General features: G+C 71.6%; 53 protein-coding genes (2 of these 53 only partly in view). 9 read left to right on the top strand and 44 right to left on the bottom strand.

What is annotated here, in order from left to right; translation table 11 throughout:
- The 10 genes from fmt to B0I28_RS15025 all read right to left on the bottom strand — a co-directional run.
- Window positions 1-302 carry the start of a methionyl-tRNA formyltransferase gene (gene fmt, locus B0I28_RS15070; protein WP_106364653.1) on the bottom strand. The gene continues 619 nt to the left of window position 1, outside the view, so the window shows 302 of its 921 coding nt (coding positions 1-302); it begins with the start codon at window positions 300-302; its stop codon lies beyond the left edge, outside the window.
- Window positions 299-850: a peptide deformylase gene (def, locus tag B0I28_RS15065; RefSeq protein ID WP_106364793.1), complete on the bottom strand. Its 552-nt coding sequence runs from the start codon at window positions 848-850 to the stop codon at window positions 299-301. Before def ends, fmt begins: the two co-directional genes overlap by 4 nt.
- A gap of 211 nt (window positions 851-1061) precedes the next feature.
- Entirely contained in the window at window positions 1062-1775 is a 714-nt protein-coding gene (locus tag B0I28_RS15060) for a hypothetical protein (RefSeq protein WP_106364652.1), read from the bottom strand.
- Between the two features lie 8 nt (window positions 1776-1783).
- Entirely contained in the window at window positions 1784-2467 is a 684-nt protein-coding gene (locus tag B0I28_RS15055) for a hypothetical protein (RefSeq protein ID WP_106364651.1), read from the bottom strand.
- A 2-nt stretch (window positions 2468-2469) separates the two neighbouring features.
- The gene (locus B0I28_RS15050; RefSeq protein WP_106364650.1) at window positions 2470-3219 is read right to left on the bottom strand and encodes a hypothetical protein; all 750 of its coding nucleotides are present in this window, start codon (window positions 3217-3219) and stop codon (window positions 2470-2472) included.
- 4 nt (window positions 3220-3223) lie between these two features.
- Entirely contained in the window at window positions 3224-4096 is an 873-nt protein-coding gene (locus B0I28_RS15045; RefSeq protein ID WP_106364649.1) for an ATP-binding cassette domain-containing protein, read from the bottom strand.
- Entirely contained in the window at window positions 4093-4458 is a 366-nt protein-coding gene (locus tag B0I28_RS15040) for a GntR family transcriptional regulator (protein ID WP_106364648.1), read from the bottom strand. Before B0I28_RS15040 ends, B0I28_RS15045 begins: the two co-directional genes overlap by 4 nt.
- A gap of 102 nt (window positions 4459-4560) precedes the next feature.
- Window positions 4561-5202: a response regulator gene (locus B0I28_RS15035; RefSeq protein ID WP_106364647.1), complete on the bottom strand. Its 642-nt coding sequence runs from the start codon at window positions 5200-5202 to the stop codon at window positions 4561-4563.
- Complete coding sequence (locus tag B0I28_RS15030; protein WP_146148113.1) at window positions 5199-6428, bottom strand: sensor histidine kinase; 1230 nt, start codon at window positions 6426-6428, stop codon at window positions 5199-5201. The genes B0I28_RS15035 and B0I28_RS15030 overlap by 4 nt, the downstream gene beginning before the upstream one ends.
- An 87-nt stretch (window positions 6429-6515) precedes the next feature.
- Window positions 6516-6995 carry a VOC family protein gene (locus tag B0I28_RS15025; RefSeq protein ID WP_106364645.1) on the bottom strand — a complete coding sequence of 160 codons (480 nt, stop codon included), beginning with the start codon at window positions 6993-6995 and terminating at the stop codon, window positions 6516-6518.
- Between the two features lie 109 nt (window positions 6996-7104).
- Here B0I28_RS15025 and B0I28_RS15020 point away from each other — a divergent pair, with 109 nt between their 5' ends.
- The gene (locus tag B0I28_RS15020) at window positions 7105-7473 is read left to right on the top strand and encodes an iron chaperone (RefSeq protein ID WP_106364644.1); all 369 of its coding nucleotides are present in this window, start codon (window positions 7105-7107) and stop codon (window positions 7471-7473) included.
- An 8-nt stretch (window positions 7474-7481) separates the two neighbouring features.
- Here the strand turns inward: B0I28_RS15020 and B0I28_RS15015 are convergent, their stop codons facing one another.
- The gene (locus B0I28_RS15015) at window positions 7482-9086 is read right to left on the bottom strand and encodes a hypothetical protein (protein ID WP_106364643.1); all 1605 of its coding nucleotides are present in this window, start codon (window positions 9084-9086) and stop codon (window positions 7482-7484) included.
- Window positions 9087-9222: 136 nt separating this feature from the next.
- Between B0I28_RS15015 and B0I28_RS15010 the strand changes: the two genes are divergently transcribed.
- On the top strand, window positions 9223-11736 hold the full coding sequence (locus tag B0I28_RS15010; protein WP_106364642.1) for an ATP-binding protein: 2514 nt from the start codon (window positions 9223-9225) through the stop codon (window positions 11734-11736).
- Here B0I28_RS15010 and B0I28_RS15005 read toward each other — a convergent pair.
- Window positions 11733-12995: an MFS transporter gene (locus tag B0I28_RS15005; protein ID WP_106364641.1), complete on the bottom strand. Its 1263-nt coding sequence runs from the start codon at window positions 12993-12995 to the stop codon at window positions 11733-11735. The two genes, B0I28_RS15010 and B0I28_RS15005, sit on opposite strands and share 4 nt — an antisense overlap.
- 60 nt (window positions 12996-13055) lie before the next feature.
- Between B0I28_RS15005 and B0I28_RS15000 the strand changes: the two genes are divergently transcribed.
- Together B0I28_RS15000 and B0I28_RS14995 are read left to right on the top strand one after the other, a co-directional pair.
- Complete coding sequence (locus tag B0I28_RS15000) at window positions 13056-13421, top strand: MerR family transcriptional regulator (protein WP_106364640.1); 366 nt, start codon at window positions 13056-13058, stop codon at window positions 13419-13421.
- Window positions 13418-13660, top strand: a complete 243-nt coding sequence (locus B0I28_RS14995) for a hypothetical protein (RefSeq protein WP_106364639.1) — start codon at window positions 13418-13420, stop codon at window positions 13658-13660. The genes B0I28_RS15000 and B0I28_RS14995 overlap by 4 nt, the downstream gene beginning before the upstream one ends.
- Window positions 13661-13663: 3 nt before the next feature.
- Here the strand turns inward: B0I28_RS14995 and B0I28_RS14990 are convergent, their stop codons facing one another.
- The 13 genes from B0I28_RS14990 to pyrR form a co-directional block, all read right to left on the bottom strand.
- Window positions 13664-15541 carry a primosomal protein N' family DNA-binding protein gene (locus B0I28_RS14990; RefSeq protein ID WP_106364792.1) on the bottom strand — a complete coding sequence of 626 codons (1878 nt, stop codon included), beginning with the start codon at window positions 15539-15541 and terminating at the stop codon, window positions 13664-13666.
- A 92-nt stretch (window positions 15542-15633) separates the two neighbouring features.
- Entirely contained in the window at window positions 15634-16827 is a 1194-nt protein-coding gene (gene metK, locus B0I28_RS14985) for a methionine adenosyltransferase (RefSeq protein WP_106364638.1), read from the bottom strand.
- A 117-nt stretch (window positions 16828-16944) separates the two neighbouring features.
- On the bottom strand, window positions 16945-18165 hold the full coding sequence (coaBC, locus tag B0I28_RS14980; RefSeq protein WP_106364637.1) for a bifunctional phosphopantothenoylcysteine decarboxylase/phosphopantothenate--cysteine ligase CoaBC: 1221 nt from the start codon (window positions 18163-18165) through the stop codon (window positions 16945-16947).
- A gap of 9 nt (window positions 18166-18174) precedes the next feature.
- A complete protein-coding gene (rpoZ, locus tag B0I28_RS14975) occupies window positions 18175-18447 on the bottom strand; it encodes a DNA-directed RNA polymerase subunit omega (protein ID WP_106364636.1) in 273 nt (90 codons plus the stop codon).
- 29 nt (window positions 18448-18476) lie between these two features.
- The gene (gmk, locus tag B0I28_RS14970) at window positions 18477-19079 is read right to left on the bottom strand and encodes a guanylate kinase (protein WP_106364635.1); all 603 of its coding nucleotides are present in this window, start codon (window positions 19077-19079) and stop codon (window positions 18477-18479) included.
- Between the two features lie 20 nt (window positions 19080-19099).
- Complete coding sequence (gene mihF / locus B0I28_RS14965; protein WP_030156658.1) at window positions 19100-19423, bottom strand: integration host factor, actinobacterial type; 324 nt, start codon at window positions 19421-19423, stop codon at window positions 19100-19102.
- 148 nt (window positions 19424-19571) lie between these two features.
- A complete protein-coding gene (pyrF, locus tag B0I28_RS14960; protein WP_106364634.1) occupies window positions 19572-20486 on the bottom strand; it encodes an orotidine-5'-phosphate decarboxylase in 915 nt (304 codons plus the stop codon).
- An 11-nt stretch (window positions 20487-20497) separates the two neighbouring features.
- Entirely contained in the window at window positions 20498-21571 is a 1074-nt protein-coding gene (locus B0I28_RS14955; protein ID WP_106364633.1) for a quinone-dependent dihydroorotate dehydrogenase, read from the bottom strand.
- 74 nt (window positions 21572-21645) lie between these two features.
- Complete coding sequence (gene carB, locus B0I28_RS14950; RefSeq protein ID WP_106364632.1) at window positions 21646-24966, bottom strand: carbamoyl-phosphate synthase large subunit; 3321 nt, start codon at window positions 24964-24966, stop codon at window positions 21646-21648.
- Window positions 24959-26095: a glutamine-hydrolyzing carbamoyl-phosphate synthase small subunit gene (carA, locus tag B0I28_RS14945; RefSeq protein ID WP_106364631.1), complete on the bottom strand. Its 1137-nt coding sequence runs from the start codon at window positions 26093-26095 to the stop codon at window positions 24959-24961. Before carA ends, carB begins: the two co-directional genes overlap by 8 nt.
- Window positions 26092-27390: a dihydroorotase gene (locus B0I28_RS14940; protein WP_106364630.1), complete on the bottom strand. Its 1299-nt coding sequence runs from the start codon at window positions 27388-27390 to the stop codon at window positions 26092-26094. Before B0I28_RS14940 ends, carA begins: the two co-directional genes overlap by 4 nt.
- Window positions 27387-28307, bottom strand: a complete 921-nt coding sequence (locus B0I28_RS14935) for an aspartate carbamoyltransferase catalytic subunit (protein ID WP_106364629.1) — start codon at window positions 28305-28307, stop codon at window positions 27387-27389. The genes B0I28_RS14940 and B0I28_RS14935 overlap by 4 nt, the downstream gene beginning before the upstream one ends.
- Window positions 28304-28882, bottom strand: a complete 579-nt coding sequence (gene pyrR, locus B0I28_RS14930) for a bifunctional pyr operon transcriptional regulator/uracil phosphoribosyltransferase PyrR (RefSeq protein ID WP_106364628.1) — start codon at window positions 28880-28882, stop codon at window positions 28304-28306. Before pyrR ends, B0I28_RS14935 begins: the two co-directional genes overlap by 4 nt.
- A gap of 272 nt (window positions 28883-29154) precedes the next feature.
- On the opposite strand from pyrR, the gene B0I28_RS14925 reads away from it, so the two are divergent.
- Window positions 29155-29655, top strand: a complete 501-nt coding sequence (locus tag B0I28_RS14925; protein ID WP_091034397.1) for a transcriptional regulator — start codon at window positions 29155-29157, stop codon at window positions 29653-29655.
- 214 nt (window positions 29656-29869) lie between these two features.
- On the opposite strand, the gene nusB is transcribed toward B0I28_RS14925, so the two are convergent.
- The 6 genes from nusB to B0I28_RS14895 form a co-directional block, all read right to left on the bottom strand.
- Window positions 29870-30313, bottom strand: coding sequence for a transcription antitermination factor NusB (nusB, locus tag B0I28_RS14920; protein ID WP_146148112.1), 444 nt, complete (start codon window positions 30311-30313; stop codon window positions 29870-29872).
- Window positions 30314-30315: 2 nt separating this feature from the next.
- Window positions 30316-30873 carry an elongation factor P gene (gene efp / locus B0I28_RS14915; RefSeq protein WP_106364626.1) on the bottom strand — a complete coding sequence of 186 codons (558 nt, stop codon included), beginning with the start codon at window positions 30871-30873 and terminating at the stop codon, window positions 30316-30318.
- 115 nt (window positions 30874-30988) lie between these two features.
- The gene (gene aroQ / locus B0I28_RS14910) at window positions 30989-31432 is read right to left on the bottom strand and encodes a type II 3-dehydroquinate dehydratase (protein WP_106364791.1); all 444 of its coding nucleotides are present in this window, start codon (window positions 31430-31432) and stop codon (window positions 30989-30991) included.
- Between the two features lie 8 nt (window positions 31433-31440).
- A complete protein-coding gene (aroB, locus tag B0I28_RS14905) occupies window positions 31441-32997 on the bottom strand; it encodes a 3-dehydroquinate synthase (protein WP_106364625.1) in 1557 nt (518 codons plus the stop codon).
- A 73-nt stretch (window positions 32998-33070) separates the two neighbouring features.
- A complete protein-coding gene (gene aroC, locus B0I28_RS14900; RefSeq protein ID WP_106364624.1) occupies window positions 33071-34249 on the bottom strand; it encodes a chorismate synthase in 1179 nt (392 codons plus the stop codon).
- A 114-nt stretch (window positions 34250-34363) separates the two neighbouring features.
- Window positions 34364-34717 carry a cupin domain-containing protein gene (locus B0I28_RS14895; RefSeq protein ID WP_146148122.1) on the bottom strand — a complete coding sequence of 118 codons (354 nt, stop codon included), beginning with the start codon at window positions 34715-34717 and terminating at the stop codon, window positions 34364-34366.
- A 220-nt stretch (window positions 34718-34937) separates the two neighbouring features.
- Between B0I28_RS14895 and B0I28_RS14890 the strand changes: the two genes are divergently transcribed.
- Complete coding sequence (locus B0I28_RS14890) at window positions 34938-36209, top strand: ABC transporter substrate-binding protein (protein WP_106364789.1); 1272 nt, start codon at window positions 34938-34940, stop codon at window positions 36207-36209.
- 64 nt (window positions 36210-36273) lie between these two features.
- Here the strand turns inward: B0I28_RS14890 and B0I28_RS14885 are convergent, their stop codons facing one another.
- From B0I28_RS14885 to iolC, 7 genes are read right to left on the bottom strand one after another with little or no spacing between them, the layout of a single operon-like run.
- On the bottom strand, window positions 36274-37272 hold the full coding sequence (locus B0I28_RS14885; RefSeq protein ID WP_106364623.1) for a Gfo/Idh/MocA family protein: 999 nt from the start codon (window positions 37270-37272) through the stop codon (window positions 36274-36276).
- Between the two features lie 30 nt (window positions 37273-37302).
- Window positions 37303-38226, bottom strand: a complete 924-nt coding sequence (locus B0I28_RS14880) for a TIM barrel protein (RefSeq protein ID WP_106364622.1) — start codon at window positions 38224-38226, stop codon at window positions 37303-37305.
- A 13-nt stretch (window positions 38227-38239) separates the two neighbouring features.
- The gene (locus B0I28_RS14875) at window positions 38240-39736 is read right to left on the bottom strand and encodes a CoA-acylating methylmalonate-semialdehyde dehydrogenase (RefSeq protein ID WP_106364621.1); all 1497 of its coding nucleotides are present in this window, start codon (window positions 39734-39736) and stop codon (window positions 38240-38242) included.
- 10 nt (window positions 39737-39746) lie between these two features.
- Entirely contained in the window at window positions 39747-41621 is a 1875-nt protein-coding gene (gene iolD, locus B0I28_RS14870) for a 3D-(3,5/4)-trihydroxycyclohexane-1,2-dione acylhydrolase (decyclizing) (RefSeq protein WP_106364620.1), read from the bottom strand.
- On the bottom strand, window positions 41618-42439 hold the full coding sequence (iolB, locus tag B0I28_RS14865; protein ID WP_245888984.1) for a 5-deoxy-glucuronate isomerase: 822 nt from the start codon (window positions 42437-42439) through the stop codon (window positions 41618-41620). The genes iolD and iolB overlap by 4 nt, the downstream gene beginning before the upstream one ends.
- Entirely contained in the window at window positions 42436-43308 is an 873-nt protein-coding gene (locus B0I28_RS14860) for a Cgl0159 family (beta/alpha)8-fold protein (RefSeq protein WP_146148111.1), read from the bottom strand. The genes iolB and B0I28_RS14860 overlap by 4 nt, the downstream gene beginning before the upstream one ends.
- On the bottom strand, window positions 43298-44278 hold the full coding sequence (gene iolC, locus B0I28_RS14855; protein WP_106364619.1) for a 5-dehydro-2-deoxygluconokinase: 981 nt from the start codon (window positions 44276-44278) through the stop codon (window positions 43298-43300). The genes B0I28_RS14860 and iolC overlap by 11 nt, the downstream gene beginning before the upstream one ends.
- A 186-nt stretch (window positions 44279-44464) precedes the next feature.
- Between iolC and B0I28_RS14850 the strand changes: the two genes are divergently transcribed.
- Both B0I28_RS14850 and B0I28_RS14845 read left to right on the top strand, forming a co-directional pair.
- Entirely contained in the window at window positions 44465-45517 is a 1053-nt protein-coding gene (locus B0I28_RS14850) for a LacI family DNA-binding transcriptional regulator (RefSeq protein ID WP_245888983.1), read from the top strand.
- Window positions 45518-45595: 78 nt separating this feature from the next.
- Window positions 45596-48190 carry a glycoside hydrolase family 9 protein gene (locus B0I28_RS14845; protein ID WP_106364618.1) on the top strand — a complete coding sequence of 865 codons (2595 nt, stop codon included), beginning with the start codon at window positions 45596-45598 and terminating at the stop codon, window positions 48188-48190.
- 128 nt (window positions 48191-48318) lie between these two features.
- Here the strand turns inward: B0I28_RS14845 and B0I28_RS14840 are convergent, their stop codons facing one another.
- From B0I28_RS14840 to gsmA, 4 genes are all read right to left on the bottom strand, one after another.
- Window positions 48319-48723, bottom strand: a complete 405-nt coding sequence (locus tag B0I28_RS14840; protein WP_146148110.1) for a hypothetical protein — start codon at window positions 48721-48723, stop codon at window positions 48319-48321.
- Window positions 48724-48941: 218 nt separating this feature from the next.
- Window positions 48942-49535, bottom strand: a complete 594-nt coding sequence (locus B0I28_RS14835; protein ID WP_106364616.1) for a prepilin peptidase — start codon at window positions 49533-49535, stop codon at window positions 48942-48944.
- Window positions 49536-49652: 117 nt separating this feature from the next.
- Window positions 49653-52607 (bottom strand): excinuclease ABC subunit UvrA, encoded by a 2955-nt coding sequence (gene uvrA / locus B0I28_RS14830; RefSeq protein WP_219926772.1) that lies wholly within the window; start codon window positions 52605-52607, stop codon window positions 49653-49655.
- Window positions 52608-52811: 204 nt separating this feature from the next.
- Window positions 52812-53873 (bottom strand): sporangiospore maturation cell wall hydrolase GsmA, encoded by a 1062-nt coding sequence (gene gsmA, locus B0I28_RS14825; protein ID WP_106364615.1) that lies wholly within the window; start codon window positions 53871-53873, stop codon window positions 52812-52814.
- Between the two features lie 177 nt (window positions 53874-54050).
- Here gsmA and typA point away from each other — a divergent pair, with 177 nt between their 5' ends.
- Window positions 54051-55919 carry a translational GTPase TypA gene (gene typA, locus B0I28_RS14820; RefSeq protein ID WP_106364614.1) on the top strand — a complete coding sequence of 623 codons (1869 nt, stop codon included), beginning with the start codon at window positions 54051-54053 and terminating at the stop codon, window positions 55917-55919.
- 98 nt (window positions 55920-56017) lie between these two features.
- Here typA and B0I28_RS14815 read toward each other — a convergent pair whose 3' ends face one another.
- Window positions 56018-56932 carry a proteasome assembly chaperone family protein gene (locus tag B0I28_RS14815; protein WP_106364613.1) on the bottom strand — a complete coding sequence of 305 codons (915 nt, stop codon included), beginning with the start codon at window positions 56930-56932 and terminating at the stop codon, window positions 56018-56020.
- Between the two features lie 155 nt (window positions 56933-57087).
- A protein-coding gene (locus B0I28_RS14810) for a peptidoglycan D,D-transpeptidase FtsI family protein (protein ID WP_106364612.1) crosses the window boundary here: on the bottom strand, window positions 57088-57210 show its final stretch. The gene runs 2076 nt beyond the window's last position; the window shows 123 of its 2199 coding nt (coding positions 2077-2199); its start codon lies beyond the right edge, outside the window; it ends in the stop codon at window positions 57088-57090.

Here is a 57210-nt window from a genome sequence, read left to right as displayed (position 1 = left end):
AGGCGCGGGATCGCGAGCGCCGCGGGCGGGACGAGCGCGCCGTAGGCGACGACGGGGACGACGTCGGCGGCGAGGTCGGCGAGGCGCTCCAGGAACTCGGGCTCACGGGGCTTGGCGGGGGTGAGGACTTCGATGCCGTGCTCGTCGGCCCAGGCGGCGACGGGCGAGCGGTGGAGCCTGCGGCCGCGGCCGGTGGGGGCGTCGGGACGGGTCAGGACGGCCACGACGTCGTGGGCGGACGCGTGGAGGGCCTCCAGGGTCGGCAGGGCGACCTCCGGGGTCCCGGCGAAGACGATCCTCATCGCTTGAAGAACACACCCTTGGAGTCGTGGGGGGTGACTTTGACTTTGACGTCTTCGTTGTACCAGTCCTGGGCCTGGATCTCGGTCATCGCGGCCTTGCGGCGCTCCGAGTCGAGGCGGTCGATGAAGATGATGCCGTCGAGGTGGTCGGTCTCGTGCTGGAGGCAGCGGGCCATGAGGCCGGTGCCGACGATCTGGAGGGGGTCGCCGTACTCGTTGAAGCCCTTGGCGACGACGTTCTGGCGGCGGATCGTGTCGAAGTAGAGGCCGGGCAGGGACAGGCAGCCCTCGGGGCCGTCCTGCTCCTCCTCGTCGGGGAATTCGAGGACGGGGTTGACGATGTGGCCGACGACGTCGTCGACGTCGAAGGAGAACACGCGCTTGCCGACGCCCAGCTGCGGGGCGGCGAGGCCGGCGCCGCCCTCGTCGCGCATGGTGTCGAGCAGGTCCTTGACGAGGTTCCGCAGTTCCTTGTCAAAGGTGTCGACTTCCTCCGCCGCGGTGCGCAGGACCGGGTCGCCGAAGATGCGGATGGGCTGGATCGACAATGTGCTGACCTTCCGGAGCGTGTACTGGCCGGTCACCAGTGTCCCACCCGCCCGGGGCCGCACGTGAGGGGTCGGGCGGCCGTGTGGCGCGTCTCGGCGGGACCGGCGGGGTGCCGGTGGCGAGGAGCAGCCCCGCGACGACGCCCGCCGCGATGCACGCGGCGACCACGAGCACCGGGAACGGGACGTCGGCGAGGAGGAGGCCCATGGCTCAGCCGCCCCGCTTGGGCACGGGCACGGACCGCAGGACCAGCACGAGCGCGGCCACGAGGGCGGCGACGAACGCGATGCCGGACCCGGCCCAGGCGGCGGCCCGCCAGGTGAACGCGTCCACGGTGTACCCGAACATCTCCAGCGACAGCGTCCCGGCGATGAGCAGGGCAGGGAACAGCAGGAACAGGACGACGACGAACGCGCCCTCCTTGCCGATCCGGGCGGCCGCAGCGGTGACGAGGGCCCCGGCGAAGAAGTACGCGGGGGCGATGAGGAGGTACCTGGCGCCCTTTTCGAGGACTTCGCCCCAGGTGTCGGCGGGTTGGCCGACGAGGCCGAGCATGAGGTGCTCGGCGGCGAAGCCGGTGAGCGCGAGGGCGGCGAGCCCGGCGGAGGCGAGCGCCCCGAAGACGAGGAACGCGGCGGTGATCTCGCGGCGGGTGACGCCGCGGGAGATGAGGCCGGGCAGGGAGGTGTGGAGGTACATGCCGCCGGTGATCGCGGCGAACCACTGGAGGACCGAGATGGTGGCGGTCCACGCGCCCGCGTTCGCGCCCCAGACGGCGTGGATGACGGGTCCGCCGAGGACGGCGAGCGCGAGGGCCGCGATGAGCCACCAGCGGAGCCAGCGGACGGCGGTGGTGAACATGCGCGCGCCGAGCCGGTAGCGGCGTCGGCCGAGTGCGGCGGCCGGATGGTCGATGACGGTCATGGTGCGGCTCATTTCGATCGGACGGGAACGGTGCGGAGCGTCGCGGCCAGGGCCGCGACGAGGACGGCGGTGACGGCGAGGCAGGTCCCGGCCCACGCGGCGAGGTCGGCGCCGCCGCGGTGGACCGCGAACTCCAGGACGAGGACGCCGGCGTACTGCCCGGCGGCCGCGACGAGGACGGTGAGGGTGAACCAGGCGCGGCCCGCGAAGCGGAGCGCCCCGGCGGCGATGAGGGCGCCGGTGAAGCAGTAGATCGGGGTGATGAGCAGGTACCTGGCGCCGTTCGCGAGCGTCTCGCCCCAGGTGCCGAAGGCGTTCCCCGACGCGGCGAGGAGGGCGTGCTCGGCGGCGAACCCGGCGGTGACGACGGCCGCCGTGGCGACCGAGGCGAGCGCGCCGAACATGAGGAACGCGGCCGTCAGCTCGCGGCGGGTGACGCCGCGGCCGATCGTCGCGGGCAGGTTCGCGTACAGCCAGCGGCCCGCGGCGGCGGCCACGAACCACTGGAAGACGGTGGCGGTGATCGCCCACAGGCCGGTCTCGATCGCGCCGATGAGCAGGATCGACAGGAACGGGGTGAGGACGATCCAGGCGAGGGCGAGCCAGCGGATCCCGCGGGCGGTGCCGATCGCGATGCCCAGGCCGAGGCGAAGGCGGCGCCCGGGGTGCGCGGCGTGGTGGACGGCGGTCATCGTCAGGCCTGCTTCGAGCGCAGCGGGACGTCGATGAGGAGCCGGCGGGCGGCGACCGCGAGGACGGCGGTGGCGAGGACGATCGCGGCGGCGAGCGGGCCGCGGCCCCACTCGTCGATGAACCTGCCGAGGAACCCGATCCAGCCGGGACCGACCGGCTCGGTGCTGTACAGGGCGACGTCGAGGCCGAACACGACCGGGAGGACCGGCACGAGCAGGAGCCATCCGGCGTGCTCCCACCGGTAGGAGGCGACGCCGATGACGGTGCCCGCGGCGAAGTAGGCGAGGAACAGCAGCGGGAGGTACGCGGCGAACGCGGCGGTGTCGGCGGCGGAGCCGATCGGCGCGATGCCGCTCGTGGCGTCGATGCCCTGGGACCAGCCGAACGCGCCGTAGTAGGCGCGCTCGGCGAACAGGCCCGCGAGGCCGACGGCGCCGAGGGCGAGGGACCACAGGACGCCGAAGACGCCCATGGCGGCGGCGAGTTCGCGCCTGGTGAGCCCGGCGGCGATCATCTGGGGCAGCAGGGTGAACACGAAGCCGCCGCCGACGAACGCGGTGAACCACTTGCCGGCGTTGACGGCGTAGTACCAGGCGGAGAGTTCAATGCCGGCGTACTGGGCGATGAGCAGCGGCACGGCGAAGCAGAGGACGGCCGCGGCGAGCATCCAGTACTTGAAGTAGTTGAGCGCGGCGCCGGCGAGCCCGGCGCCGAGCCCGTAGCGGCGCGTGGCGAGTGCGGGGGCGGTCATCGCGTCAGGCTCCGTTCCGGTTCGGGTCGGTCAGGTGGATGAAGAGGTCCTGGAGGCCGACGGGGCCGATCTCGATTCCGGCCGCGGCGGCGCGCTCGCGCGTGTCGGCGTCGAGCGCCGAAGCCACGGTGATGCTCTTGGTGCCGCCGAGGCGCTGCTCGGCGAGGGCGTCGAGGCCGAGGGCGTCGACGGCCGCGGCGGGGCCGGTGAGGGTGGCGCCCATGCCCTGGAACGCCTCGATGTCGGCGTGCTGCAGGATGCGGCCGCGGTCGACGATGACGACCTCTTCGAGGTAGTTGGCGACCTCGTCGATGAGGTGGGTGGAGAGGACCACGGTGTGGGGCCGCTCCAGGTACTCGGCGAGGAGCTCCTTGTAGAACGCGTCGCGGGTGGGCGCGTCCATGCCGAGGTGGACCTCGTCGAACATGGTGAGATCGGCGCGGGCGGCGAGTCCGCAGACCGCGGCGAGGACGGAGCGCTTGCCGCGCGAGAGGGCGGAGACGCGCTTCTTCAGCGGCAGTTCGAAGCGGTCGGCGAGCTTGTAGGCGTACTCCGTGTCGAAGGAGGGCCGGATCGAGCCGGACTCGATGGTGGCCTTGACGGTCTCGGTGTCGTCGAAGTCGCCGCCTTCGCGGATGAGGGCGACGCGGGAGACGACCGAGGCGTTCTCCCACACCGGCTCGCCGCCGACGAGGATCCGGCCGGTGGAGGGCTTGCGGAACGCGGCGACGAGGCTGAGCAGGCTCGTCTTGCCCGCGCCGTTGCGGCCGAGGAGGCCGTAGATCTTCCCGGCCTCCAGGTCGAGGTCGATCCCGGTGAGCGCGGCTTCGGCGCCGTATCGCAGGGACACGTCGCGGAGGGTGACGGACAGGCTCATTTCAGCACGCCTTCCTGAGCTTTGAGGTAGTCGATGATGTCGGTCAGGGGGATGCCGGCCTGGCGGGCCTCGCGGACCAGGGGGGCCAGGACGCGCTCGAAGAAGCGCTCGCGGAAGTCGGCGGCCAGCTTGTCGCGGGCGTCCTCGGCGACGAACATGCCGACGCCGCGCTGCTTGTAGAGGACGCCCTCGTCGACCAGCTCCCGGAACGCCTTCTGCGCCGTGGCCGGGTTGATCTGGTAGAACGCGGCGTACTGGTTGGTCGACATGACCTTGCCTCCCGGTTCGAGCGATCCGTTCATGATCTCGGCCTTGATCTGGTCGGCGATCTGCCGGTAGATCGGTGAGCCGTCATCGAACATCTCGCCTCCTTAGGGTTCGTTGGTTCAGAGGTTCATTACTTGACTAATGAACCATAGCACGAAGCGACCCGGGGCGCGAGGCCCCGGGTCCGCGTGCGGGAGCTAGACGAGGCCGCCTTCGTAGGCGGCGATGACGGCCTGGGTGCGGTCGCGCACCCCGAGCTTGGTGTAGACGCTGCTCAGGTGGGTCTTGACGGTCTCGCGGCCGAGGAACAGCTCGGCGGCGATCTCGGCATTGGACAGGCCGCGGGCGGCGAGGACGAGGACTTCGCGCTCGCGGTCGCTGAGGTCGCCGATGCCCTTGGGGGCCTTGCGGTCCGGAATGCTCGCGGCGAGGCGGCGCACGGCTTCGGGGAACAGGAGCGCGTCGGTGCGGGCGACGAGGCGGACGGCCGCGAGGAGGTCTTCGAGGCGGGTGCGCTTGAGCAGGAACCCGTCGGCGCCCGCGCGCAGGGCCTGCCACACGTAGTCGTCGTTGTCGAAGGTGGTGACGACGAGGATCTTCGGCGGGGCGGCGAGTTCGGCGGTGATGCGGGCCGTCGCCTCGATGCCGTCGACCTTGGGCATGCGCACGTCCATGAGCATGACGTCGGCTTTCCCCGAACGCGCGATGGCGACCGCGTCGATCCCGTCGGCGCCTTCGGCGACCACGTCGAGGTCGGGTTCGGCGCCGATGACGGCGGCGAACCCGGAGCGGATGAGGGCCTCGTCGTCGACGAGCGCGATGCGCAGCGGCGCGGTCATGCGGTCCCTTTCGGCAGTTCGACGCGGACGGTCCAGGTCCCGGCGTCCCAATCGGCCGCGGCGCTGCCGCCGAGGACGGCGGCGCGCTCGGCCATGCCGATGAGGCCGCGCCCGCCGGGGCGGGGCCGGGGCCTGCGCGCGGCGGGGCTCGCGACGGCGACCGCTACTCCGCCGTCGTCGATGTCGAGGTCCACGGCGGCGCGCGGCTCGTCGGCGTGGCGCAGCACGTTGGTGAGGGCCTCCTGGACGATCCGGTACGCCTCGCGGGAGGTCAAGCGGCCCAAGGATTCGCGGTCGCCCGTGACGCGGAGCTCGGTGCGCACGCCGGACTCGGCGGCGAGCGCTTCGAGGTCGGCGAGGTCCTTCTGCGGGCCGCGGGCGCCGTCGCGGTCCTCGCGGAGCGCGCCGATGACGGCGTCGAGCTCGGTAAGCGCGTCGCGCGCGGTCTCGCCGACCGCGGCCATGGCGGTCGCGGCGAACGCGGGGTCGGTGCCGATGAGCCGGGAGGCGGCCTCGGACTGGACCACGACCACCGACAGGGCGTGGCCGACGGAGTCGTGGAGTTCGCGGGCGATCCGGTTGCGGGCCGCGAGGCGCGCGGTCTCGGCGCGGGAGGCGGCGAGCCGGTCGGCCGCGCCCTGGCCGAGCAGGTGCGGCGCGAGGGCCCGCATCCCCGCGGCGACCGCGGCCACGAGGTAGGCGAGCGCGACGAGGAACGCCGGGCCGGTGAGCAGGCCCCAGTCGGTGAGCCAGCCGCCGTACACGCCGGAGGTGTCGAGGCCGGCCACGGCGCGGGCCCCGTTGGCCGCCAGGTAGACGGTGAAGGGCACGAGCGCGAGCGTGGCGCCTGAGAGGAGGCCGCCGACGACCGCGTGGAGGGTGAACCAGCAGCCGGTGCGCCAGCGCGTGTTCCAGGTGGCGTCGTCGGCGGGCGGGGCGAACTCGGCGCCGAGGAGGCGGCGGGCGGCGGTGCGCTCGACCTCCCGGTCGGGCAGCAGGAGCGAGACGGCGGCGACGAGGGGGACGACCGCGGCGAACACGCCCGGGTCGATGACGCCCTGGAACCCGGCGTCGGGGTGGCGCCAGTTGTAGAAGAGGGCCCCGACGATCATGAACGGCATCATGAGGGCGCCGCCCAGGACCAGCCAGACCCACCCGCGGTAGGTGGCCCCGGACCGGAGCGGGGCGAGGAGGCGCATGGGGCCATTGTGCCAGCGGACGTTCACGGGACCATCCTGGTCGGGGCCGTGGCCGGGCGCCTCCCTCGCGGGCGCGGGCCCGGTCCCCCGCGCGGGGGACCGGGGCGGCCGCCGCTACTCGCCCTCGTAGGCGTCCTTGAGGCCCTGGAGGTCGATCTTCTTCATGCCGTACATGGCCTTGACGGCCCGCTCGGCGCCGGCCTTGTCGGGCCCGCCGACGTACTTCTCGGCCTCGGTCGACCAGACCTGCCAGTTGACGCCCCACTTGTCGGCGATCCAGCCGCATTCGATCTCCCTGCCGCCGTTGGACAGGAACGCGTCCCAGAGGCGGTCGATCTCGGCCTGGTCGTCGCAGTTGACGAGCAGGGACATGGCGTGGTCGTGCTTGGCGGAGGCGTCGCCGTTGATGCCGGTGAACTGCTGGCCCGCCAGCTCCCAGTTGACGACCATGGCCTCCCCGGTCTTGCCGTGCGCGTCCTCGACGAAGGGGATGCTCCCGGTGATCTTCGCGTCGTCGAAGAGGGAGACGTAGAATTCGGCGGCCTCCTGCGCGGCGCCGTCGGTGTACCAGATGTTGGTGACGATCTTCTGCATGGTCGCATCCTCCAGAACGGGTCCGTGGCTGTAGGCCTACAGCCGATTGCACCAGTTGAGACGACCCGGCGAGGCCGGATTCATCGGTTCCGGCGGCTACATTGGGCGCATGGTGACCAGCAGCGCCGCGACCGTGGACGAGTACCTCGCGGCCCTCCCCGACGACCGCCGCCCCGTCATGGCCGCGATCCGGGACGTCTGCCGCGCCGAGCTCGCCGGGTTCACCGAGGCCATGGCCTACGGCATGCCCTGCTACCTGCGCGGCGGCGAAGCCGAGGTCGCTATCGCCTCCCAGAAGCGCCACATCGCGTTCTACCTCATGCGCACCGACGTCAAGGACGCCTTCACGGCCCGCCTCGCCGCCCACGACATGGGCAAAGGCTGCCTCCGCTTCTCCACCCCCGCCAAGGTCGACCTCGGCCTCATCAGGGACCTGGCCCGCGCGACGGCCGCCGCCCAGGGCCCGGTCTGCGACTAGCGCCCGCTTCAGGCGGCGCTGTCGAGGTGCTCGGTGGTCTCGTACACCTGGCCTTCGGCGTTCGTGTAGGGGTCGTCGTCGGCGGTCGCGGCCCGGCGGGTGTCCGCGGCCTCGGCCTCGGTGTCGAAGCCCTCGGCGGGCCGCCTGGTGCCGCCCTCGCTGCTGCGGAAGCGCTCCAGGACGTCGGTGAAGGCCTTGGAGACCTGCTTGTCGCTCTCCTCGTAGTCCTCGGCGGCCTTGGCGACCTGGTCGCGGGCGGTGTAGTACCGCGCCGCGGTCGTGCTGAGGAAGCCGCGGAACTCCTCGACCATCGCGAGCACGTCCTCATCCGGGGGCGTGGCGTGCCCTTCCCGGTCGGCGAAGTGGGCGGCGGCGGCCTGGACGGGCGCGAGCCGCCCGGGCAGCTCCTCGTAGGCGCCCGCGACGAGGCCGATCTTCTCGGCGAGCTCGATGAGCTTCGTGGTGTTCGCGCCGAAGCCCTTGCGGTCCCCCGCGGGCGTGCCGGTGGCGCGGTTCTCGGTCAGGTCGTACAGCTCCAGGTCGAACGAGCCCACGGCGTCGAGCTTCGAGCGGAGGTCGCCGGTGCCGGTCCTGTAGGCGATCTCCTTGGCGTCGATGAGGTCCCGGAGCTGGTCCATGTGCTGCGAGAGCGCTGTGACGATCGCGCGGTGGTCCCCGGTGTACCTGACCGCGTCGTGGGTCGGGAGCAGCTCCTCGCCGAGGAACGCGATGAAGTCGAAGACCTTGCCGACCACCTCGGCGGGCCCTTTGGTGAACGCGAGGACCTTCCCCAGGCCCTCCAGGACCACCCAGGGGTTGCCCTCCTGCACGGTCCCGGTCGCGCCCAGGGCGGTCGCGGCCTGATCGATGAGGTGGAGGGTGTCGCCGCGCCCCATCTGGATGATCCCCGACCGGTAGTTGACGAGCTTCGCGAGCTCGACCGCGAGGACGCGGTGATTGTCCAAGGTGGGCAGCGTCGACTGGAGGAACCCGCTCCTGAACCCGTCGGCGGCGAGCCCGGTCCATTCGACCCACCAGTTCTGGGAGGTGCCGTCCCCGTCGGACAGGTCGGCGACCCTCCCCGACAGGCTGCCGGCCCCGGCGGTCCGGCTCCCGTCCGGAGCCGGGCCTGCCGCCGCGATGACCTCGTAGAGCCCTTTGAGGGCGCCGTACGCCGCGTCGAGTGCGGGCAGCTCCTGGGCGTCGAACTTCGGGACCTTCTTCTCGATCGCGTCGCGCTCGGTCTTGGCCCAGCCGTGGACGGCCGTCATGACCTGCGGCAGCGGGCAGGTGATGCTCGCGGGCATCGTCGGCGGGGCGCTCGCGGGCATGCGGCCCTTGCACGAGGTCGGGGTCGCGGCGCCGTCGCCGCCCTGCCCCCAGGAGAGGTAGTCGCATTCGCTGCGGTGGAGGTCGACCTCGGGCCGCTTCAGGTACGGCCAGTCCAGCGTCGCGTCGGCGTTCTCGACGATGCCGGTGCGGATGTCCTGCTGGCGGAGGAACGACTCCGCGGCCTCCTTCTGCCACCGCTTGATGAGCGCCGCCCAGAAGCGGTCCAGCGCGGGCTTCACGTTCGCCGCCATGTGGTTCGGCCCGGGAATGTACGCGGCCACGGCGCACCGCCTTTCACAGCACAGGGGATCCGCATCGAGTGCATCACCGATCCCGGTGTGCGGCAAGGGGCCCGGGTGTCCCGGTCCGTCCGGGACGGGGACGGACGGGACTGTGGACGCTCGGTAGAATCGTGACGTGCGTCAATCCCTCGACGGCCTCGACCCCTCCTCGGCCGGCTCGGCGCCGCAGCTCGTCGCGCTGCTGCGGGAGCTGCGGGCGGCCTCCGGCCTGAGCATCCGGGAGGTGAGCCGCCGCGCCCGCGACCGCGGCGACTGGCTCCCCACGAGCACCCTCGCGGCGGTCCTCAACCGCGACGCGGTCCCCCGCGCCGAGGTCGTGGCCGCGCTCGTGCGCGCCTGCGGCGGCGACGAGGCCGCCGTCGAGACCTGGCTCGCGCAGTGCGCGCGCATCAGCGCCGCCGACGTCGCCGACACCGGGCAGGTCCCCCGCCAGCTCCCCGGCGCCCCGCACGCGTTCACCGGCCGCGAGCGCGAACTGCACCTCATCGACGAGCACCTCCAGGCCGCGTCCCCGCGCTCGGTCGTCCTCGCGGGCCCGGCCGGGATCGGCAAGACCGCGCTGGCCCTGCACTGGGCGCACCGGTCGCTCGACGCGTTCCCCGACGGGCAGCTGTACGTGGACCTGCGGGGCTTCTCCGGCACCGACCCGCTCGCGCCCGGCCCGGTCCTGCACCGGTTCCTGACCGCGCTCGGCACCGGCCCCGAGGAGGTGCCCGCGGACGGGGACGAGCGGGCCGCGATGTTCCGCTCGCTCCTGGGGCACCGGCGCGTCCTCGTCGTCCTCGACAACGCCCGCAGCCCCGAGCAGCTGCGCGACCTCCTCCCCGGCACCGGAGGCTCCACGGCGCTCATCACCGCCCGCACCGACCTGTTCGGCCTCACCGCGACGCACGGCGTCCCGCACCTGCGCCTCGCGCCGCTGACCCGCGAGGAGTCCATGGACCTCCTCGACGCGATGATCGGCCGCGGCCGCGTCGCCACCGACCCCGAGGCCGCCCGCGGCCTCGCCGCCGCCTGCGGCGACCTGCCGCTCGCACTCCGCCTGGCCGCGTGCCAGACCCTCGCCCACCCCGAGCAGACCATCGGCGAACTGCGCGACCGCATCGCCGAGGCGCCCTTGGCGAACCTCGACCTCCCCGGCGACGAGGCCGCGGGCCTGCGCGCCTGCCTCGACCTCACCCGGGACCGCCTCGACGCCGCCGACCGGGACGCCCTCGACGCGATCGGCCTCCATCCCGCGACCGAGTTCGAGGCCGCCGGGATCGCCGCCCTCACCGGGACCTCCGTCCGCGACGCCGACGCGGCCCTGCACCGCCTCGCGGGCGTCCACCTGGCCGCGGCGACCGGCGACGGCCGCTGGAGCGTCCACGACCTCGTGCGCGCCTACGCCCGCGAGCACGCCGACGGGCACCCGCGCGAGGAGCGCGAAGCGGCCCTGGGCCGCCTCTACGACTGGCACCTCGCCGCGGTCGCCGGGACCTGGCAGGCGATCTTCGGCCTCGAACCCGAGGTCGTCCCCGCCTCCGACGTCCCCGTGCCGGTCTTCGACGGCCCGGAGGCCGCGCTCGCCTGGCTCGACCCGCGCCACAGCGCCCTCTGCGAGATGATCCGCCACGCCGCGGCCGGGCGCCGCGACTGGCACGCGGGCCGCCTCGCCCACGCCCTCTGGCGCTACCAGTACATCCGCGGCGTCCGCGGCGAGGCCGAGGCGTGCCTGCGCGTCGCCCTCGACGCCGACCGCCGGACCGGCGACCGCGCCCACGAGGTCAAGCTCCAGCGCCAGCTCGGCAACACCCTCAAGGCGCTCGGCCGCTTCGACGAGGCCGAGGGCGCGCTCGACCGGTCGCTGCGGCTGGCGACCGGGCTCGACGACGTGGAGGCCGCCGCACTCACCCTCATGGCCTTGGCGCAGCTGCACATCCAGCAGTGGCGCCTCGACGAGGCGCGCACCTGCGCGACCGAGGCCGCGCGGGTCTTCCGCGACCTCGGCGACGCCGACCGGGAGGTCAACGCCCTCGACGACGTCGCCCACGTCGACATGCTCGTGGGCAACGACGACGAGGCCCGCGCCGGGTTCGACCGCGCCGTCAAGACCTTCACCGACCGCGGTTGGACCCAGAACCTCGCCTCCGCGCTCGCGGGCCTCGCACGCCTGCGCCTGCGCGACGACGACGCCGACGGCGCCGCGGCTCTCCTCGCCGACGCCCTCGACGCGTACCGCCAGAGCGGCGACCCGCTCGGCGAGATCTACGTGCAGTCCCTCCAGGCCCTCGCGCACGCCCGGCTCGGCGACCGCGAGACCGCCGCCCGCCTCGCGGGCGGCACCGCCGAAGCCGCCCTCGCCACCTCCAGCCCCGAACTGGCGCTGGAGGTCCTCAACAACGCCGGGTTCGCGTTCGGCGCCGTCGGCGACGCCACCGCCGCCGAACGGGCCCACCGGGAAGCACTCGACCTCGCCGAGGCCCTCCCGGACCTGTACGAGCAGGCCCGCGCCCGCCACGGCATCGGCGACGCGCTCGCCGCCCGCGGCGAGGACGACGCGGCCCGGGCCGAGTGGACCCTGGCCCTGCGCCTCCACGAGAAGCTGGGAACGTACGGCAGAGCGGAGCTCGCCGAGCGGCTCAACTAGGCGAGGTCCCGCAGGTCGGCCCGGTCCGGCAGGTCCGAAACCGGGACCGGCCCCCGCTCCGCGACCGCGCTGCGGGCCGGGAACGCGTGCCTGCGCCCGGACACCGCGACGAGCAGGATCAGCACGCCCGCCGCGACCACGGTCCACGCCAGCGACAGCGGCCCGAACCGGACCAGCATCAGGCCGCCGAGGGCCCCGCCCGCGGCGGTCGCCGCGTTCCACAGCGTCACGACCAGCGCCTGCACGGTGTCCGCGGCCTTCGCGCCCGCCTGCCCGGCCGCGGTCTGGAGCAGGGTCGGCACGCCGCCGTGGCCGAGGCCCCACAGCGCGACCGCGACGTACACGAGCGCCGGGGCCTCCGCGAACACCGCGAGCGCGGCCGCCGCCGCACCGGTGAGGGCCGCCGCGGCGATCGTCAGGTGGCGCAGCCGCCGGTCGATGTGCGCGCCGGTGATCCAGATGCTCGCGATCGACGCGAGGCCGAACACGAGCAGCACCCGGTCGACCGCGCCGCCCATCCCGAACCGCTCCAGGAACGCCGCGATGTACGTGTACAGGACGTTGAACGCGATCACGTAGACCGCGATGACCGCCATGATCGCCGGGACGCCCGGGATCACCGCGGCCCTGAGCACCGGCGTCCGCGATTCGGCGCGCTGGCCCGGGAAGTCCGGGACCGCCAGGGCGATCCACACGATCGACAGCACCGCCAGGGCCGACATGACGCCGAACGACTCGCGCCATCCGAGGACCCCGCCGATGAACGTCCCCACCGGGACCCCGAGCGCCAGCGCCAGCGGGATGCCCGACATGACGATCGCGATCGCCCTGCCCTCCATGCCCTTCGGGGCCAGGCGCCGCGCGTACCCGACCATGAGCGCCCACGACAGGCCCGCGGCCGTGCCCGCCACGAAGCGGGCGGCCATGGTCAGGGCGTAGTCGTCGGAGAGCGCCGTGACGGTGTTCGCGGCGACGAACCCGGCCATCGCCGTCAGCAGCACCGGCCTGCGGCCCCAGCCGGCGGTCAGGGCCGACAGCGGGATCACCGTGAGGGCCGTGCCGATCGCGTACACGGTGACGGCCTGGCCCATCGCGGCCTCGCCCACGCCGAGGCCCGCGCGCATCCCGGGCAGCAGGCCCGCGGGCAGCGACTCGGTGATGACGGTGATGAACACGGCCGTGGACAGGGCCAGCAGCCCCGACAGGGGCAGCCGCTCCCGCCGTGGCGCCGCGGACCGGGAGAGGGTCGTTTCGCTCATGGGAAGAAGCGTCTAACCTTGACACTAATGTCAGAGTCCAGCGGGAGTGAGGCGGGCCATATGAGGATCGGCGAGCTGGCGGAGCGCACCGGCGCCCCCGCCCGGATGCTCCGCTACTACGAGCAGCACGGCCTCATCGCCGCCGACCGCTCCCCCAACGGCTACCGCGACTTCCCCGAGGCCACCGTCGAGCGCGTCGGCCAGATCCGCGGCCTCCTCGACGCGGGCGTCCCCGTCAAGATCATCAAGCAGATCCTCCCCTGCCTCGACGGCCCCGGCCAGATCTACTTCCCGGTCCCCGACCCCGAGATGCTCGCACAGCTCGCCGAGCAGCGCGACCGCATGACCCGCAAGGCCGAATGCGTCCTGAAGAACCGCGACGCCATCGCCGCCTACCTCGACCGGGTGAGCGGAACCACTGCGTGAACCGAATCCGCACCGCGGTCATCGCCCTCGTCGTCAAGGCCCAGACCGTCACCGTCTTCGGCTACATGGGCGTCATCTCGTTTCTCGGCGTCGAGGCCCTCGTGGTGCTCCTCGGCTTCACCACGGTCCTCCCGATCGCGATCCCCTTCGTCCTCATCGCCGTCGCGTTCGCGTACTTCTTCCGCGAACGCCTCAAGGCGGCTTGGGCCTTCATCAGGGCGAAGCGCAAGCGCGCCTGAGCCTCACGCGATCTCGCGGGGGTCGATCTGGACGCGGACGGGTTCGGACTTCGCGCCCGCGCGCTCGGCGGTGGCCCTGGCGAGGACCGCGGCGAGGGCGGCGCCGTCGCGGCGGCGCACGCGCAGGAGCAGCCGCTCGGTGTGCTCGTCCACGGGGATGGGGCCGATGGCCTCGGCGTGAATCGGCAGGTCGGTGGCGAGCTTCTCCGGTTCGCCGTTCGGGCCGGTGAGGGCCGCGAACCTCATGACCGGCGGGAAGCCGAGTTCGGCGCGGTCTTCGAGTTCGCGCACCGCGAACCACGCGGGGTCCCAGCGCATGAGCGCCTGGACGACCGCCAGTCCCCCGTCGGCGACCACGACGGCGGTGCCGTCGTGGCGGGCGAGTGCGACCGCGTTCATCCAGCGGCGCAGGGCCTCCTCGCTCGCGGTCAGCTCGGCGCGCGTGAGCAGCGCCCACGTGTCGAGCAGCAGGACCGCGCCGTACCCTTCGGCCGCAAGGGGTTCCACTCCCGGCGTCGCCACTACGACGGCCGCGCCCGGCGGAGCCGCGTCGAGCCGGTTCGCGCCCGTAGACTCGACGACCTGGGTGTCCGGGAACGCCTGCGCCAGTTCTTCGACGGTGCGCTCCGCGCCGATGACGATCGCGCGGACGCGGTTCGATCCGCATTCGGCGCAGCGGAAGTCGCGGGCGACCGTGCCGCACCAGCCGCACACCGGGTCGCGCCGCGGGCCCAGGAGCCGCAGCGGGCCCGAGCAGTTCGGGCAGGCCGAACGGGTGCGGCAGCGCTGGCAGGAGACGGCGGGGACGTAGCCGCGGCGCGGGACCTGGACGAGAACCGGCCGCTGCTTCGCGAGGGCCGCGCGGGCGGCCTCCCAGGCGACGGTGGGGAGCCGGGCGGTGCCGCCGGAGGGGTCGCGTTCGAGGTCGGACTCGTCGCCGACGGGGACGATGCGCGGTGCGGCCGAGCGGATCTCGCCGCGCGGCGCGAGGATGGACTTCGCCCAGTCGGTCTCGACGAGCAGTTGCGCCTGCGGGGTGCGGGCGTTGCCGCCGACGAGGCAGGCGGCCTCGGCGAGGTTCGCGCGGGTGAGGAGGACTTCGCGCGCGTGCGGGTAGGGGGCGTGGCGGTCGATGTGGGAGCCGTCGCCGTCGTCCCAGATCGCGGTGAGCCCGAGGTCCGCGACGGGCGCGAACGCCGCCGCGCGGGTCCCGGCCACGATCCGCACGTCGCCGCGCGCGGCCTTCAGGAACGCCCGGTAGCGCTTCGTCGGTCCGGCCTGGGCCGAGAGGACCACGTGCCGGTCGGGGCCGAGCACGGCCTCCAGGGCGGCGTCCAGGCGGTCGAGGTCGGTCTGGTCGGGCACGACCAGGACGGCCCCGCGCCCCGCCGAGGCGGTCGCCGCGGCGGCCTCGGCGAACCGGGCGGGCCAGTCCTCGCCGGGCACGGCGTTCCACACCGCCCTCGGCGACTTCTGCTCGCGCAGCGCGCGCAGGAATGCCTCGCCCGCGTTGTATCTCTTCCAGTGATCCGGACTCGGCGCGGCCACGTCGAGGACCTCGCCGCGCGCCTCGGACTCGACCTTGACGCGCCGCTCGGGGACGGCGAGCCGCAGTACATCGGACATCGTCCCCGCGTACCGGTCCGCGACCGCCCGCGCCAGGACGGCGACCTCCTCGGTGACGACCGGCTCGGGCGAGACCAGCTCCGAGATCCACAGGAGCTTCCCCGTGAAGTCGGTCGAGGGCTTGAGCGCGATGACGAACCCGGCGACCTTCCGCCGCCCGAACCGCACCCGCACGCGGCACCCGGGCCGCACGTCCATGTCCGCGGGCACCAGGTAGTCGAAGAGCCGGTCCAGCTGCGGCAGCGGCTGGTCGATGCAGACCGCTGCGATAGCCGGGGACTCGTCCATCCGATAAACGTACCGGGTGCCCCCGACGTCGGAGGCACCCGGCGCGAAGCCGAGGGCCGCTAAGAGACGGCTTCCTTCAGGGCCGCGGCGCGGTCGGTGGCCTCCCAGGTGAACTCGGGGAGCTCGCGGCCGAAGTGGCCGTACGCGGCGGTCTTGGAGTAGATGGGCCGGATGAGGTCGAGGTCGCGGATGATCGCGGCCGGGCGGAGGTCGAAGACCTCCAGGACGGCCTTCTCGATCAGCGCCGGGTCGACGGTCTCGGTGCCCTGGGCGTCGACGGCGACGCTGACGGGCTTGGCCTTGCCGATGGCGTAGGCGACCTGGACCTCGCAGCGCTCGGCGAGGCCGGCGGCCACGACGTTCTTGGCGACCCAGCGGGCGGCGTACGCGGCGGAGCGGTCGACCTTCGACGGGTCCTTGCCGGAGAACGCGCCGCCGCCGTGGCGGGCGTAGCCGCCGTACGTGTCGACGATGATCTTGCGGCCGGTCAGGCCCGCGTCGCCCATGGGGCCGCCGATCTCGAAGCGGCCGGTCGGGTTGACCAGGAGCTTGTAGTCGTCGATGTCGAGGTCGAGCCCGGAGACGACCGGGGCGATCACGTGCTCGGCGACGTCGGGCGCGAGGAGCGAGTCCAGCGAGATGTCGGGCGCGTGCTGGCTGGAGACGACGACCGTGTCGAGGCGCACCGGCTTGTTGCCCTGGTACTCGATGGTGACCTGGGTCTTGCCGTCGGGGCGCAGGTACGGGACGGTGCCGTCCTTGCGGACCTCGGTGAGGCGCTGGGACAGCCGGTGCGCCAAGGCGATCGGCAGCGGCATCAGCTCGGGGGTCTCGCGGCACGCGAAGCCGAACATGAGGCCCTGGTCGCCCGCGCCCTGGAGGTCGAGCTCGTCGTTCGCGGCGGAGTCCACACGGGACTCCCACGCCTTGTCGACGCCCTGCGCGATGTCGGGGCTCTGCCCGCCGATGGAGACGTTCACGCCGCACGAGGCGCCGTCGAAGCCCTTCTTGGACGAGTCGTAGCCGATGCGCAGGATCGTGTCGCGCACGATCCGCGGGATGTCCGCGTACGAGTGGGTCGTCACCTCGCCCGCGACATGCACCTGCCCGGTGGTGATGAGGGTCTCGACCGCGACGCGGCTCGTGGGGTCCTCGGACAGCAGGGCGTCCAGGATCCCGTCCGAGATCTGGTCCGCGATCTTGTCCGGGTGGCCTTCGGTGACCGACTCGGAGGTGAACAGGCGACGTGCCACGGCACTCCTCATAACCATTCGACGCCGCCCAGCGGCGCTCCTCGACTGACTTCGCAGCTCACAAGTCTATGCGCTCAAGATCATCCCACCAAGCCGCCTCGCTGCGCGGGGGAGGTGTCAGTCGCGTCCATCCAGCGGGAGCCGGGCGGCCACCGCGTCCCAGATCGCGTCCGCGACCAGTTCTTTCGACGCCTCGTCGAGGGCGGCGACGGGCCCGGCCGCGTCGAACACCGTGACGGAGTTCTCCGCCTTCCCGAACACGGCCCCGCCCGACACGTCGTTGAGCACCACCAGGTCGGCGCCCTTCGCCTCGCGCTTGGCCTTCGCGTGCTCGGGGCCGTCGTGGGTCTCCGCGGCGAACACGACGAGGACCTGCCCGGGGCGCTTGGCCCGGCCGACGGCCGCGGCGATGTCCGGCGTGGACGTCAGCGCCAGGTCGAGGTCGCCCTTGCGCTTGAGCTTGCGGTCCGAGGCCTCCTTCGGCGTGAAGTCCGCGGGAGCCGCGGCGAGGACCGCCGCGTCCGCCTCCGCGGCGGCCTTGACCGTGGCTTCGTGGAGCTCCGCGGTGGTACCGACGCGCTCGACGCGGACGCCGGCGGGCAGCGGCGCGTCGATGTGCGCGGCGATGAGCGTGACGTCGGCGCCGCGCGCGGCGGCCGCCGCGGCGAGGGCGATGCCCTGGCGGCCCGACGAGTGGTTGCCGATGAAGCGGACCGGGTCGATCGGCTCGCGGGTGCCCCCGGCGGTGACGAGGACCTTGCGGCCCGCCAGGTCACGGGCCGGAGAGGTCAAGAAGCCCTTGAGGAGCGCGAACAGCGACTCCGGCTCGGGCAGGCGTCCGGGGCCGGTGTCGGCGCCGGTGAGGCGGCCCGAGTCGGGCTCGACGACGTGGGCGCCGCGCTCGCGCAGCGTCGCGACGTTCGCGCGAGTCGCGGGGTGCAGCCACATCTCGGTGTGCATCGCCGGAGCGAACACCACCGGGCAGGTCGCCGTGAGCAGCGTCGAGGTGAGCAGGTCGTCGGCGCGGCCGTGCGCGGCCCGCGCGAGCAGGTCGGCGGTGGCCGGGACGACGGCGACGAGGTCGGCCTCGCGGCCGAGCCTGACGTGCTTGACCTCGGAGACGTCCGAGAACACGCCGGAAGCCACCGGGCGGCCCGACAGGGCCTCCCAGGTGGCTTCACCGACGAACTTGAGCGCCGCCTCGGTCGGGATCACGGTCACGTCGTGGCCGGACTCCTTGAGGAGGCGGAGCAGGATGCACGCCTTGAAGGCGGCGATGCCGCCCGACACGCCCAGGACGATCGAGCTACCCCCGCGCGGGCGGGGACCACTGCTCAACGTCGCCGCCTAATTCTCGGTGTCGTCGAACGCCTTCGTCTCAAGGAGGCCCTTGTCGAGCTCGCGCATGGCGATCGACAGCGGCTTCTCCTCGGGCGTGGTCTCGACGAGCGGACCGACGTACTCCAGCAGGCCCTCGCCGAGCTGCGAGTAGTAGGCGTTGATCTGACGGGCCCGCTTGGCCGAGTAGATGACCAGCTGGTACTTCGACTGGCTCTTCTTCAGCAGGTCGTCGATCGGCGGGTTGGTGATGCCGACGGGGTCGGCGACAGTCCCTGACACGTGTTGTCCTTCGTGTACGACTTGGATGCTCAGAAGCTTCCGGACTTTACGATGGCCGGAGAACTGAGCAACTCTACCAGCTCGGAGGCCGCCTGCTCGATCGACACGTTCGTGACTGTGTGATCGAACTCGGATTCGGCGTCGAGCTCTTCGCGCGCGGCGTCCAGGCGGCGCGCGATGGTCGCGGCGTCCTCGGTCCCGCGCCCGGTGAGGCGGCGGACGAGCTCGTCCCACGACGGCGGGGCCAGGAACACCAGCTGCGCGTCGGGCATCGCCCGGCGGACCTGGCGGGCCCCTTGCAGTTCGATCTCCAGCAGCGCCGGGAGTCCGGCGCGCAGGCGCTCCTCGACCGGGCCGCGGGGGGTTCCGTAGAGGTTCCCCGCGTAGGAGGCCCATTCAAGGAACTCCCCCGCGGCGATCATCGACTCGAACTGCTCGGTCGACACGAAGTGGTAGTCGGCGCCGTCGACCTCACCAGGACGCGGCTTGCGGGTCGTGCAGCTCACGGAGAGCCAGACCCACGGGTAGTACTCCTGGATGAGTGCCTTGACGCTGCCCTTGCCAACGCCGGACGGGCCGGAGAGGACCGTCAGTCGCTGGGCGAGGGCGGCGTGGTGGTGATCGATGCTCACGCGACTACTACTACCCGAACTTAGGCCTGGTCGCCCTTGAATTCATCCAGAAGCGCGGCGCGCTGGTGCTCGCCCAGGCCGCGCAGCCGACGCGAGTCGGCGATCTTGAGCTTCTCCATGATCTGGGTGGCGCGCTTGTCGCCGATGCCCGGGAGGGCCTTGAGCACGGCCGAGACCTTCATCTTCCCGGAGATGTCGTCGGTGGCAGCGGACTTGAGGACCGCTTCCAGGGTGGTCTCGCCCGACTTCAGCTTCTCCTTGAGCTCGGCGCGGGCCTTGCGGGCCGCCGCCGCCTTCTCAAGGGCGGCTGCGCGCTGTTCCGGAGTCAGTTTAGGGAGCGGCACGGGGTCTCCTTGCAGTCGATGGTTTCGTCCCTGTGGACCTTGACGTGCGGGTATCGCCAAAGCATACCCAGCTCGGAGACGGTAACCCCACCTACCGACACGCCTGCGACCGGGGGTCGGGCAAATTTCGGGCCGGAAAACCGGCGGTTCATTCCCCCATCGCGGCGCGGCATTCCTCCTGCAACGCCTCGACGGCGGTGCGAATGCTCGCCGCGGCAGGGCCCGGCTGCGCGATTTGTCGGGAATAGGACGGTATTGCGAACTTCGTAGCGGGCCCGAGGACGCGCGGAAGATCACTGGGGCGCCCGCCCTGGGCGCCCATGCCCGGGACCAGGATGGGCCCGTTGAACTGGGAGAGGTCGTGAGCGGAGTCACGTTGGCTCACGGTGGTGTGGGTGATTCCGTAAGTCGACTCACGCAGGCGGGCCTCCCCCTCGCTCGCGCACGCGCCGATCGTGGCGCCCATGACGATCCCGAAGGACCCCATCGGGTCGGCCTCGCCGTTGCGCTCGCCCACCTCGTCGATGACGCTCTGGGCGACCGAGCGGCCGTCGCGGCGCTTCGCCATCTGGACGTACTTGCCCTCGGGGTTGGAGGTGCGGGCGAGGACGAACACGCCCTTGCCGTGCGCGGCGGCCGTGTCGAACGCGGGCTGGAGCGAGCCGGTCCCCAGGTAGGGGCTCACGGTGATCGCGTCGGCCGCGAGCGGCGAGGCCGGGTCGAGGTACGCCTGCGCGTATGCGGCCATCGTGGAGCCGATGTCGCCGCGCTTGACGTCGAGGATGACGAGGGCCCCGGCGCGGCGGGCCGCGGCGATGACGCGTTCGAGGAGGGCGACGCCGCCCGAGCCGAAGCGCTCGAAGAACGCCGACTGCGGCTTGACGAACGCGCACCGCTCGGCCACGGCCTCGGTGAGCGTCATGGCGAACCGCTCGGCCCCGGCCAGGTCGTCGTCGAGGCCCCACTGGAGCAGCTGCGACCCGTGCGGGTCGATCCCGGCGCACAGCGGGCCACGCTCCTGGGCGAGACGGAAGGCGCGGGCGCCGAATTCCTTGGTAGACATGGTTCCTCGTATCAGGAGTGGGCTGCGGACTGGTGGCGTCGGACGGTCTTGCGGTAGCGGCGCGCGCTGCCGCGCACCACGCCGGGGCCGTTGTAGATGAGCCCCGAGTAGATCTGGACGAGGCTGGCCCCGGCGTCGAACATGGCCTGGGCGTCGTCGGGCGTCATGATGCCGCCCGAGCCGATGATGGGCAGGCGCCCGTTCGTCTCGCGGTGGACGAACCGGACGATCTCCCGCGAGACGAGGGTGAGCGGCTTGCCGGACATGCCGCCGGGCTCGGCGGCGACAGCGTCCTCCGCGGGGATGATCCCGTCGCGCCCGAGCGTGGTGTTCGTGGCGATGACCCCGGCGACCCCTGATTCGAGACACACCCCCAGGAGCTGCGCGAGCGCGGGCTCGGTGAGGTCGGGGGCGATCTTGACGAGGATCGGGCGGGTCGGGCGCCCGGCGGCCAGGCGCACCCCCTCGGCGTGCAGGGCGCCGAGGAGGGCGCGGAGGGCGCCGGCGTCCTGGAGCTGGCGCAGGCCGGGCGTGTTCGGCGAGGACACGTTGATGGCGATGTAGTCGGCGAACGGGTAGAGGAACCGCAGCGAGGTCAGGTAGTCGTCGATCGCGCCTTCGAGGGGCACGGCCTTGGACTTGCCGATGCTGATGCCGAGGGGGCAGTCGACGGCGGGGCTGGCCTGGAGGCGGGCGGCGAGGGCCTGGGCGCCCTCGTTGTTGAAGCCCATGCGGTTGACGATGGCCTGGGACTGCTTGGCGCGGAACATGCGCGGCTGGGGGTTGCCGGGCTGGGGCAGGGCGGTGACGGTGCCGATCTCGGCGAAGCCGAAGCCGAGGGCGGGCCAGGCGCCGACGGCGACGCCGTTCTTGTCGAGGCCCGCGGCGAGGCCGATGGGGTTGGGGAAGGGGATGCCGCAGACGGTGACGGGCGCGCTCAGGCGGTTGGCCTTGATGAGCGCGTTGCGCACCTGCCGCTGTTCGGACAGGCGCGTCAGCCAGCGCATCGTGAAGTCGTGCGCCCGCTCGGCGTCCCCGCGGCCGATCCGGAACAGGACGGGGCGGGCGAGATTCTGGTACAGCATGTTCTTTCCTGTATACGTCAATTCACCGGGTGAGCGGAACGGCTACAGGCCGTCCGCTCACCCGGTGATCGCTGTCAGGCCGCGGCCCGCTCGGCGCCGCGCAGGCGCCGGTGGAGCTCCTGGAGGGAGGCGACGCGGATCTCGCCGCGCGAGGCCGATTCGATGGCCTGCGTGGCGGCGGCGGCGCCCTGGATGGTGGTCACGCAGCTCACGTCGGCGACGACGGCGGCGGAGCGGATCTCCCAGCCGTCGGTGCGCGGGCCCGGGGAGGCCGAGGGCGTGGTGATGACCAGGTCGACGTCGCCGGAGGCGATGAGGCTGACGGCGTCGACGGCCTCGCCGGAGGAGTGGCGGGCGACGGGCGTGAAGTCGATGCCGTGGCGCTTGAGGACCAGGCCGGTGCCTTCGGTGGCGTAGACGGTGAAGCCGAGGTCGACGAGGCGGCGCACCGGGAAGACGATGGCGCGCTTGTCGCGGTCGGCGACCGACACGAAGACCTTCCCGGAGGTGGGAAGCTTGCCGTAGACGGCGAGCGTGGCCTTGGCGAAGGCGAGGCCGAAGGACGAGTCGATGCCCATGACCTCGCCGGTGGACTTCATCTCCGGGCCGAGGACGGCGTCGATGCCGGAGCCCTCGACGGTGCGGAAGCGCTTGAAGGGCAGGAGGACCTCCTTGACGCTGATGGGGACCTCGGGTCCGGCGTCGGAGCCGTCGCCTTCGGGCAGGAGCATCCCTTCGGAGCGCAGTTCGCCGATCTTGGCGCCGAGCGCGATGCGGGCGGCGGCCTTGGCGAGCGGGACGGCGGTGGCCTTGGAGACGAACGGGACCGTGCGGGAGGCGCGGGGGTTCGCTTCGAGGACGTAGAGCTGCTCGTCCTTGAGGGCGTACTGGACGTTCATGAGGCCGCGCACGCCGATGCCGAAGGCGAGCTTCGCGGTGTAGTCGCGGATCTGCTCGATGACGCCGGCGCCGAGGGTGATCGGCGGGAGCGCGCAGGAGGAGTCGCCGGAGTGGACCCCGGCCTCCTCGATGTGCTCCATGATGCCGCCGAGGTAGAAGTCCTCGCCGTCGCAGAGGCAGTCGACGTCGATCTCGATGGCGTCGTCGAGGAACCGGTCGATGAGGACCGGGTGCTCGGGGCTGGCCTCGGTGGCGCGGGAGATGTACCCGGCGAGGGTGGCCTCGTCGTAGACGATCTCCATGCCGCGGCCGCCGAGGACGTACGAGGGCCGGACGAGCACGGGGTAGCCGATCTGCGCGGCGACCTCGCGGGCCTCCTCGTAGGAGGTGGCGGTGCCGCCGTCGGGGGCGACGAGGCCGAGGTCGTCGAGGAGGCGCCCGAAGACGCCGCGGTCCTCGGCGTTGTCGATGGCCTTCGGGGAGGTGCCGACGATGGGCAGCCCGGCGTTCTGGAGGCGCTCGGCGAGGCCGAGGGGGGTCTGGCCGCCGAGCTGGACGACGACGCCGATGACGCCGGGGCCGCCCGCGGCGGTGCCGGACTCGTGCTCGGCGTGGTAGACCTCGGTGACGTCCTCGAAGGTGAGCGGCTCGAAGTAGAGCCGGTCGGCGGTGTCGTAGTCGGTGGAGACGGTCTCGGGGTTGCAGTTGACCATGATGGTCTCGTAGCCGACCGCGCGCAGGGCCTGGACGGCGTGGACGCACGAGTAGTCGAACTCGATGCCCTGGCCGATGCGGTTGGGCCCGGAGCCGAGGATCATGACCTTCGGGCGGTTCGAGGGCGCGACCTCGGTCTCCTCCTCGTAGGTCGAGTAGTGGTAGGGCGTGTGGGCCTCGAACTCGGCGGCGCACGTGTCGACGGTCTTGTAGACCGGGCGCATGCCGAGCCGGTGGCGCAGGCGGCGGACGCCGTCCTCGCCGGCCAGCTCGGGGCGCAGGGCCGCGATCTGGGCGTCGGAGAACCCGGCGCGCTTGGCGCGGCGCAGGAGCGCGGCGTCGGCGACGGCGGCGGCCTCGATCTCGTCGCGCAGCTCGATGAGCTGGGCGACCTGGTCGAGGAACCACGGGTCGATCTTGCAGGCCTCGTGGACCTCCGCGACCGACGCGCCCAGGCGCAGGGCCCGCTCGGCGGTGTAGAGCGTGCCGTCGTGGGCGGTGCGGAGCGCTTCGAGCGTGTTCTCCAGCGTGGCGCCGGCCGGGTCGGGGCGGGTCCAGAACCCGGCGGCCTTGGTCTCGGTGGAGCGCAGGGCCTTCTGGAGGGCCTGCTGGAAGGTGCGGCCGAGGCTCATGGCCTCGCCGACGGACTTCATGGTGGTGGTGAGGGTCGGGTCGGCGCCGGGGAACTTCTCGAACGTGAAGCGCGGGACCTTGACGACGACGTAGTCGAGGGTCGGCTCGAACGCGGCCGGGGTGGCCTTGGTGATGTCGTTCGGGATCTCGTCGAGCGTGTAGCCGATGGCGAGCTTCGCGGCGATCTTCGCGATCGGGAAGCCGGTGGCCTTGGACGCCAGCGCGGAGGAGCGGGAGACGCGCGGGTTCATCTCGATGACGATCATGCGCCCGGTGGCGGGGTCGATGGCGAACTGGATGTTGCAGCCGCCGGTGTCGACGCCGACTTCGCGGAGGATGGCGATGCCGACGTCGCGCATGTGCTGGTACTCGCGGTCGGTGAGGGTCATCGCGGGGGCGACGGTGACGGAGTCGCCGGTGTGGACGCCCATGGGGTCGACGTTCTCGATGGAGCAGACCACGACGACGTTGTCGTTGCGGTCGCGCATGAGTTCGAGCTCGTACTCCTTCCAGCCGAGCACGGACTCCTCGATGAGGACCTCGGTGGTGGGGGACTCGGCGAGGCCGTTCCCGGCGATGCGGTCGACGTCCTCCCAGGTGTGGGCCATGCCGGAGCCGAGGCCGCCCATGGTGAAGGAGGGGCGGATGACGACGGGGAGGCCGAGGTCCTTGACGGTGTCGCGGACTTCGTCCATGGAGTGGCAGACCGCGGAGCGCGGGACCTCGCCGCCGACGTTGAGGACGACCTCCTTGAACTGCTGGCGGTCCTCGCCGCGCTGGATGGCGTCCATGTCGGCGCCGATGAGCTCGACGCCGTACTTGTCGAGGATGCCGGCCTGGTGGAGGCCGACGGCGGCGTTGAGGGCGGTCTGGCCGCCGAGGGTCGCGAGGATCGCGTCGGGCTTCTCCTTGGCGATGATCTGCTCGATGACCTCGGTGGTGATCGGCTCGACGTAGGTGGCGTCGGCGAACTCGGGGTCGGTCATGATCGTGGCCGGGTTGGAGTTGACGAGGGTGACCCGCAGGCCCTCCTCGCGCAGGACGCGGCAGGCCTGGGTGCCGGAGTAGTCGAATTCGCAGGCCTGGCCGATCTGGATGGGGCCCGATCCGATGACCAGGATGTGCTTGAGGTCGTCGCGCTTAGGCATCTGCCTTGGCCCCCTTGGTGGTCTCGATGAGTTCGACGAGGCGGTCGAACAGGTAGTCGGCGTCGTGCGGGCCGCCGGCGGCTTCGGGGTGGTACTGGACGGAGTAGGCGGGGGCGTCGAGGCAGGTGAGCCCTTCGACGACGTCGTCGTTGAGGCACACGTGGCTGACCTGGACGCGTCCGAACTCGGTGTCGAAGAACTCGCCCGATTCCGGTGCCTTCAAGGCGAATCCGTGGTTGTGGGCGGTGATCTCGATCTTGTTCGTGTGCCGGTCGAGGACGGGCTGGTTGATGCCGCGGTGGCCGAACTTCAGCTTGTAGGTCTCCAGGCCGAGGGCGCGGCCGAGGATCTGGTTGCCGAAGCAGATGCCGAAGACGGGGACGCGGCGGCGCAGCAGCTCGCGGGTGAGCGCGACCTGGTGGTCGGCGGTGGCGGGGTCGCCGGGGCCGTTGGAGAGGAACACGGCGTCGGGGGCGTCGGCGAGGACCGTGTCGACGTCGGCGTACGCGGGGAACACGGTGGTGGTGATGCCGCGCTCGGCGAGGCGGCGGGGCGTGTTCCGCTTGATGCCCAGGTCGATGGCGGCGACGGTGTACTTCGCGGCGCCCTTGGCCTGATAGGTGTACGGCTCGGAGGCGGTGACGGCGCCGACGTGGTTGGCGCCGGCCATCTGCGGCGTGTTGCGGACCTTCGCGAGGAGCTCCTCGGCGTCGGTGGTGCGCGAGGAGATGCCGACGCGCATGGCGCCCTTGTCGCGCAGGTGGCGGGTGAGGGCGCGGGTGTCGACCTCGCAGATGCCGACGACGCCCTGGGAGGCGAGCTCGTCTTCGAGGCCGCGCTTGGCCCGCCAGTTGGAGGTGATGCGGGAGGCGTCGCGGACGACGTACCCGGCGACCCAGATGCGGCGGGACTCGTCGTCCTCGTCGTTCCAGCCGGTGTTGCCGATCTGCGGCGCGGTCTGGGCGACGACCTGGCCGTAGTAGGACGGGTCGGTGAGGGTCTCCTGGTAGCCGGTCATGCCGGTGCTGAAGACGGCCTCGCCGAAGGTCTCGCCGACGGAGCCGAACGCCTCGCCGCGGAAGACGCGGCCGTCCTCAAGCACGAGGATCGCGGGTGCCCTGCTGCTCATTCGGTCGTCTCCTCTTCGATCTTGCCGTTGAGTACGGTGGCGCGTCCTCTGAGGAACGTCGCCTGGACGGTGACCGGGAGTTCCATCCCGGCGTAGGGGGTGTTGCGCGACAGGGACGCGAGTCCTTCGGGGACGACGGTCCAGGTCGCGGCGGGGTCGACGAGCGTGAAGTTCGCTTCGGTGCCCGGCTGCGGGTCGCGGCCGTGCGCTTCGAGCCCGGCGATGCGCGCGGGGGTGCGGGAGGTGCGCTCGGCGACGGCGTCCCAGTCGGCGCCCGCGGGCCCGCCGAGGGCGAGGACGGTGATCGACAGGGCGGTCTCCAGGCCGAGCATCCCGGGGCGGGCGGCCGCCCACTCGCAGTCCTTGTCCTGCGGGGCGTGCGGCGCGTGGTCGGTGGCGACGGCGTCGATGACGCCTTCGGCGAGCGCGCCGCGCAGGACCGCGACGTCGGATTCGCGGCGCAGCGGCGGGTTGACCTTGTAGACCGGGTCGTAGGTGCGCGCGGCCTCGTCGGTGAGGAGGAGGTGGTGCGGGCAGACCTCGGCGGTGACCTTGGCGCCGCGGGCCTTCGCCTCGCGGATGATGTCGACGCTGCGCGCGGTGGAGACGTGGCAGAAGTGGACGCGCGCGCCGGTGTACTCGGCGAGGAGCACGTCGCGGGCGATGATCGCCTCTTCGGCGACGGCGGGCCAGCCGGGCAGGCCGAGTTCGGCCGAGACGGCGCCCTCGTTCATCTGGGCGCCTTCGGTGAGGCGCGGCTCCTCGGCGTGCTGGGCGATGAGCCCGCCGAAGGTCCTCACGTATTCGAGGGCGCGGCGCATGAGGATCGGGTCCGAGACGCAGTGGCCGTCGTCGGAGAACATGCGGACCTTCGCGGCCGAGTGGGCCATCGCCCCGATCTCGGCGAGCTGCTTGCCTTCGAGGCCGATGGAGACGGCGCCGATGGGCTGCACGTCGGCGTACCCGGCGGCCTTGCCGAGCGCGGCGACCTGCTCGACCACGCCGGCGGTGTCGGCGACGGGGTAGGAGTTGGCCATGGCGCACACCGCGGTGTACCCGCCCTTGGCGGCCGCGCGCGTGCCGGAGTAGACGGTCTCGGCGTCCTCGCGGCCGGGCTCGCGCAGGTGGGTGTGGAGGTCGACGAGGCCGGGCAAGAGCACCAGGCCGTCGGCGTCCACGATCTGCGCGTCTTTGGCGGTGAGGGAGCCGATCTCGGCGACGCGGCCGTCGCGGACGAGGACGTCCTGCCGTCCCTTCCCGACGATGTCGGCGGACTTGATCAGGAGGTCGGTCACCGGGTTTCTCCGTTCGTCAGCAGCAGGTAGAGGACGGCCATGCGCACCCACACGCCGTTGGTCACCTGCTCGGTGATGGTGGCGCGGGGCGAGTCGGCCACGGTCGCGGCGATCTCCATGCCGCGGTTCATCGGGCCGGGGTGCATGACGATCGCGTGGTCGGGCAGGAGCGTCATGCGCCGTTCGTCGAGGCCGTAGAGGCGCGCGTACTCGTTGGCGGTCGGGAAGAACGCGGCGTGCATGCGCTCGCGCTGCACGCGGAGCATCATGACCGCGTCGACGCCCTTGAGGGACGCGTCGAGGTCGTAGCCGATCTCCACCGGCCACTCGTCGATGTCCTTGGGCAGCAGGGTAGGCGGGCCGACCAGGCGCACGTTCGCGCCGAGCTTCGACAGCAGCCACACGTTCGAGCGGGCCACGCGCGAGTGGAGGATGTCCCCCACGATCGCGACGGTGCGGCCCTCGATGCCGCCGAGGCGCCGCTTCATCGTGTACGCGTCGAGCAGCGCCTGCGTCGGGTGCGCGTGGGTGCCGTCCCCGGCGTTGAGGACCGCGCCGTCGAGCCACTCGGTGAGCCGCTGCGGGGCGCCCGCGGCGGGGTGGCGGATGACGACCGCGTCGGCGCCCATGGCCTGCAACGTGAGCGCGGTGTCGCGCAGGCTCTCGCCCTTGTTCACGCTGGAGGTCTTCGCCGCGAAGTTCACGACGTCGGCCGAGAGGCGCTTCGCGGCGGTCTCGAAGGAGGTGCGCGTGCGCGTGGAGTCCTCGTAGAAGAGGTTCACGACGGTGCGCCCGCGCAGCGCCGGGAGCTTGGGGACCTCGCGGCCGGTGACGGCCTCGGCCATCTGCTCGGTGACGTCGAGGATCAGCTCGGCCTCGTCGCGGGTCAGTTCCTTGGTGGTGAGCAGGTGCTTCATCGCTCCCGGCCTCCGGTCAGGACCACCGCGTCGAATCCGTCGTACTCCGTCAGGCGCACGGCCACGTTCTCGTCGCGGGCGGTCGGGATGTTCTTGCCGACGTAGTCGGCGCGGATGGGCAGCTCGCGGTGGCCGCGGTCGACGAGGATCGCGAGCTGGACGCTGGCGGGGCGGCCGAGGTCGTAGAGCGCGTTGAGCGCGGCGCGGACGGTCCGTCCGGAGTAGAGGACGTCGTCGACGAGGATGACGCGCTGGTCGTCGACGCCGCCGGGCGGCAGCTCGGTCGGGCCGAGAGCCCGGAGCGCGTTGCGGCGCAGGTCGTCGCGGTAGAGCGTGATGTCGAGGGTGCCGGCGGGGACGTCGAGGTCGGCGAAGCGGCGGATGCGGTCGGCGAGCCGTCCGGCGAGCGCGACGCCGCGGGTGGGGATGCCCAGGAGCATGGTGTCGGGGGCGCCCTTGGTCTTCTCCAGGATCTGGTGGGCGATCCGGTCGAGGATCCGGCCGATGTCGTCGCCGGAGATGATCTGCTTGCCCGACGGGTCTTCCTCAGTCTGCCTGAGGGCAGGGGAAACCACGCGAACCTCCTTCTCCGCCTCACTGGACGGTCTGTTAAAGAACGGTTTCGTCGCCGCCGATGCTACGCCGCCGGTGACGGAGCGTAAACCCGAGTCCCAAAACTATGACGTCGTTAGCTGCATATTTGACTTGTATGCCATGATTTGCCGGTCAGTCTTTCGGGCCCCACGCGACGAAGAACACTGTTTGGGGGCACCCCAACGGCCGATGGTCACCGACCGTAGTCAACAATAGGATTCCTCTCGTACCGAAAATTGGAGTTGATCCCAGCATGGCGACATCTGACTACGCCAAGGCGCTCGGCAACCGGCTGCGCGACATTCGGATGCAGCAGGGTCTTTCCCTGCAAGGCGTCGAGGACAAGTCCGGCGGCAAGTGGAAGGCCGTCGTCATCGGTTCCTACGAGCGGGGCGACCGGTCCATCACGGTCAGCCGCCTCGCCGAGTTGGCCGACTTCTACCGGATCCCCGTCTCGGAGCTGCTTCCGGAGGGCGTCCCGCTCCCGGTCGAGCAGGCCGAGAAGATCGTCCTCAACCTTGAGGCGCTCTACGACCACCCGGACCCCGAGCTGGAGCACGTCGCGAAGCTCGCGCGCTCCATCCAGCAGCGCCGCGGCGACTACAACGGCCGGATCCTCTCGATCCGCGCCGACGACCTGTACACCCTCGCGGTGGTGTACTCGACCACGCCGTCCGGCCTGATCGAGAAGCTGGAGGACTTCGGCGTCCTCGTCCACGACCTCCAGGCGTTCTTCGCTTCGGACGGCGAATAAGCAGGCAGGACAACGGAAAACGGTCGGGCCCGGGATCGGAGGGCTCGGCCGTTTCCCGTTCCGCCTCCGGCGACGAAAAACGGCCGGGCCCGGACAGCGCTTCTTGTCGCGAGGGCTCGGCCGTTTCCCGTTCCGCCTCCGGCGACGAAGAACGGCCGGGCCCGGACTGTGCTTCCAGTCCCGAGGGCTCGGCCGTTCTTCGTTTGCGTCTGAACTACTCCTCGGCCTTGGCCGCCGAGTCGAGGACCGCGTTCACGAACCTGGTGTCGTCCGTGGAGCCGATCTGCTCCCACACGCGCATGGCCTCCTTGATGGCCACGGGCGTGTCGACGTCCTCGACGTAGATGATCTCGTACAGGGCCACGCGCAGCACGTTCCGGTCGACCGCGGGCATGCGCTCGACGGCCCAGCCCTCGGCGGCGCGGCCGATGGCCTCGTCCAGCTCGTACCGGTACTCGTCGACGCCGCGCGCCAGCTCCTCGGCGTACTTCGGGAGCCGGGGCGCCTCGGGGTCGGTGAACGCGCGGTCGGCCCGCTCGGCCAGGACGCGCTTGACGCCCTCCCCGCGGGACTCGGCCTCGTACAGGATCTCGACGGCCCGCATCCGCCATTTGGTGCGGGCGGTGAGCCGCTCAGGTCCGCTCTGCTGGTTCCCCACGCCTATGCCCGGCTGAGGTACTTGCCGTCGCGGGTGTCGACCTTGATCTTCTCGCCGTTGTCGATGAACAGCGGCACGAGGACCTGGGCGCCCGTCTCGACGGTGGCGGGCTTGGTGCCGCCGGAGGAGCGGTCGCCCTGGAGGCCCGGCTCGGTGTAGGTGACGACGAGCTCGACCGCGGCGGGCAGCTCGATGTAGAGGACGCTGCCGTCGTGCATGGCGACGGTGGCGTCGGAGTTCTCCAGGAGGAACTTCGCGGCGTCGCCGACCACGCCGGGGCCGACCGGGATCTGGTCGTACGTGTCCTTGTCCATGAACACGAAGTCCTCGCCCTCCTTGTAGAGGTAGGTCATCGTGCGGCGGTCGACGTTCGCGGTCTCGACCTTGATGCCGGCGTTGAACGTCTTGTCGACGACCTTGCCGGAGGGGATCTGCCGGAGGGTCGTGCGCACGAACGCCGGGCCCTTGCCGGGCTTGACGTGCTGGAATTCCTGGACCTGCCAGAGCTGGCCCTCCAGGTTGAGCACCATGCCGTTCTTGAGGTCGTTCGTGGATGCCACGGGCGTTCGTCTCTTTCGTTAAGGTCTGACTGGGCCGACCGTCAATGGTAGCGGGCGTGCGGACCGCCCTCGGGTCAGGCCGCGTCCGCTGTGACCAGCGGCGCGGGGGTCCTCTTCACTCGATGTCGGTCTGGGCCTCGTCGGCGATGAAGTCGAGCGCGTGCTCGTACCCGCGGACGCCGAGGCCGACGATCACGCCGGTGGCGTGGGCCGAGATGTACGAGTGGTGCCGGAACGGCTCACGGCGGTGCACGTTGGAGATGTGGACCTCGATGAGGAGGCCGGTGAGCTGCGCGCACGCGTCGCCGACCGCGACCGAGGTGTGGGTCCAGGCGGCGGCGTTGAGCACCACCGGGCACCCCTCGTCGGCGGCCTCGTGCAACCACCCGATGAGGTCGCCCTCATGGTTCGTCTGGCGGACCTCGACGGCGAGGCGGCGCTTGCGGCCGTGCGCGACCAGCGACGCGGCGAGATCGTCGTAGGTGGTGCTGCCGTAGATCCCGGGTTCCCGCTTGCCGAGCCGGTTCAGGTTGGGGCCGTTGAGCACCAGGACCTTCATGTCGTCGCTCATGCGGTGAGCCTCTCATAGGCCTCGCGCTGCTGCGCGGCGGTCACGTCGTCGACGACGACCGGCGCGGCGAGGGCGTCGAGGAGCACGAAGCGCTGGGTGGCGCCGGTGTTCTTCTTGTCGATCTTCATGACCTGGAGGAGGTCGTCCCAGCGGCCGCCCTCGTAGGCCGTGGGCAGGCCGAGCGATTCGAGGACCGCCTTGGTGCGGTCGACGAGGTCGACGCGGCCGGTGATCGCGTTCAGGTGCGCGGCGTAGACCATGCCGACGGCGACGGCGTCGCCGTGGCGCCAGCGGTACTTTTCCAGCTTCTCGATGGCGTGCGCGAAGGTGTGGCCGTAGTTGAGGATCGCGCGCAGGCCGCCCTCCTTGAGGTCGGAGGCGACCACTTCGGCCTTGACGGCGATGGCGCGCTCGACGAGTTCGGCGACCACCGGGTTCGCGGCGTCGAGCGCGGCCTCGGGGTCGCGTTCGACGAGGTCGAGGATGACCGGGTCGGCGATGAACCCGGCCTTGACGACCTCGGCGAGGCCCGCGGCGAGGTCGCGGCGCGGGAGGGTCGCGAAGTTGTCGAGGTCCACGAGGACGGCGCGCGGCGGGTGGAAGGCGCCGACGAGGTTCTTCCCGGCGGCGGTGTTGACGCCGGTCTTGCCGCCGACGGCCGCGTCGACCGCGCCGAGCAGCGAGGTCGGGACGTGGACGACGGCGACGCCGCGGAGCCAGCAGGCGGCGACGAACCCGGCGAGGTCGGTGACCGCGCCCCCGCCGACGCCGACGACGAGGTCGGTGCGGGTGAAGCCCTCGGCGCCGAGCGCGTCCCAGCACTGCTCGGCGACGGCGACGGTCTTGCCGTCCTCGGCGTCGGGCAGCTCCATGAGCGTGGCCTCCACGCCGTCGGGCAGCAGGGCGCCCACCCGCTCCGCGAGCAGAGCGGTGCTCTCGGTGTGGAGCACGGCGACGCGCGCGGCCTTTCCGAGGAACTCGGGGAGCCGGTCGACCATGCCGCGGCCGATGAGGACCGGGTAGGGGGTCTCGGCGTCGCCCACGACGACGGTGCGGACGGCGAGCTTCGCGGCGATCTCGGCGGTCAGGTCGGCCACGTCCCTTCCGGTGGTGTCGACCTCGATGTCGGCGACCTCGCGGTAGAGCGGCAGCCGCTCCTCCAGGAGGCGGCGCAGCGTGGCCCGCGGGTTGACGGCGAGCAGCGGTCGGCCCTTGTCGATCTCGTTGCGGCGCACGGCTTCGGCGAGGTCCACGCGGAGGTGGACGACCGGCACGTCGGCGAGGAGCTTGCGGGTGGACTCGGCGAGGACGGCGCCGCCGCCGAGGGCCAGGACCCCGTCGTGCTCGGCCACGGCCCGGCGGACCGCTTCGCGTTCGAGCGCGCGGAAGTGCTCCTCGCCGTCGTCGACGAAGATGTCCGCGATCGGCTTCCCGGCGGTGGCGACGATGTCGGCGTCGGCGTCGCGGAAGTCCGCGCCGAGCGCCTCGGCCAGCGCGCGGCCGACGGTGGTCTTGCCGGACCCGGGCGGCCCGACGATCACTACGAGACTCATCAGCGTTTACTCCGTTTTGGGGAAGGCGAGCGCAGCGAGCCGGCTCGGCGGGGCGACGGGTGCGGGCCCATCGCTACTTCACCCGCAGGTGCTGAAGGTAGTTCTCGTAGTTGCGGCGGGATTCGCCGACGGAGTCGCCGCCGAACTTCTCCAGCGCGGCCTCGGCGAGGACGTAGGCGACCATGTGCTCGGCGACGACGGCCCCGGCGGGGACCGCGCAGACGTCGGAGCGCTGGTTGATGGCCTCGGCGGCCTGACCGGTCTCCGTGTCGATGGTGCGCAGGGGCCGCGTCAGGGACGAGATGGGCTTGAGCATCGCGGAGACGCGGAGCGGCTGGCCGGTGGTGATGCCGCCTTCGAGGCCCCCGGCGCGGTCGGTGAGGCGCTCGACGCCGTCGGGTCCGGGGACGATCTCGTCGTGGGCGGAGGAGCCGCGGACGGCGGCCTGCATGAGGCCGTCGCCGATCTCGACGGCCTTGACGGACTGGATCGACATGAGGGCGGTGGCGAGGCGCGCGTCGAGCTTGCGGTCCCACTGGACGTGGGAGCCGAGCCCGGGCGGGAGGCCGTAGGCGAGGACCTCGACGACGCCGCCGAGGGTGTCGGCGTCCTTCTTGGCGGCGTCGACCTCGGCGACCATGCGGGCGGACGCCTCGGGGTCCATGCAGCGCAGCGGGTCGGCGTCGACGGCCTCGAAGTCGGCGGGGGTGGGCACGAGGCCGTCCTTGGCGCGGACGGGGCCGAGGGCCTTGACGTGGGAGACGATGTCGATGCCGAAGGCCTGCTTGAGGAAGGCCTTGGCGGCGGTGCCGCCGGCGACGCGGGCGGCGGTCTCGCGGGCGGAGGCGCGCTCCAGGATCGGGCGGGCGTCGACGTGGTCGTACTTCTGCATGCCGGCGAGGTCGGCGTGGCCGGGCCGGGGCCGGGTGAGGGGGGCGTTGCGGGCGACGCCGTCGAGTTCGGCGGGGTCGACGGGGTCGGGGGCCATGACGGTCTCCCACTTGGGCCACTCGGAGTTGCCGACGCGGATGGCGACGGGCGAGCCGAGGGTGCGGCCGTGGCGGAGGCCGCCGATGAAGTTGACGACGTCGGCCTCGAACTTCATGCGGGCGCCGCGGCCGTAGCCGAGGCGGCGGCGGGCCAGTTCGGCGGCGACCGCCTCACTGGTCAGTTCGATACCGGCGGGCAGGCCGTCGATCGTGACCACGAGTTCGGGGCCGTGGGACTCTCCAGCTGTCATCCATCGCAACACGCGTCAAGTCTGCCACCTGTGCCAGTGTGACCCCGCCCCTGGTGGGAATCGCGTCCCAGGGTCCGGACGCGCGCGGGGCCGCCCCCGTCGCGGAGGCGGCCCGGTGCCGCGCGGTCAGCGGTTGTCGAAGGCCTTGCCGAAGTCGAGCAGGACGACCTTGCCGCCGCCGACGACCTCGGCGTCGTGCCCGGCCGGGATCTCGAACGCGTCGCCCGCGTGGATGTCCTGGTCGGTGCCGTCGTCCATGTGGACGCGCAGGTGCCCTTCGAGGCAGTAGCCGAGATGGTGGACCTGGCAGGTGTCGGTCCCGGCCATCGGCTTGACGTCGGTGGACCAGCGCCAGCCGCGCTCGAACTCGGCGAGTTCGATCGGCATGCCGTCGAGCATGACCATGTCGCGGTGGCCGTGGCCGCTGAGGTCGACGTGCTCGTCGGGCTTCCCGAAATTCTTGACCGTCAGATGGTTCATGATGGTCACCCCCTAATCGAGTCTATGACCGTTTCGCGAGCCGCATTCGCATTCCCGCGCACGGGATCCGACCGGAAGGGTGAGGCCGTTCTGGCCGGTCGGCGCGGTTTCGGGGGCTGCGGGAACGCAAGTTACCGCCTAGTATCCCTGGGTACGGGCCGCCGTCCCCATCGCTGTTCCCCCATCGCGGCGCCCGCACGACCACGAAGAGGTGATCGACATGCGGACCCCCGCGAAGACGTCGAGGACTGCGGCGGCCCTGGCGGTCGCGGCGGCCCTCGGCTTGACGGCCTGCACGGGCCAGGAGGAGGAGCCGGAGGCGACCCCCGGCGTCACGGACACGACGGTGACCATCGGGACGCACCAGCCGCTGTCGGGCCCGGCGGCGGCCGGGTACTCGGCGGTGTCCGCGGCGACCTCGGCGTACTTCGCGTACGTCAACGACCAGGGCGGCGTGAACGGCCGGACCATCGAGTACCTGGTGAAGGACGACGCGTACGAGCCGCAGCGGACCAACGAGGTGGTGACCGAGCTGGTCGAGCGCGACGACGTGCTCGCGGTCGTCAACGGCCTGGGCACCCCGACGCACTCGGTGGTCCTGGACTACCTCGCCGAGGAGGGCGTGCCGGACCTGTTCATCGCGTCGGGCTCCCGGATGTGGAACCAGCCGGCGTTGTACCCCAACGCGTTCGGGTACAACGCGGAGTACACGACAGAGGGCGCGGCGCTCGCGCGGTACGCGGTCGAGCAGGAGCCGGGCGCGACGGTGTGCGTCCTGGGCCAGAACGACGACTACGGCGAGGGCCTCCTCGAAGGCGTCGAGGCGGTCATGGGCAGCAACGAGATCACCGAGATCCAGACGTACACGACGGCCTCGCAGGACCTGACCGACCAGATCGGGACCCTCAAGGGCGCCGGATGCGAGGTGAACATCCTCGCCACGATCAACGGGTACACGGCCCTCGCGGTCGGCACGGCCGCGCAGATGGACTGGTTCCCGCAGTGGTACGTGTCGTCCTCGGGCGCCGACTACCCGACGCTGGTGGGGCACCTCGGCGAGGAGGCCGCCGCGCAGCTGCTGGAGGGCATGGTGTGCGTGAACTTCCTGCCGTTCGGGTCCGGCAGCGAGTGGACGGCGCTGTTCCGGCAGATCAACGAGGAGTACAACGGCGGCGCGCCGTTCACGGCGAACACGGTCCTCGGCATGAGCGTCGGGTACCTGTTCGCAGAAGCGCTCGCGAAGGCCGGGGACGACCCGACCCGCGAGTCGCTGATCGCGGCGGTCGAGTCGGGCGCGGTGCTGGGCAACGGGATCGTGCCGCTGGCGTTCAGCGCCGCGAACCACGGCGGGTACGGCACCGTGGGGATCATGACCGTCGAGGACGGCGTGCAGGACTACAACGGCACGACCTACCAGGTGGAGGTTGGGCAGGTCAGCGAGGTCGAGGCGGACCCGGTGCCGCTGGTGAACGGCGGCATCCCGACCGGGTGAGCGGGAACGGGCCCGGCCTCGCGGCCGGGCCCGTCCTTCTTAACCCCAGAGCAAAGTCGTTGCGTTACTTGTAGAAAGCCGGTCGCTCCGGCAGGTCGACCGGGACGACCGCGCCCGTCCGGCGGGCCTCGACGGCCGCGTTGGTGACCACGGTGGCCGCGTAGCCGTCCCAGGCGCTGGGCCCGGCGGGCTCGCCCGAGCGCAGCGAGTCGACCCACTCCTGGAGCTCGGTGTCGAAGGCGTCGGCGAAGCGGCTCGGGAAGTCCTGCACGATCTCGTACGAGGCGCGCCCGGCGGCGCGGACCAGCGGCGCGGCCGGGTCGGGGAGGCGCACGGCGCCGGTCTCGCCGACGATCTCGCACTGGATGTCGTAGCCGTACTGGCAGTTCACGAACACCTCGACGTCCACGCGCGCCCCGGACGCCGTCTCCAGCAGCAGGATCTGCGGGTCGACCAGGTGCGGGAACCGCTTCGAGGTCGAGCGGGGCACCACGACCTGGACGCTCGCGAACTCCTCGCCGAGGAGCCAGCGCAGCACGTCCACCTCGTGGACGGCGGTGTCGACCATCGGCTTGTCCGAGTGGTACGACTCGGGCTGCGTCGGGTTGCGGTGCGCGCAGTGGGCCATGAGCGGGGCGCCGATGCCGCCCTCGTCGAGCACCGCCTTGATGGCGCGGTACCCGGCGTCGTAGCGGCGCATGAACCCGACCTGGACGAGGCGCTTCCCGTGGGCCTGTTCGGCTTCGAGGATGCGCAGGCCGTCGGCGGCCTCGGTGGTGAGCGGCTTCTCGCAGAACACGGGCTTGCCCGCGGCGATGCAGGCGAGCACCTGTTCGGCGTGGGCGGGACCCCACGAGGTCACGACGACCGCCTGGACTTCGGGGTCCGCGATGAGCTCCTCGGCGCTGCCGATCACGCGGGCCCCGGCGAGCGAGGCGACCGCGGCGGCGCGCTCGGGGTCGATGTCGGACACGGCGGTCACCTCCGCGCCCGCGACGGACCCGGCGAGGCGCCTGACGTGCTCTTCGCCGATCCAGCCGGTGCCGATCAAGCCGATCTTCATGGGTCCCGGTCCTTTCCTATGTGGTAGGTGTCAGCGCTGCTGGTGCCGGGCGCCGAGGCCGCAGCCGTTCAGGTACTCGCGGGTGCGGCGCGCGATCGGGAGTGGCACGTCGGGCTCGCACGGGTACAGGTCCTGCTCGACGATCACGAACAGCTCGGCGTCGAGCCCGGAGAGGGCGGCGACGATGTCGGCGGGGTTCGGGACCCCTTGGGGCGGTTCGACGCAGACGCCGCGCTTGACGGCCTCGCCGAAGCCCAGCCGCTCGTCGCGGACCTGGCGGAGGATCTCGGGGTCCATCTGCTTGATGTGGACGTAGCCGATGCGCTCGGCGTAGCGGGCGATCAGGTCGAGGTTGTCGCCGCCGCCGTAGGCGACGTGGCCGGTGTCCAGGCACAGGGAGACGTATCGGGAGTCGGTGCCGTCGAGGAACGTCTCGATCTGCGCCTGCGTGCAGATCTGCGTGTCCGCGTGCGGGTGGACGGCGATCCGGACGCCGTGCTCCTCGAACATCCGCTTCCCGATGCGGTTCGCGGTGGCGTGCACGGTCTTCCACTGGTCGGCGTCCCACTCGACGACGTCGTTGACCGCGTCGGTCTTCTCGTCGCGGAACAGCGGCGGGATGAACACCACGTGCCGCGCGCCCTGGGAGGCGGTGAGCGCGGCGACCTTCCCGACGAGGTCCACTGTGGCCTCGTACTGCTCGGGGCGGTGGAGGTTCCCGAAGACGGTGCCGCCGGAGACCTTCAGGCCGCGCTTGGCGAGTTCGTCGGCGAGGACGGCCGGGTCGGTCGGCAGGTAGCCGTAGGGGCCCAGTTCGAGCCACTCGTAGCCGGAGGAGGCGAGCTCGTCGAGGAACCGCGCGTAGGGGAGCTGGCGGTCGTCCTCGGGGAACCAGACGCCCCACGAGTCGGGGGCCGAGCCGAGGCGCAGGTTCGGGGCGGCGGAAGTCGGCATTGACGTGCTCCGTTCAGCTGGCGGTCGGGAAGTGGAACGCGGCCTCGACCGACTGGCGCACTTCGGGCCAGCGGGAGGTGACGGTCTTGGCACGGGTGTAGAAGCAGACGCCTTCGGGGCCGTGGATCGGCGAGTCGCCGATGAGGGAGTCCTTCCAGCCGCCGAAGGAGTAGTAGGACATGGGGACCGGGATGGGGACGTTCACGCCGATCATCCCGACCTTCACCTCCCGCTGGAACCGCCTGGCGGCGGCGCCGGAGGAGGTGAAGATCGCGGTGCCGTTGCCGTACGGGTTGGCGTTGATGAGCGCGATCGCCTCGTCCACGTCGGCGGCGCGGGCGACGGCGAGGACCGGCCCGAAGATCTCCTCGTCGTAGGCGGCCATGCCGGGCGCGACCCGGTCGAGGACGGTGGGGCCCACGAAGAACCCCTCCTCGTGGCCGGGCACGGTGAGGCCGCGGCCGTCCACCACGGGCACCGCGCCCTGGTCGATCCCGGCGCCCACGAGCGCGGTGATCCGGTCGCGGGAGGCGGCGGTGACGACCGGGCCCATCTCGGAGGCCGGGTCGTCGCCGGGGCCGACCTTGACCGCTTCGGCCTTGCGGCGCAGCACCTCCACGAGCGCGTCGCCCGCTTCACCGACGGCGACGCCGACGGAGACGGCCATGCAGCGCTGGCCCGCGGAGCCGAACGCGGCGGCCGTCAGGTGGTCGGCGGCGAACTCGATGTCCGCATCGGGGAGGACCACGGCGTGGTTCTTCGCGCCGCCGAGGGCCTGGACGCGCTTCCCGGCGGCGGTGGCCCGCCCGTGCACGTACTTCGCGATCGGCGTGGAGCCGACGAACGAGACCGCCGCGATACCCGGGTGGTCGAGGATCGCGTCCACGGCGGCCTTGTCGCCGTGGACGACGTTGAACACGCCGTCGGGGAGCCCGGCGTCGGCGTACAGCTCGGCGATCCGGTTGGAGACGGACGGGTCGCGCTCACTGGGCTTGAGGATGAAGGTGTTCCCGGTGGCGATCGCCATGGGGTGCATCCACATCGGGACCATGATCGGGAAGTTGAACGGGGTGATCCCCGCGCACACCCCGAGCGGCTGGCGGAAGTTGAAGACGTCCACCCCGCCGGAGACCTGGTCGGAGTAGGAGCCCTTGAGCGCGTCGGCGATCCCGCACGCGTACTCCACGACCTCGCGGCCGCGCACGATCTCCCCGCGGGCGTCGTCGACGACCTTGCCGTGCTCGGCGGAGATGAGCCGCGCCAGCTCGTCCTCGTGGCGCACCAGCAGTTCCCGGAAGCGGAACATGACCTTGGTGCGCTGCGAGAGCGACGAGTCGCCCCAGGCGTCGAACGCCTTCGCGGCGGCGGCCGCGGCCGCGTCCACATCGGCGGGTTCGGCGAGGAGCACCTCGCCGGTCGCCGCGCCGGTGGCGGGGTTGCGGACGGTGCCGGTGCGGGTCGCGGCGCCGCGGGTGAAGGCCCCGCCGATCCAGTGTTCGATGGTCGTCATCGCAGGTTCCTCAGAGGTAGTGGCGCTGGGCGCGCCTGCTGTCGGTGTAGGCGTCGAAGGCCGCGCGCGTCGAGTCCAGTTCGGACACTTCACTGACGGGCACGTCCCACCAGGCGCTCTGCGGCAGGCCCGGCGAGTGGGGGTCGGTCTCGACGTGGACCACAGTGGTTCTGGTGGCGGCCTTCGCGGTCGCCAAGGCGGCCTTGAACTCCGCGACGGTGGACGCGGTGAGGACGTTCGCGCCCAGGCTGGCGGCGTTGGCGGCCAGGTCGACCGGGAGCACATCGCCGTCGAGCAGGCCCGACCGCTCGTCGCGGTACCGGTACTTCGTGCCGAACCGCTGGGAGCCCAGCGATTCGGAGAGCGCACCGATCGAGGCGAAGCCGTGGTTCTGGACGATCACGATGACGACCTTCAGGCCCTCGGAGACGAGCGTCGGGATCTCGGAGGCGAGCATCAGGTAGGAGCCGTCGCCGACGAGCACGTACACGTCCCGGTCAGGGTCGGCGAGCTTGCAGCCGAGCCCGGCCGCGATCTCGTAGCCCATGCACGAGTAGCCGTACTCGACGTGGTACTGCTTCGGATCCCTTGAGCGCCACATCATCTGGAGGTCGCCGGGCATCGACCCGGCGGCGTTGATGACGACGTCCCGCTCCCCCATCGCGTCGTTCAGGGCCCCGAGGACCTCGGTCTGCGCCGGGAGCGGTGCGTGCCCAAGGTCCTTCGCGCGGTCGATGACGCCCTGCCACTCCGCGGCCAGGACACCGGCGCGGGCGGTCCACGCCTCGTCGGCCCGCCACTCCCCCAGGCCGCGGCCGAGGGCGGCTATCCCTGCGCGGGCGTCGGCGACGAGCATCGCCGCGCTGTGCTTGGCGGCGTCGAGGGCCGCGACGTTCAGGTTCACGAACCGCGCGTCCCCGAACACGGTGTGGGAGGCGGTCGTGAAGTCGGAGTAGCGGGTCCCGATGCCGAGCACCACGTCCGCTTCGGCCGCAAGGAGGTTCGCGGCCCGCGAGCCGGTCGAGCCGAGCGCGCCCACGGCCTGCGGGTGATCCCATTGGACCGAGCCGCGCCCGGCGTGGGTCTCGGCGACGGGGACGCCGTGCGCGGCGGCGAAGGCCCGCAGCTCCTCGGTGGCGCGGGAGTACACGACGCCGCCTCCGGCGACGATGAGCGGCCGCTGCGCCGAGCGCAGGACCGCAATGGCCGCTTCGAGTTCGGCGGCGTCGGGCTCGGGGCGCCGCACGGTCCAGACGCGTTCGCGGAAGAACTCGACCGGCCAGTCGTGCGCTTCGGCCTGCACGTCCTGCGGGAGGCAGAGCGTGACGGCGCCGGTCTCGACCGGGTCGGTGAGGACCCGCATCGCCGCCAGCGCGGACGGGATCAGCTGCTCGGGCCGCCAGACGCGGTCGAAGTACTTGGAGACGGGCCGGAACGCGTCGTTGACGGACACGTCCCCGGCCCTCGTGTCCTCCAGCTGCTGGAGCACCGGGTCGGGCGCGCGGGAGGCGAAGACGTCGGAGGGCAGGAGCAGCACTGGGAGCCGGTTGATCGTGGCGAGCGCGGCGCCGGTGACCATGTTGGTGGAGCCTGGACCGATGGAGGCGGTGCAGGCGTAAGTGGAGAGGCGGTCGGAGGCCTTCGCGTACGCGGCGGCGGCGTGGACCATGGCCTGCTCGTTCCGGGCGAGCAGGTAGGGCATGTCCGCACTATTGGTGCGGGCGGCTTGGAGGAGGGCCTGTCCGAGTCCGGCGACGTTGCCGTGGCCGAAGATGCCGAAGGTGCCGTTGACGAGTCGGCGGCGTTCACCGTCGCGCTCGGTCCACTGGTTCGCGAGGAAGCGGACGAGGGCCTGGGCGGTGGTGAGGCGGACTGTCGCGGTCATCGGGTCTCCCAGGTCGAGCGGATCCAGGCGTGGGCGGGGTCGTCGGTGATGCGCCAGGCCCGCTCGTCGCCGGGGCCGGCCATGACGTTGAGGTAGAAGAGGTCGTAGCCGGGGGCGGCGGCGCTGGGTCCGTGCCAGCCGTGCGGGACCAGGACCACGTCGCCGGAGCGGACCTCGGCGTTGACGTCGATGGGGCGATCGGGGGTGCCGTAGACGCGGTGGAACGCGAAGCCTTCGGGGCGGTCGATCTCGAAGTAGTAGATCTCTTCGAGCACGGATTCGCCGTCGCGGTCCTCGTCGTGCTTGTGCGGCGGGTAGGAGGACCAGTTCCCGCCGGGGGTGACGACCTCGCAGACCAGGAGCCGGTCGGCGTCGAAGGTGTCCGGGAGGCAGTAGTTGCGGACCTGGCGGGCGCAGGTCCCGGCGCCGCGGTCCTCGACGGGGACGGCGTCGGCGGTGCCGTACCTGAACGGGAGCCGCCGCTCGCAGACCGCGGAGGCGAGGGCGAAGCGGCCGCCGGTGGAGGTGGCGACGGTGGCGTCGGCGTCCCTGGGGAGGTACGCGAAGTCGGCGGCGGCGGCGAAGACGTCGGGGCGGCCGTTGAGCGCGAAGGCGGACCCGTCGCAGGCGACCTCGCAGGACCCGGAGAGCGGGAGCACCAGGTGCTCGGCGTTCCCGGTCGGGAAGGCATGGGACGCATCGGGTTCGAGGTCGAGGATCTTGAGGCCGGAGTAGGTCCATCCGGCGGATTCGGGGGTGACGACCGTGTCGTAGAGGCCGTCCCCGGTCGAGCGGGCGGGCAGGTGGTATCGGTTCACAGCAGGTCCACCACTTTCTGGACGGCCGCGGCCACGTCGCCGTCGGCCGGGTAGAGGAGGGATCGTCCCACGGTCAGACCGATCGCGTTCGGCGCTTCGAGCGCTTGGCCCCATTTGTCGCGCTGGGCGTCGAGGTCGGCGACCTCGCCGCCGAGGAGGACCACGGGCAGGGTGGTCGCGGCGGCGACACGGGCGGAGTCGGGGGCGGTGGGGAGCTTGAGCCAGGTGCGGGCGCTGGTGGCGCCGAGCCCGGAGGCGATCGCGACGGACCGGATGACGGCTTCGGTGGAGAGGTCGTTGACCACGGTGCCCTCGCGGCGGGTGGAGATGAAGGGCTCGACCATGGCGATGAGGCCGCGCGAGGCGAGGTCGTCGACCGCGTGCGCGGTGGCTTCGAGGATCGACGGCGTGGCCGGGTCGGCGTAGTCGATGCGGGTGAGGGTCTTGCCGCCGTCGAAGCCGAGGCGCTCGATCCCGGCGGCGGTCATGCCGGTGAACCGGTCGTCGATCTCCCAGGCGGCCCCGGCGAGGCCGCCGCGGTTCATGGACCCGAAGACGGTCTTGCCTTCGAGGGCGCCGAGCAGGAGCAGGTCTTCGAGGATGTCGGCGGTGCCGAGGACGCCGGTGCAGCCGGGGTTGTCGAGGGCGGTGCGGAGGCGGTCGAGGAGGTCGGCGCGGTCGGCCATGGCGAGCGGGTCGCCGCCGGTGCCGAGGGCCCCGCGGGCGGGGTGGTCGGCGGCGATGACGAAGCACTTGCCGGTGGGACCGACGGGGCTCGCGGCGCGGGTGCGGGCGGCGGCGGCCTCGGCGACCGCTTCGGGGTGCAGGACGCGGGTGCGGGTGAGGAGCGCGAGTTCGTCAGCCCTCATCGGCGGCCTCCGCGAGCTTCGCGTCGACTTCGGCTGCCGTGGGCATCGCCGAGGAGCAGGCGAGGCGGCCCGCGACGATCGCTCCGGCGGCGTTGGCGCGGGCGATCACGGTTTCCAGGGGGAGTCCGGCGAGGAGCCCGTCCACAAGGGCCCCGCCGAACGCGTCGCCCGCGCCGAGGCCGTTGACGACCTCGACGGGCGCGGGCGGCAGCTCGACCTCGCCGGAGTCGTCCACGGCCAGCACGCCCTTCGGCCCCTGCTTGACGACGGCGAGCCGGACCCCCTTGTCGCGCAGGCGCTTCGCGGCCTCGCGCGGGTCGCGCACGCCGACGGCGACCTCCACTTCGTCGAGGTTGCCGACCGCGACGTCGGCGAACGCGAGCGCGCGCTCGATCCACTGCCGCCCTTCGTCGGGGCTGTCCCAGAACATCGGGCGCCAGTCGAGGTCGAGCACGGTGAAGCGGCAGGGGCGGCTCGCTTCGAGGGCCGCGAGGGTGGCGGTGCGGCTCGGCTCGGCGCACAGGCCGGTGACGGTGGCCCAGAAGACGTCGGCGGCGGCGACGGCCGCGAGGTCGAGGTCCTCGGCGGTCACGTTCAGGTCGGGGGCCTTGGGGAAGCGGTAGAAGTACAGCGGGAAGTCGTCGGGCGGGAAGACCTCGCAGAACGTGATCGGCGTGGGGTTGTGCGGGTCGGTGCCCACGAACCGGTCGTCGACCCCGAACTCCCCCAGCGCTTTGCGCACGTAGGCGCCGAACGGGTCGTCGCCGACCTTCGCGATGACCGCGGCGCGGCGCCCGTACCTGGCGGCGGCGACGGCCACGTTCGTCGGGGAGCCGCCCAGGTACTTGTTGAAGGACTCGACCTCGGGGAGGGCGACGCCGGTCTGCGCCGGGTACAGGTCGACGCCGATGCGGCCCATGGTGACGACCGCGAAAGGGCCTGTGCCCGTTCGCCGCTGCGGAGTCAACATTGCCTCCTCGGGGGCATGGTGGGGCGACCACCGGGAAGGGCGGTCGCCGTTTGGTACGAGAATGTCTGGTTAGCGCGCGCTACTAGAGCGCGCTAGTACCGTTAGAATGGCATGCGCCACGTCGCCCGGTCAAGGGGTCGCGTATGAAAAACTTCATTACGAGTAGATCGGAAGGACCACGACCCGATGACCCCCCCGAACCCGCGCAGAGGCGCCGACCGCTCCCCGGCACCGCGGTCGCGCAAGCCCACCATGGCGGACGTCGCCGCCGAGCTCGGCGTCTCCCGCGCCCTCGTGTCCCTCGTCTTCAGGGACCAGCCCGGCGCGAGCCCCGAGACGCGCGAGCGCGTCTTCGAGGCCGCCGCCCGCCTCGGCTACAAGCCCGACATGGCCGCGCGGCTCCTCGCGCGCGGCCGCAGCAAGGTGCTCGGCGTGCTGTTCACCGCGCGCAACCCCCACCACGTCGACCTCGTCGAGGCCATCTACCCCACCGCCGAGGAGCTCGGCTACGACCTGGTGCTCAGCGCCGCGGTCCCCAGCCGCGACGAGCAGAAGGCCATCGAGGCGCTCGTGGGCCACCGCAGCGAGGCGCTGCTGCTGTGCGGGCCGACGATCAGCGAGGAGGACATCGCCGATCTGGGAGCGCGACTCCCGGTCGTCGTCCTCGGGCGCCACCTCAAGAGCGCGCCCGTGGACATCGTGACCTCGTACGACCGGCCCGGCGCCCGCGAGGTCGTCGACCACCTCGTCGGCCTGGGGCACAGGGACATCGCGCACGTCGACGGCGGCTCGAAGCCCGGCGCGCCCGAGCGGCGCCGCGCCTACCGCGACGCGATGCGCGCCCACGGCCTCGCCGACCGGATCAGGATCATCCCCGGCAACCACACCGAGGAGGGCGGCCAGGACGCCGCGCGCGGGATGCTCGCCGACGACGCGGAGCTGCCGACCGCGGTGTTCGCCTCGAACGACCAGTGCGCAATCGGCCTGCTCGACGTGTTCACCCGGGCCGGGGTGAAGATCCCCGAGCAGGTCTCGATCGTCGGCTACGACGACTCGCACATCGCCGGGCTCAGCCACATCGACCTCACCACGGTCCGCCAGGACGTGCCGCGGCTCGCGCGCCTCGCCGTCGAGGCTGCGGACGAGCAGCTCAGGGGCGTGCGCGAGCCGGGCGCGACCTTGAAGCTGGAGTCGAAGCTGGTCGTGCGCGGCACGAGCGGGCCGCCGACCCAGCGCTGACCACTCCGCCTTGACATTCACGAATTTCAATGACAGGATGTGCGTGGAATCGCTCCCAACCCCGCGAGGAGAGCCCCCATGCCGCGACCCGCACGACCGATCCGATCCCGGCGCCGACACCTGGCACTCGTCGCCGCGACCGCCTTCGCGCTGGGGGCGGCCGCGGCCGCTCCCGCCGCGCAGGCCCAGGACGAGCCGACCGACCTCATCACCAACGGCGACTTCGCGAACGGCACCGCCGGGTGGTGGACCACCGCGAACCTCACCGGCGCCGTCGACGCCGGCGAGTGGTGCATCGACGTCCCCGGCGGCACCGCCAACGCCTGGGACGCCATCGTCGGCCAGGACGGCCTGCCGCTCGTCTCGGGCGAGTCGTACGAGCTCCAGTTCACCGCGCGGGCCTCGACGGACGTGAGCGTCCGGGCCCTCGTCCAGCGCCCCGTCGACCCGTGGCCGACCGCCCTGGAGGAGTTCCCGCTCCTGGGCGCGGAGTCCCAGGACTTCAGCTACACCTTCACCGCCGGGGCCGACTGGACGGACGCGCAGCTCGCGTTCCAGATCGGCCGCCACGCCGACCCGTGGCAGCTCTGCCTATCGGAGGTCAAGTTGCTCACCGGCGCCGAACCGCCCGTGTACGAACCGGACACCGGCCCGCGCGTGCGGGTCAACCAGGTCGCCTACCTCCAGGACGGGCCCAAGCGGGCCACGCTGGTGACCGAGGCCGAGGACGCGCTCCCCTGGCAGCTCCTCGACGCCGAAGGGACGCTCGTCGCCGAGGGCGACACCGCGCCGTTCGGCGCCGAGTCCACGTCGGGCGAGTCGGTCCACGTCATCGACTTCTCGGGCGTGACCGCCGCGGGCGAGGGCTTCACGATCACCGCCGACGGCGAGACGTCCTACCCGTTCGCGATCGGCGGCGACGCCTACCGCGACCTCGCGGTCGACGCGATCTCGTTCTACTACCCGCAGCGCTCAGGGCTGGCCATCGACGACGCCGTCGCGCCCGGGTACGGCCGCGAAGCGGGCCACACCGACACCGCGCCGAACCAGGGCGACGGCGCCGTCCCCTGCTACGCCGACGCCTGCGACTACACGCTGGACGTGACCGGCGGCTGGTACGACGCGGGCGACCACGGCAAGTACGTCGTCAACGGCGGCATCTCCGCCGCGCAGCTCCTGTCGGTCTACGAGCGGGCCCTCCACGCGCCCACCGGCGACACCGGGCGGCTCGCCGACGGCTCGATGCGCATCCCCGAGCACGGCGACGGCGTCCCCGACGTCCTCGACGAGGCCCGCTGGGAAGTCGAGTTCCTCATGTCCATGCAGGTCCCGGCCGGTGAAGAACTCGCCGGCATGGCGCACCACAAGATCCACGACGAGCACTGGACCGGCCTGCCGCTCCTGCCCGCCGACGACCCGCAGGCCCGCTACCTCTACCCGCCTTCGACCGCCGCCACGCTGAACCTCGCCGCCGCGGCCGCGCAGGCCTCCCGCCTGTTCGAGCCGTACGACCCCGACTTCGCGGCCCGGGCCCTGGAGGCGGCCGAGACCGCGTGGGCCGCGGCCCTCGCGCACCCGGACGTCTACGCGCCGGACACGAGCCCCGACGGCGGCGGCCCCTACGGGGACTCCAAGGTCGAGGACGAGTTCTACTGGGCGGCCGCGGAGCTGTTCCTGACCACCGGCGAGAAGACCTATGAGGACTTCGTGCTCGACTCGAAGCTCCACGACGCCGACGTGTTCACCGCGGGCGGCTTCTGGTGGGGCGAGGTCGCGCAGCTCGCGAAGCTCGACCTGGCGCTCGTGCCGAACGCGCTCCCGGGCCGCGACGAGGTCGTGGCGCAGGTCGTGGCCGGTGCGGACCACTACCTGGCCGAGCAGGACGCGAGCCCGTGGGACCTCGGGAACGGCGCGAACGGCGTCTTCGACTGGGGCTCGAACAGCGTGGTGCTCAACCGCCTCGTGGTCATCGGCACCGCGTTCGACCTCACGGGCGAGTCGCAGTACCGCGACGGCGTGCTCTCCGGCCTCGACTACATCCTGGGCCGCAACGCGCTCGGGAACTCCTATGTGACCGGGTACGGCTCGCACTTCTCCGAGAACCAGCACAGCCGGTGGTACGCGCACCAGCTCGACCCGTCGCTGCCGAACCCGCCCGCCGGGACGCTCTCGGGCGGCCCGAACTCGGTCGCGTCCACGTGGGACCCGGTGGCGCAGCGGTGGCTCACCGACTGCGCGCCGCAGCGGTGCTACATCGACGACATCGGGTCGTGGTCGACGAACGAGCTCACGGTGAACTGGAACGCGTCGCTGGCGCAGGTCGCGAACTTCGCGGCCGACCAGTCCGGCGGGGTCCGCACCGCGCCGAGCTGCGACGTCGAGTACAGGATCAACGGCCAGTGGCCGAGCGGGTTCAACGCGCAGATCCTGGTGACCAACACCGGGACCGTGCCGCTGGAGGACATCACCCTCACGTGGACGCTCCCGACCGGGCAGTCGATCGTGAACTCGTGGAGCGTCCAGCTCGACCAGGACGGCCAGGTGGTCACGGCCACCGACGTGGCCGGCGGCCTCGCGCTGAAACCGGGCCGGACGTTCACGTTCGGGTTCATCGGCGCAAAGGACGGGCGGCCCGCGATCGCGCCGTCATGGGTCGGCTGCACCGCCAAATAGCGGCAGCCGCATGAGCGCTTCACCGCGCCGCGACCGGGAAGGGTGAGCCCGGAGACGGCGAAAGGGGCGGCCATCGATCGATGGCCGCCCCTCGACGCGCGCTCCCGGTGCGGAGAGCGCCGCCGCGGCTAGTGGTTCGCCGGCTTCTGGTGCTTCGACCAGTTGCAGACCTTGTCCACGTCCGAGGTCCCGAGCAGACCGAGGCTGGCGGCGTTGCTCCAGTCCCAGTTGAGAGCGCAGATGTTCGACGCCACGTTGACGCCCTTCGGGTTCTGGTCCCACCCGTTGCACAGGTCGGTCACGTCGCTCTTGGCGACGTTGAGCAGGCTGATGACGTCGCCGCTCCAGTTGCCGATGCAGAGGTTCGACAGGAAGTTGACGCCGCCGAAGTCCTGCGGGTCGTACTCGTAGCTCGACTCCGTGGTCGGGGCGGTGGTCTCCGCGGCCAGCGCCGGCGCGGCCATCCCCACGGCGAGCATTCCGGCTGCTGCCGCCGCAACGGCGGATTTGGCGATGAAACGAATCACTGTCACCTCTCAGTGCTCGGGTGTCTCTTGTGACCCTTTGATGCCAGGTCGGCCATGAATATAACTACGCCACCGCCCGAGCAAGGCGAAATCGGGAAAACCGCGAACCGATCGAGTGACACCTGAATTCGGGAGCGTCTCCACAAATCGGACCCCTGGGGACCCCCCATATTCAATCCTGCCCCACGGGTACGACAGTTTCTCCGCCCGAACCTAACTCGCATTCAGGAACCGGCGAGCGGCCCGAGGGCGAGCGCGCTCGCGGCCCCCAGGAGGATCGCGGGGCCGTACGGGAAGTCCTTGCGGCCCAATGCGATGGCGACCACCGCCTGTCCCCCGCCGATGAACGCGGTGGCGGCGAGGGCGACCGCGGCGGTCTCCCAGTCGCTCCACGCGAGCACCATCCCGAGCAGCCCCGCGAGCTTCACATCCCCGTACCCGACCTGCCCTGCGGCGCAGGCGATGCCGAACAGGACCATCGCCGCGGCGGCGACCGCCGCGGCCCGCAGCAGCCGGTCGCCGTCGCCCGCGGCGACGAGGAAGGCGGCGACCGCGGGGAACAGCGGCAGGATCAGCACATCGGGCAGCCGCCGCTCGTACGCGTCGATCCACCCGGCGGCGATCCCGGAGGCGGCCACAAGGGACAGCGCGGCCAGGTGCGGCAGACCCTCACCGCGCCAGACGATCAGCAGCGCCGCCCCGACGGAGACCGCCGCGACGAGCCACGGCGCCGGCCGCCGATCGGTCGCCACCGCCACCGCCCGCCGCAGCCCCGGCACCACGACCATCGCGACCACGACCGCCCCGGCGTACAGCATCTACAGATGCTCGCACTCCCCAAGCCCCCCAACCCCCTACGACGCGCCGCCGCGATGCGACGGCCCAATGCACGAGGGGCGCGGCCTGGCGGCCGCGCCCCTCGTGTCGTGGTGTTGCTATTTCCTGGTGCGGCCGTTGCCGGAGCGGGCGCGCTTCGCGGCCGCTCCGGTGCCGTTGGCCTTGCCTTCGAGGCCGAGGAGCGGGCGCAGATACTCGCCGGTGTGGCTCGCGGCGATGTCGGCGATCTCCTCCGGAGTGCCGGTGGCGACGAGGGTGCCGCCCTTGTCGCCGCCCTCGGGGCCGAGGTCGATGACCCAGTCGGAGCACTTGATGACTTCGAGGTTGTGCTCGATGGTGATGACCGTGTTGCCCTTGTCGACGAGGCCGTCGAGCACCCCGAGGAGCTTGCGCACGTCCTCGAAGTGCAGGCCGGTGGTCGGCTCGTCGAGGATGTACACGGTCTTGCCGGTCGAGCGCTTCTGGAGCTCGGAGGCGAGCTTCACGCGCTGGGCCTCCCCGCCCGACAGGGTCGGGGCGGGCTGGCCGAGGCGGACGTAGCCGAGGCCGACGTCCACCAGGGTCTTCAGGTGCCGGTGGATCGACTGGATCGGCTCGAAGAAGTCGGCGGCCTCCTCGATCGGCATGTCGAGGACGTCGGAGATGGTCTTGCCGCGGTAGTGGACCTTGAGCGTGTCCCGGTTGTACCGGGCCCCGCCGCACTCCTCGCACGGCACGTACACGTCGGGCAGGAAGTTCATCTCGATCTTCAGCGTGCCGTCGCCGCCGCACGCCTCGCAGCGCCCGCCCTTGACGTTGAAGGAGAACCGGCCCGGGCCCCAGCCGCGGACCTTCGCCTCCGGGGTGCCCGCGAAGAGCTTGCGGACCTTGTCGAACACGCCCGTGTAGGTCGCCGGGTTCGAGCGCGGCGTGCGCCCGATCGGGGACTGGTCGACGCCCACGACCTTGTCGACCCCGTCGAGGCCGGTGATGGTGCGGTGCTTGCCCGCGACCAGCTTGGCGCCGTTGATCTCCGAGGCGAGCGTGTTGTAGAGGATCTCGTTGACGAGCGTCGACTTGCCCGAGCCGGACACGCCGGTCACCGAGACCATGCAGCCCATCGGGAACGCGACGTCGATGCCCTTGAGGTTGTTCTCCCTGGCGCCCTTGACGACGAGCTCGCGGCCCGGTTCGAGCTTGCGGCGCTGCTCCGGGACCGGGATGTGGCGGCGGCCCGAGACGTAGTCGCCGGTGATGGAGCCCTCGGCGTCGGTGAGGCCCGCGACGGGCCCGGAGTAGATCACCGCGCCGCCGTGCTCGCCAGCGCCGGGGCCGATGTCGACGATGTGGTCGGCGATGCGGATGGTGTCCTCGTCGTGCTCGACGACGATGAGCGTGTTCCCCAGGTCGCGCAGGCGCTCCAGGGTCGCGATGAGCCGGTTGTTGTCGCGCTGGTGCAGGCCGATCGAGGGCTCGTCGAGCACGTACAGGACGCCCACAAGGCCCGCGCCGATCTGCGTGGCGAGGCGGATGCGCTGGGCCTCGCCGCCCGAGAGGCTCCCGGCGGCGCGGGCGAGGGTCAGGTAGTCGAGGCCGACGTCGAGCAGGAAGCGCAGGCGGGCCGTGACCTCCTTGACGATCGGCGCGGCGATCATCGTGTCGCGGTCGGAGAGCTTGAGCGCGTTGAAGAACGAGGAGCAGTCGTTGACCGAGAGGGTGCAGACCTCGTGGATCGACAGGCCCTCGACGGTGACCGCCAGGACCTCGGGCTTCAGGCGCGTGCCCTCGCAGGTCGAGCACGGGATCTCCCGCATGAACTGCTCGTACTTCTCGCGCGTCCACTCCGAGTCGGTCTCGTGGTGGCGCCGCTCGACCCACGGCACGACGCCCTCGAAGCGCGTCTCGTAGGAGCGGCGCTGCCCGCGCTTGTTGCGGTAGGCGACCTGGAGGGTCTCGTCGTAGCCGTACAGGACGGCCTTCTGGGCGCGGCTGGGCAGGTCGGCCCAGGGGGTGTCGACGTCGAAGCCGACGGCCTCGCCGAGGGACACGATCTGGTACAGGAAGTAGTCGCCCATGCCGACCGAGGACCACGGCGCGAGCGCGCCGTCCCGGATGGTGGCCTCCTGGTCGCGGATGACCAGTTCCGGGTCGACCTCCTTGCGCACGCCGAGGCCGTGGCAGACCGGGCACGCGCCGAACGGCGCGTTGAAGGAGAACGTGCGCGGCTCCAGCTCGTCGAGCTGGAGCGGGTGGTCGTTGGGGCACGCGAGCTTCTCGGAGAAGCGTCTCGTGCGCGCCGGGTCGTCCTCGGCGACGTCGACGAAGTCGAGCTCGACGACGCCGTCGGCGAGGCCGAGCGCGGACTCCACGGAGTCGGTGACGCGCTGCACGGAGGAGGGCTTGACGACGAGGCGGTCGATGACCACGTCGATGTCGTGCTTCTCCTGCTTCTTGAGCTTGGGCACGTCGGTGAGCGCGTACACCTCGCCGTCGACGCGGGCGCGGGCGTAGCCCTGCTGCTGGAGGTCGGCGAACAGGTCGACGAACTCGCCCTTGCGCTTGCGGACCACGGGGGCGAGCACCTGGAAGCGGGTGCCCTCGTCCATCGCCATGATCTGGTCGGTGATCTGCTGCGGCGACTGGCGGCCGATCTCCTCGCCGCACTGCGGGCAGTGGGGGACGCCGACGCGCGCGTACAGGAGGCGCAGGTAGTCGTAGATCTCGGTGATGGTGCCGACGGTGGAGCGCGGGTTGCGCGAGGTGGACTTCTGGTCGATCGAGACGGCCGGGGAGAGGCCCTCGATGAAGTCGACGTCGGGCTTGTCCATCTGGCCGAGGAACTGGCGGGCGTAGGCCGAGAGCGATTCGACGTAGCGGCGCTGGCCCTCCGCGAAGATCGTGTCGAACGCGAGGGACGACTTCCCGGAGCCGGAGAGGCCGGTGAAGACGATCAGGGAGTCGCGGGGCAGGTCGAGGTCGACGTCCTTGAGGTTGTGCTCGCGCGCGCCGCGGACGACGATCGTCCCCGCGGAGTGCTGGTTCTTCGGTTCGGTCGATGAGTGCTCGTTGGCCACGGTGGGAATCTAACGTTCGGGTCCGACAGTTCTGGGAGGCCCGCTGTTCGAAAAGGCGCCGGAGTCGCGCCCGCGGCGGGCCGCTCGTCGAGGTTACCTCGCTCGGAGCTGCGGATTCCGCCTTGACTGTGAGCTTTCACTCATCCTTCATCGCACGGAAAAACGGGCCGGGGCGCCTGCCCCGGCCCGTTCGAGATCACCCGTTCAGTCGTACTGGTACAGGTCGTAGTCGTCCATGATCCCGATGAGCTTCTCCGCGTACTTCGGGTCGGTGGCGTACCCGGCCTTGTGGATCTCGGTGGCGAAGCGCTTGGCGTCGTCGGCGTGGTCCATCGCGGTGGCGTACCGGGACCAGTTCGAGAGCAGGTCGCCGTGGTCCTGGAACGAGTCCTCGACCGAGGCGTAGGCCCGGAACGTGGCGTCCATGTCGAAGCAGCCGCCGGTGGGGCTGCACTCGAACGTGGCGTAGTCGCGGCAGCCGAGCGCGTGGTCGCCGGGCGAGCCGAAGCACTTCATGCCGAACAGGTTGTGGTCCTCGCGGGCCAGCGCGCCCTTGCCCCAGCCGGTCTCCAGGATCGCCTGGGCGAGGGTGACGGAGGCGGGGACGCCGGTGTCGCGGTCGCTGGCCTGGGCGGCGGCGGCGTGGGCGTCGATGAAGCCCTGGTTGCCGCCGCGCGGGATCGTCGGCGAGTCCTGGCCGCACCAGGGCAGCCAGGGGAGGCCGGCGCTCCATTTGATGTAGGCGGCGGAGACGTAGCGCTTGTCGCCGACCTTGTACCAGACGCCGGACTTCCCGGCGGTGCCGTCGACCTGCTGGCCCCAGACCTGGCATTGGACGAGGACGCCGGCGCCGTTGGCGAGGCCTCCTTGGCGTCCGGCGGTGGAGGAGGCGGCGGCGCGGACGTTGAGCTCGCCGCCGCCGGTGGTGACGCTGGAGCCGGTGGGGGCCTTGGTCTTGGCGGCGCACCAGGGGACGTCCTGCGAGGGCGACCAGGCGACGTAGCCGTTGGAGATCCAGCGGTCGGTGCCGATGCGCAGCCAGGTGGAGGAGGTGCGCACGTGCCCGGCGATCTGCTCGCCGCGGGCCTTGCAGTAGACCTCGGGGTTGGCGCCCTTGGCGAGGGTGCCGACCGCTTTCTGGTCGGTGGCGGGTCCGGAGCGCACGTTGATCGTGCCGGAGGTGGTCGAGACGACCGCGCCGGTGATCTTGGCGTAGCCGGGGAGCGCGCCGACGAGGATCGCTCCGGCGGCGAGCGCGAGAACCATAACGAATCGGATGGATATATGGAATACGCCCATAGCACGGCAGTGTATGAAAGCGCGGACGATCTGTCATGGAAAGCAACAATGTGAGCAGTACTCTCAGGTGTGGCGGGGGCGGGGTGTCCGCGATCACCTGGGTTGACGCGAGGTGGACGGGCTCACTGAGCGACAATTGTCGTCGTGTCTACACGCTCTGATCTGCGAAACATCGCCATCGTCGCCCACGTCGACCACGGCAAGACCACCCTCGTCGACGCCATGCTCAAGCAGGCCGGCGCCTTCCGCGAGGGCGCCGCCGTCGACGACCGCGTCATGGACTCCGGTGACCTGGAACGCGAGAAGGGCATCACGATCCTCGCGAAGAACACCGCGGTCCACTACGCCAATCCCGCCGACGGCTCCGAGATGATCATCAACATCATCGACACGCCCGGCCACGCCGACTTCGGCGGCGAGGTCGAGCGCGGCCTGTCCATGGTGGACGCGGTGGTGCTGCTGGTCGACGCCTCCGAGGGCCCGCTGCCCCAGACCCGCTTCGTGCTGCGCAAGGCCCTGACCGCCCGCCTGCCGGTCATCCTGTGCATCAACAAGACCGACCGTCCCGACGCGCGCATCGACGAGGTCGTCAACGAGACGTACGACCTGTTCCTGGACTTGGACGCCGACGAGGACCAGATCGAGTTCCCGATCGTCTACGCGTGCGCGCGCGACGGCGTGGCCTCGCTGAACAAGCCGAAGGACGGGACGGTCCCGGAGGACTCCGACAGCCTGAAGCCGTTCTTCGACACGATCATCGAGCACGTGCCGGCCCCGGAGTACACCGAGGGCGCGCCGCTCCAGGCGCACGTGACGAACCTCGACGCGGACAACTTCCTCGGCCGCATCGCGCTATGCCGCGTGGAGGAGGGCGAGCTGCGCAAGGGCCAGACCGTCACGTGGATCAAGCGCGACGGCACCATGTCGAACGTGCGCATCACCGAGCTGATGATGACCGAGGCGCTCACCCGCAAGCCCGCCGAGAAGGCCGGGCCGGGCGACATCTGCGCGATCGCGGGCATCCCCGACATCATGATCGGCGAGACCCTGGCCGACCCGGAGAACCCGGTGGCGCTGCCGCTCATCACCGTGGACGAGCCGGCGATCTCGATGACGATCGGCACGAACACCTCGCCGCTGGTCGGCAAGGGCGGCAAGGGCCACAAGGTGACCGCGCGCCTGGTGAAGGACCGCCTCGACCGCGAGCTGGTCGGCAACGTGTCGCTCCGCGTGCTCCCGACCGAGCGCCCGGACGCCTGGGAGGTGCAGGGCCGCGGCGAGCTGGCCCTGGCGATCCTGGTCGAGCAGATGCGCCGCGAGGGCTTCGAGCTGACCGTCGGCAAGCCCGAGGTGGTCACGAAGGAGATCGACGGGAAGACCCACGAGCCCGTCGAGCGCCTGACGATCGACTCCCCCGAGGAGCACCTGGGCGCGATCACGCAGCTCATGGCGACCCGCAAGGGCCGCATGGAGACCATGACGAACCACGGTTCGGGCTGGATCCGCATGGAGTGGCTGGTGCCCTCCCGCGGCCTCATCGGCTTCCGCACGGAGTTCCTGACGCAGACCCGCGGCACGGGCATCGCGCACTCGATCTACGAGAAGCACGAGCCGTGGTTCGGGAAGCTCCAGACCCGCAACAACGGCTCCCTGGTGGCCGACCGGGCCGGGGCGGTCACCGCGTTCGCGATGATCAACCTCCAGGAGCGCGGCACGCTGTTCGTGGGCCCGACCACCGAGGTGTACGAGGGCATGATCGTCGGCGAGAACTCGCGCTCCGACGACATGGACGTGAACATCACCAAGGAGAAGAAGCTCACCAACATGCGCGCGGCCGCCGCGGACTCGACCGAGAACGTGGTCCCGCCGCGGGCGCTGTCGCTGGAGCAGTCCCTGGAGTTCTGCCGCGAGGACGAGTGCGTGGAGATCACGCCCGAGACCGTCCGCATCCGCAAGGTCGTCCTGGACCAGAAGGAGCGCGGGCGCACCGCCTCGAAGAACAAGCACAAGTAGGCAAGTGCCGCAACGCGAAACGGGGCCCGACCGGAAGGTCGGGCCCCGTCCACGTGTGCTTTCTAGTCGTCGTCCTTCTTGTCGCGCTGCGCGAGGCCCTACTTCTCGTCCTCACCTCGCTGGCGCTCGGCAAGGAAGTGCTCGAACGCCGCGCCGATCTCGTCGGCGGTGGGGATGCGGCCCTCCTGGAGCATCTCGTCGGCGTCGGCGGCCTCGGTGAACGAGTCGTACTGCTCCTCAAGGGTCTTCACGACGTCGGCGACCTCGTCGGACTCGGCGACCTGCTCGGCGATGTCCGTGTCCACTTGGGCGCGTTCGGTCTCCAGCTCCGCGTCGGCGGGCAGGTCGAGGCCGGTGGCCTCGCGGATGCCCTCCAGGAGCCGCATCGTCGCGGCCGGGTAGGTCATCTGCATGACGTAGTGGGGCACGTGCACCGACAGGCCGATCGCGTCGCGGCCGGACTCGCCGAGGCGGTACTCCAGCAGGCCCGCGGCGTTCCCGGGGACCGTGACCTCGTTGAACACGGGGCGGTTGTCGAAGACCAGTTCGGGGCGGGTCGCGTGGACGGTCATGCCGAGCGCGCGGGTGTGCGGGACCCCCATGGGGATGCCCTGGAACCCCAGGGTGAGGGGCACGTGCCAGTGCTCGACGAGGTCCTCCACGGAGTCCACGAACCGCTCCCAGGCGAAGTCCGGCTCGGGGCCGGTCATGAGCAGGAACGGGCGGTCCGAGGCGTCGCGCATGAGGTAGACGACCAGCTGCGGCGCCTCGAAGTCCGACCAGCGGTCGATCGAGAACGTCAGGTTCGGCCGCCGGGAGCGGTAGTCGATGAGCTGGTCGACGTCGAATGAGGCGATCGGCGTGTGCTCGCAGGTCTTGAACAGGTGGTCCACGACCCCGCGTCCCGCCTGGCCCGCGTCCATGAACCCGTCCAGGAAGTGCAGCAGCACCGCTCCCCGGGCCTCCGGCGGCTCGGCGAGGACTTCACACAGTGCCCAAGGGTCATCGTTCAAAACAATCGGCTCCTTCTTCCTTGACGCCTTCGATGCTAACGCCGGACGCCGACCCCCGATTCCCCCTCGGGGAGGTTTCCGGCGAGCATCACCCCGCACCCGTCGCCCCGCCCGCATCCCGGACCGGAGCGGCTGCGCCGCACTGAATTCTTCCGTCAGCCCCAGACGTCGAACACCGGAGGCGGGGTCGTCGCGGGACGAACCCCGAAGTAGCCCAAGGCGAACTCGTTGATCTCCTTGAACGCCTCGCCGGTGGTCGAACCGCCGCCGCCCCCGCC

Origin of the sequence: Glycomyces artemisiae (assembly GCF_003002955.1) — a bacterium.
GTDB lineage: Bacteria > Actinomycetota > Actinomycetes > Mycobacteriales > Micromonosporaceae > Glycomyces > Glycomyces artemisiae.
This window is presented reverse-complemented; position numbering and strand designations above follow the sequence as displayed.

Excerpts from the sequence above, each read along its gene's own strand:
- iolD (WP_106364620.1), bottom strand. The coding sequence starts at position 41,621 with ATGACCGCGACAGTCCGCCTCACCACCGCCCAGGCCCTCGTCCGCTTC.
- B0I28_RS15050 (WP_106364650.1), bottom strand. The coding sequence starts at position 3,219 with ATGACCGCCCCCGCACTCGCCACGCGCCGCTACGGGCTCGGCGCCGGG.
- B0I28_RS14845 (WP_106364618.1), top strand. The coding sequence starts at position 45,596 with ATGCCGCGACCCGCACGACCGATCCGATCCCGGCGCCGACACCTGGCA.
- carB (WP_106364632.1), bottom strand. The coding sequence starts at position 24,966 with ATGCCTAAGCGCGACGACCTCAAGCACATCCTGGTCATCGGATCGGGC.
- carA (WP_106364631.1), bottom strand. The coding sequence starts at position 26,095 with ATGAGCAGCAGGGCACCCGCGATCCTCGTGCTTGAGGACGGCCGCGTC.
- aroB (WP_106364625.1), bottom strand. The coding sequence starts at position 32,997 with ATGAGTCTCGTAGTGATCGTCGGGCCGCCCGGGTCCGGCAAGACCACC.
- B0I28_RS14850 (WP_245888983.1), top strand. The coding sequence starts at position 44,465 with ATGACCCCCCCGAACCCGCGCAGAGGCGCCGACCGCTCCCCGGCACCG.
- B0I28_RS15040 (WP_106364648.1), bottom strand. The coding sequence starts at position 4,458 with ATGTTCGATGACGGCTCACCGATCTACCGGCAGATCGCCGACCAGATC.
- B0I28_RS15060 (WP_106364652.1), bottom strand. The coding sequence starts at position 1,775 with ATGACCGTCATCGACCATCCGGCCGCCGCACTCGGCCGACGCCGCTAC.
- B0I28_RS14875 (WP_106364621.1), bottom strand. The coding sequence starts at position 39,736 with ATGACGACCATCGAACACTGGATCGGCGGGGCCTTCACCCGCGGCGCC.
- gsmA (WP_106364615.1), bottom strand. The coding sequence starts at position 53,873 with ATGGTTCTCGCGCTCGCCGCCGGAGCGATCCTCGTCGGCGCGCTCCCC.
- pyrF (WP_106364634.1), bottom strand. The coding sequence starts at position 20,486 with ATGTCTACCAAGGAATTCGGCGCCCGCGCCTTCCGTCTCGCCCAGGAG.
- B0I28_RS15045 (WP_106364649.1), bottom strand. The coding sequence starts at position 4,096 with ATGAGCCTGTCCGTCACCCTCCGCGACGTGTCCCTGCGATACGGCGCC.
- B0I28_RS14880 (WP_106364622.1), bottom strand. The coding sequence starts at position 38,226 with ATGCCGACTTCCGCCGCCCCGAACCTGCGCCTCGGCTCGGCCCCCGAC.
- B0I28_RS15000 (WP_106364640.1), top strand. The coding sequence starts at position 13,056 with ATGAGGATCGGCGAGCTGGCGGAGCGCACCGGCGCCCCCGCCCGGATG.
- B0I28_RS14955 (WP_106364633.1), bottom strand. The coding sequence starts at position 21,571 with ATGCTGTACCAGAATCTCGCCCGCCCCGTCCTGTTCCGGATCGGCCGC.
- B0I28_RS14885 (WP_106364623.1), bottom strand. The coding sequence starts at position 37,272 with ATGAAGATCGGCTTGATCGGCACCGGCTGGATCGGCGAAGAGCACGTC.
- B0I28_RS15055 (WP_106364651.1), bottom strand. The coding sequence starts at position 2,467 with ATGACCGCCGTCCACCACGCCGCGCACCCCGGGCGCCGCCTTCGCCTC.
- B0I28_RS14935 (WP_106364629.1), bottom strand. The coding sequence starts at position 28,307 with ATGAAGCACCTGCTCACCACCAAGGAACTGACCCGCGACGAGGCCGAG.
- B0I28_RS14895 (WP_146148122.1), bottom strand. The coding sequence starts at position 34,717 with ATGAACCATCTGACGGTCAAGAATTTCGGGAAGCCCGACGAGCACGTC.
- B0I28_RS15005 (WP_106364641.1), bottom strand. The coding sequence starts at position 12,995 with ATGAGCGAAACGACCCTCTCCCGGTCCGCGGCGCCACGGCGGGAGCGG.
- B0I28_RS14835 (WP_106364616.1), bottom strand. The coding sequence starts at position 49,535 with ATGCTGTACGCCGGGGCGGTCGTGGTCGCGATGGTCGTGGTGCCGGGG.
- B0I28_RS15025 (WP_106364645.1), bottom strand. The coding sequence starts at position 6,995 with ATGCAGAAGATCGTCACCAACATCTGGTACACCGACGGCGCCGCGCAG.
- B0I28_RS15020 (WP_106364644.1), top strand. The coding sequence starts at position 7,105 with ATGGTGACCAGCAGCGCCGCGACCGTGGACGAGTACCTCGCGGCCCTC.
- B0I28_RS15035 (WP_106364647.1), bottom strand. The coding sequence starts at position 5,202 with ATGACCGCGCCGCTGCGCATCGCGCTCGTCGACGACGAGGCCCTCATC.
- iolC (WP_106364619.1), bottom strand. The coding sequence starts at position 44,278 with ATGTTGACTCCGCAGCGGCGAACGGGCACAGGCCCTTTCGCGGTCGTC.
- aroQ (WP_106364791.1), bottom strand. The coding sequence starts at position 31,432 with ATGAAGGTCCTGGTGCTCAACGGCCCCAACCTGAACCGGCTCGGCAAG.
- B0I28_RS14860 (WP_146148111.1), bottom strand. The coding sequence starts at position 43,308 with ATGAGGGCTGACGAACTCGCGCTCCTCACCCGCACCCGCGTCCTGCAC.
- B0I28_RS14925 (WP_091034397.1), top strand. The coding sequence starts at position 29,155 with ATGGCGACATCTGACTACGCCAAGGCGCTCGGCAACCGGCTGCGCGAC.
- B0I28_RS14890 (WP_106364789.1), top strand. The coding sequence starts at position 34,938 with ATGCGGACCCCCGCGAAGACGTCGAGGACTGCGGCGGCCCTGGCGGTC.